The sequence below is a fragment of the Streptomyces sp. NPDC027189 genome, assembly GCF_055566975.1.
Genome location: NZ_JBVHRI010000003.1, coordinates 359,935 through 409,641, shown reverse-complemented (window position 1 = coordinate 409,641; position 49,707 = coordinate 359,935). Strand labels below are relative to the sequence as shown.

Here is a 49,707-nt window from a genome sequence, read left to right as displayed (position 1 = left end):
TGTCGTCGTGCCGAGTGGCCCGGCGAGGGCTTGCTTCGTGCGGGGCGTCGCTGTGCCGGGTGTCTCGGTGGCGGGTTGCTTCGTGCGGGGTTCCTTCAAGGGGGATGTCGTCGTGCCGGGTGTCTCGGTGACGGGTTGCTCCATGCGGGGTTCCGCCGAGCGGGATGTCGCCCCGCCGAGCATTTCCGCGAGGGCCTTCCCCGGGCGGGTCGCCCCGCCCAGCATTTCCGCGAGGGCTTTCCCCGAGCGGGTCGTCCCGCCGAGCATCTCCGCGAGGGCTTCCTCCATGCCGGATTCCGCCAAGCGTGACGTCATCGTGCCGAGCGCGTCCGTGAGGGGCTCCTCCACCCCGGGCTCCTCCACCCCGGGCTCCTCCGCCTCGGGTCCCGCCGTGCCGGGCCCCGCTGAAACCGGTCCCGCCGTTCCGGCCTCCACCGTGGCGCCTGCCCCCGCGCCGGCTCCCTCGCCGGTGCCCTCTCCGGGTTCGTCCCCGACCAGGCCGGGCCTCACGGTCGTACCTCGTCGTCATCGGCGGCGAGTACGTAGGCGTCCGCTACGGGAAGAGCATTCGCCTGCGTGTAGGGCGGGGCGTACGTGTCCGGGGCGGGCAGCAGGCAGCCGCCCGGGTCGGGGACCGCCCAGTCGCCCCGCGGATCTCGTACGAAGGCACTGCCATCCGCACCTCGTACGAGCCCCCCGGCCGCCCACTTCCCGTCGTCCCCAGGCGTCAGCAGTTCCGCCACGTCCAGTACGTGGTGGCCCTCCATGGAGGGTAGGCAGCTGCCCCGGGCCGGGCCGATCGCCGCCGCCCAGGCGGGTGGGATCGACGAGGTGCCGTGCGTGGCGCCGGCCAGCGCGCCCGCGACCGCCGCCGTCGTGTCCGCGTCGCGGCCCATGTTCACGGCGGTGAGCACGGACTCGGTGAAGGCGCCGTCGGCCGCGGCGTACGCGCCGAAGGCGAGGGCGACGGCCTCCGGGGCGAGGTCCGTCCAGGGGTAGCCGCCGATGACGACCGCGGAGCGGACCGCACGCTCGCCGCGGTGGGCGACGGCGACCGCACGGCGCAGGGAGCGGGCCGTCCAGGAGTCGTCCGGGATCACCGCGAGCGCGGAGGCGACCACCGCGATCGTGGGGGCGCCCGCCATGGCCGCCGCGACGCCCGCCGCGACCGCCTGGCCGCCGTAGATGCCCTCCCCGTCGTGGCTCACCGAGCCGTCGATCGCCACGAGCCGGGCGGCTTCGGCGGGCCGGCCGGCCGCGAAGACGCCGAAGGGCGCCGCGCGCATGGCCAGGCCGTCGCTCCAGGCGTGCCGGTGTTGCGCCGAGATGGGGGCGGCCAGGCCGCGGCGCAGGTTTTCCAGCGTGCCGCGCTCGCTGAAGCCCGCGCCGCGGAACGGGCCCTCGTCACGGTCCGCGATCCACTGGTGCCAGGCCGACTCGACATGGGCCACGGTGAGCGCCGAACCGTGCCGGGCCAGCAGCAGGCCCGAGAAGATCGCGTACTCGGTGTCGTCCGTCCCGGCCGGGTGCTCGTCGACGTACCCCGTGATCCGGCCCCACTTCGCACGGATCTCCGACGGCTTCATGTTCTCGGCGGGCGCGCCCAGCGCGTCCCCGACGGCGAGTCCGAGCAGCGCACCGCGCGCCCGTTCGCGGAGATCGGCGGCGTCCCCCGGCGCCGGGACCGAGGGAATGCAGGCGATGGAAGCCATACGTGCCTCTCCTCTCAGGGCCCCTGTCAGGACGCGGAGCTCAGTGCTCGGAGCTAGGCGCGCGGAACCCTTTGCGGATCTGTCCCACATTGGCGGTTGACAGGAGCCTCGCCGGCCGTGACGTCACCCGGTCGACATCTGTGCAGAGATCGACACGGATGAGCATTGTCGCGTAAAGCCGCAGGTAAGCCCAGCCTTTCCTTGCTGGCAAGAGGGAAATGAAAGGCGTAAATTCTGTGTTGTCGAAAAGTAGAACTCGTCCAAAGTTAGCCTTACCTTAGAAACCTTGGGGGACCCGCATGGCCATCATCGAGACCGAAGCGACACTGCACGAGGCGCACCGCGACAACCACACCCACCGTGATGTCAACGGCGGCTGGCTGCGTCCCGCGGTGTTCGGCGCGATGGACGGCCTCGTCTCCAACCTCGCCCTCATGACCGGCGTCGCCGGCGGGTCCGTTTCTCATCAGACCATCGTCATCACCGGGCTCGCGGGTCTCGCCGCGGGCGCCTTCTCCATGGCCGCCGGCGAGTACACCTCCGTCGCCTCGCAGCGCGAACTCGTCGAGGCCGAACTCGACGTGGAGAGAAGGGAGTTGCGCAAGCACCCCAAGGACGAGGAGCGCGAGCTCGCCGAGCTCTACCAAGCCCGTGGTGTCGAGCCCGAGCTCGCGCTGGAAGTCGCCAGGCAGCTCTCCCGCGACCCCGAGCAGGCCCTGGAGATCCACGCCCGCGAGGAGCTGGGCATAGACCCGGGCGACCTGCCCTCCCCGGCCGTCGCCGCCGTGTCGAGCTTCGGCTCCTTCGCGCTCGGCGCCCTGCTCCCCGTACTGCCGTATCTGCTGGGTGCGACCGCCCTGTGGCCCGCGCTGCTGCTCGCGCTGATCGGGCTCTTCGCGTGCGGCGCGATCGTGGCCAAGGTGACCGCGCGGTCCTGGTGGTTCAGTGGACTGCGACAGCTCGCTCTCGGTGGTGCCGCGGCAGGTGTGACATACGTCCTGGGCAGCTTCTTCGGTACGGCCGTAGGATGATGCGCCGAGCACCTATGCAAGGGACTGCATAAGTAGCCGTTACTCGGCGGTTTCGATTCCTTAACCACCGGGCATGAGCCGTAAGCACCGCGGGCAATGACGCCTGCTCCGCACCACTCGTAGCGGGCGACGTAGCCTGCCACGAATCGGACCGACGGTCACTGATCTGTCCGCTTAGGTCCCCTAACTTCCACCGCTGCGCGCGGTACCCCCGCCGCGCCCCCGCGGTGTCCGCATGTTGGAACGCGGTATCCGGTTCCCGAGAATCGCTCCATCATGTAACCTGCGTGAAATTTTGCACCCCCAGCAGAGGGCCAACGTCGTCCCTCGGCAGATGTCATATGCCACGACGACGACGGGAGAGCCGATGCGTACGCCGCGCCAGCCGTCCCAGCACTCCACGAACGGCCAGAACTGGTCCTTCATGGATGCTCGCCCTGCTGCGCAGGGTATGTACGACCCCCGCAACGAGCACGACGCCTGTGGCGTCGGCTTCGTGGCCACCCTCACCGGCGAGGCGAGCCACGCGCTGGTCGAGCAGGCGCTCACGGTTCTGCGCAATCTGGAGCACCGCGGTGCCACCGGCTCCGAGCCGGACTCCGGCGACGGCGCCGGCATTCTCTCCCAGGTTCCCGACGCCTTCTTTCGCGAGGTGGCCGGATTTGAACTGCCCCAGGCCGGTGCGTACGCCGTAGGTATCGCTTTCCTGCCCGAGGACGGCACCGACGCCGCCGTCTCACAGATCGAGACGATCGCCGCCGGCGAAGGCCTCACCGTCCTCGGCTGGCGCGAGGTCCCGGTCGCCCCCGAACTCCTCGGCGCCACCGCTCGCTCGACGATGCCCGTCTTCCGCCAGGTCTTCGTGACCGACGGCGAGTCGGCTTCGGAGGGCATCGACCTCGACCGCAAGGCCTTCGTGCTGCGCAAGCGCGCCGAGCGCGAGGTCGGCGTCTACTTCCCGTCGCTCTCCGCGCGCACCATCGTCTACAAGGGCATGCTGACCACCGGCCAGCTGGAACCCTTCTTCCCGGACCTGTCCGACCGCCGCTTCGCCTCCGCGATCGCGCTCGTGCACTCCCGGTTCTCCACCAACACCTTCCCGAGCTGGCCGCTCGCCCACCCGTACCGCTTCGTCGCGCACAACGGCGAGATCAACACGGTCAAGGGCAACCGCAACTGGATGCGCGCCCGCGAGTCCCAGCTCGTCTCGGACCTCTTCGGCGACAAGGGCCTGGAGCGGATCTTCCCGGTCTGTACGCCGGACGCCTCCGACTCGGCCTCCTTCGACGAGGTGCTCGAACTCCTGCACCTGGGCGGCCGTTCGCTGCCGCACTCCGTGCTGATGATGATTCCGGAGGCGTGGGAGAACCACGACTCCATGGACCCGGCCCGGCGCGCCTTCTACCAGTTCCACTCCACGATGATGGAGCCCTGGGACGGCCCGGCCTGTGTCACCTTCACCGACGGCACCCAGGTAGGCGCGGTCCTCGACCGCAACGGTCTGCGCCCCGGCCGCTACTGGGTCACCGACGAGGGCCTCGTCGTCCTCGGCTCCGAGGTCGGCGTCCTCGACATCCACCCCTCGAAGGTCGTCCGCAAGGGCCGCCTCCAGCCGGGCAAGATGTTCCTCGTCGACACCGCCGAGCACCGCATCATCGAGGACGACGAGATCAAGGCCGGTCTCACCGCCGACATGCCCTACGCGGAGTGGCTGGAGGCCGGCGAGATCGAGCTCTCCGACCTGCCCGAGCGCGAGCACATCGTGCACACCCACGCCTCGGTCACCCGCCGCCAGCAGACCTTCGGCTACACCGAGGAGGAGCTGCGCGTCATCATCGCGCCGATGGCCAAGACCGGCGGCGAGCCGCTCGGCTCCATGGGCACGGACTCGCCGATCGCGGCCCTGTCCGAGCGCCCGCGGCTGCTCTTCGACTACTTCACCCAGCTGTTCGCACAGGTCACCAACCCGCCGCTGGACGCGATCCGCGAAGAGCTGGTCACCTCCCTGCGCTCCTCGCTGGGCCCGCAGGGCAACCTCCTCGAGCCGACCGCCGCTTCGTGCCGCTCGGTCACCCTGCCCTTCCCGGTGATCGACAACGACGAGCTGGCCAAGCTCATCCACATCAACGCCGACGGCGACATGCCCGGCATGAAGGCCGCGACCCTGTCCGGTCTCTACCGGGTCTCCGGTGGTGGCGACTCGCTCGCCGGGCGCCTGGATGAGATCTGCGCCGAGGCCGACGCCGCCATCGAGAACGGCGCCCGTCTCATCGTCCTGTCGGACCGCCACTCGGACGCCGAGCACGCGCCGATCCCCTCACTGCTGCTCACCGCGGCCGTCCACCACCACCTCATCCGCACCAAGCAGCGCACCCACGTGGGCCTGCTGGTCGAGGCGGGCGACGTCCGCGAGGTCCACCACGTGGCCCTGCTCATCGGCTTCGGCGCCGCGGCGGTCAACCCGTACCTGGCGATGGAGTCCGTCGAGGACCTGGTCCGCGCGGGCACCTTCCTGCAGGGCATCGAGCCCGAGCAGGCCATCCGCAACCTGATCTACGCGCTCGGCAAGGGCGTCCTCAAGGTCATGTCCAAGATGGGCATCTCGACCGTCGCCTCCTACCGCGGCGCCCAGGTCTTCGAGGCCGTCGGCCTGGACGAGGCCTTCGTCGAGAAGTACTTCAACGGCACGGCCACAAAGATCGGCGGCGCCGGTCTCGACGTCATCGCCAAGGAGGTCGCCGCCCGGCACGCCAAGGCCTACCCGGCCTCCGGCATCGCGCCCGCGCACCGTGCCCTCGACATAGGCGGCGAGTACCAGTGGCGCCGCGAGGGCGAGCCGCACCTGTTCGACCCGGAGACGGTCTTCCGCCTCCAGCACTCGACGCGCACCGGCAGCTACGACATCTTCAAGAAGTACACGGACCGCGTGAACGAGCAGTCCGAGCGGCTGATGACGCTGCGCGGCCTGTTCGGCTTCACGTCGGACCGCCCCGCGATCTCCATCGACGAGGTCGAGCCCGCCTCCGAGATCGTCAAGCGCTTCTCGACCGGCGCCATGTCGTACGGCTCCATCTCCAAGGAGGCGCACGAGACCCTCGCCATCGCCATGAACCAGCTGGGCGGCAAGTCCAACACCGGTGAGGGCGGCGAGGACGCGGACCGGCTGTACGACCCCGCGCGCCGTTCGTCCATCAAGCAGGTCGCCTCCGGCCGCTTCGGTGTGACCTCGGAGTACCTGGTCAACGCCGACGACATCCAGATCAAGATGGCGCAGGGTGCCAAGCCCGGCGAGGGCGGCCAGCTGCCCGGCCACAAGGTGTACCCCTGGGTCGCCAAGACCCGGCACAGCACCCCGGGCGTGGGCCTGATCTCCCCGCCCCCGCACCACGACATCTACTCCATCGAGGACCTGGCTCAGCTGATCCACGACCTCAAGAACGCCAACCCGCAGGCCCGCATCCACGTGAAGCTGGTCTCCGAGGTCGGCGTCGGCACGGTCGCCGCGGGTGTCTCCAAGGCCCACGCGGACGTCGTACTGATCTCCGGTCACGACGGTGGTACGGGTGCCTCCCCGCTCACGTCGCTGAAGCACGCGGGCGGTCCCTGGGAGCTCGGCCTCGCCGAGACCCAGCAGACGCTGCTGCTCAACGGCCTGCGCGACCGGATCGTCGTGCAGACCGACGGCCAGCTGAAGACCGGCCGTGACGTCGTCATCGCCGCGCTGCTCGGCGCCGAGGAGTTCGGTTTCGCGACCGCGCCGCTCGTCGTCTCCGGCTGCGTCATGATGCGCGTCTGCCACCTGGACACCTGCCCGGTCGGCATCGCCACGCAGAACCCGGTGCTGCGCGACCGCTTCGCCGGCAAGGCCGAGTACGTCGTGAACTTCTTCCAGTTCATCGCCGAAGAGGTCCGCGAGATCCTTGCCGAGCTGGGCTTCCGCACGATCGAGGAGGCCGTCGGCCACGCCGAGAACCTCGACGTGGCGCGGGCGATCACCCACTGGAAGGCGCAGGGCCTGGACCTGTCCCCGCTCTTCCACGTGCCCGAGCTGCCCGAGGGCGCGGTGCGCCACCAGGTCGTCGAGCAGGACCACGGCCTGGAGAAGGCGCTCGACAACGAGCTGATCAAGCTTGCCGCCGACGCGCTCGCCGCGGACTCCGCGACCGACGCCCAGCCGGTCCGCGCGCAGGTCGCGATCCGCAACATCAACCGCACGGTCGGCACCATGCTCGGCCACGAGGTGACGAAGAAGTTCGGCGGCGCGGGTCTGCCCGACGACACGATCGACATCACCTTCACGGGCTCGGCGGGCCAGTCCTTCGGTGCCTTCCTGCCGCGCGGTGTCACGCTCCGCCTGGAGGGCGACGCCAACGACTACGTCGGCAAGGGCCTCTCCGGCGGCCGCGTGATCGTCCGTCCCGACCGGGGCGCCGACCACCTCGCCGAGTTCTCGACGATCGCGGGCAACACCATCGCGTACGGCGCGACGGGCGGCGAGCTCTTCCTGCGCGGCCGCACCGGTGAGCGCTTCTGCGTCCGCAACTCCGGCGCGACCGTCGTGTCCGAGGGCGTGGGCGACCACGGCTGCGAGTACATGACCGGCGGTCACGCGGTGGTCCTCGGCGAGACGGGCCGCAACTTCGCGGCCGGTATGTCCGGCGGCATCGCGTACGTCATCGACCTGAACCGCGACAACGTGAATGTCGGCAACATGGGCGCCGTCGAGGAGCTCGACGACACCGACAAGCGGTGGCTGCACGACGTGGTGCGCCGGCACGCGGAGGAGACCGGCTCGACGGTCGCCGAGAAGCTCCTCGCCGAGTGGTCCGTCTCCGTGGACCGCTTCAGCAAGATCATCCCCAGCACGTACAAGGCAGTGCTCGCCGCCAAGGACGCCGCCGAGCGAGCCGGACTCCCCGAGTCCGAGATCACCGAGAAGATGATGGAGGCGGCGACCAATGGCTGATCCCAAGGGCTTTCTGAACCACGGCCGCGAGGTCGCCAGGACCCGCCCGGTCGACGAGCGCTTGAAGGACTGGAACGAGGTCTACGTTCCGGGCTCGCTGCTCCCGATCATCTCCAAGCAGGCCTCGCGCTGCATGGACTGCGGTATCCCGTTCTGCCACAACGGCTGTCCGCTGGGGAATCTGATCCCCGAGTGGAACGACTACGCGTACCGCGAGGACTGGTCCGCCGCGTCGGAGCGCCTGCACGCCACGAACAACTTCCCGGAGTTCACGGGTCGGCTGTGCCCCGCTCCCTGCGAGTCGGCGTGCGTGCTGGGCATCAACCAGCCCGCCGTGACCATCAAGAACGTCGAGGTCTCGATCATCGACAAGGCGTGGGACACGGGCGATGTCGCCCCGCAGATCCCCGAGCGCCTGAGCGGCAAGACCGTCGCGGTGATCGGCTCGGGCCCGGCGGGTCTGGCCGCCGCCCAGCAGCTCACGCGCGCCGGTCACACGGTCGCGGTGTACGAGCGCGCGGACCGCATCGGCGGCCTGCTCCGCTACGGCATCCCCGAGTTCAAGATGGAGAAGCGGCACATCAACCGCCGTATCGAGCAGATGCGCGCGGAGGGCACCCGCTTCCGTACCGGCATCGAGATCGGCCGCGACCTCAAGGCGACGGACCTGCGCAAGCGGTACGACGCCGTGGTCATCGCCGCCGGTGCGACGACGGCTCGTGATCTCCCCGTCCCCGGGCGGGAGTTGAACGGCATCCACCAGGCGATGGAGTACCTGCCGCTGGCCAACAAGGTCCAGGAGGGCGACTACGTGGCGCCCCCGATCACGGCCGAGGGCAAGCACGTCGTGGTTATCGGCGGCGGCGACACGGGCGCGGACTGCGTGGGCACCGCCCATCGTCAGGGCGCGGCCTCGGTCACGCAGCTGGAGATCATGCCGCGCCCGGGCGAGGAGCGGAACCCGGGCCAGCCCTGGCCGACGTTCCCGATGCTCTACAAGGTCACCTCCGCGCACGAGGAGGGCGGCGAGCGGGTCTACTCCGTCTCGACCACCCACTTCGAGGGCGACGAGGACGGCAACGTCCAGTGGCTGCACCTCGTCGAGGTCGAGTTCATCGACGGCAAGCTGACCCAGAAGCCGGGCACGGAGCGCAAGATCCCCGCCCAGCTGGTGACGCTGGCCATGGGCTTCACCGGTACCGACGTCGAGAACGGCGTGGTCTCCCAGTTCGGCCTTGAGCTCGACGCGCGCGGCAACATCGCGCGTGACGCCGAGTTCGCGACGAATGTCCCCGGCGTGTACGTCGCCGGTGACGCCGGCCGTGGTCAGTCGCTGATCGTCTGGGCGATCGCCGAGGGCCGCTCGGCCGCCCGTGGCGTCGACCGCTTCCTCACCGGTGCCAGCGACCTCCCGGCGCCGATCCGCCCGACGGACCGCTCGCTGATGGTCTGACCTCCCTGACCGTGACCTGACGGTCACTCAAAGACGTCCCGTACAAAGGCGTACGGAACAACCACGGCGCTCGCCTTGTCCCCGACCGGACGTTGGCGGGCGCCGCGGCGTTTCGTCAACTCGCCTTCAGATCCTGGAACTTCACCGTGGCGTCCTCGGTGTTCGCGCCCGCCTTGCCCCGGGTGTAAGGGCGTTCGGTGTCGGTGAAGGTCACCAGGAGGCGGTCGCCCACCGTGACCTTCAGTACGGCACCGCTCTCGTTCCCCTGGCACTGGCTCAGCGTGATCGCGAGCACCGCGGTCAGCGCGGCGGCCAGTGACAGGAGGGCGAGGCCGGGCGTTGCTGGAGTCCTTCGAGGGCCGGCGGTGGTGGGCCGGGGTCTGCTGGTGGATGTGGGACGACTGGCCGGACAGCGAGGAGACGCCGGTGAAGCTCGCGTACACCCCGCACGGCAAACCGGCGGAGGGGGTGCTGCGGGAGAGGTGGGGCGCCCAGAAACACTGAGGCGCCAGGGAGACCCGGGCGCGCCGAGATGTGCTACGGCACGTGGTACGTCTCCCCGTAGACCTTCCACCCCAGCGGCTTGTGCAGGTCCAGGTTCCCGTCGTACAAAAACTGCCGTTGGGCCGTGTCGATGCGAGTGGTGTCGCGGTCCGGGTTCTTGGACTTCATCGTCGTACGGCGGATGTCGAGGAAGATGTCCAGGTACGACTTCTCGCTGCCGCCCTGGGAGGGCAGGTCGGCCTCGCGTATGGCGCGTTCGCGCAGGCCGTAGAAGCTGTCGGGGCTGGTTCCGGGGCCGTGCAGCACCATGGCGTCGTAGTAGATGAACTGGCCGAGCGTGCCGAGGCCGTCGAGTTTGGCGAGGCGGACGGCGGGGTCGAAGTAGACGCGATCGCGTTCGCTGTCCTGTGCCGCGCGGAACGCGGTGACACCGGCCTCCTTGTGCCAGGCGGCCGGGAAGCCGTCGAGACCCTCGTGGGAGTCCGTGCCGTCGACCTTGCGCAGGGCGGGGAGGTAGCGGGCGAGGCCATTGGCCGGGTGGGCCTTCGTGTACCGCTCGACCAGGGTGAGCAGGTCGTGCGTGCCGGTGCAGAAGCCGATGATGCCCGCGGTGTAGCCCTGGCCGTCGCCGATGTCCTCGATGTAGCCGTACGCGCTGCGCCAGTCGAGGGTGGAGTTCTCGGCGCTCGCCACGATCTGCTGCGCGAGCTCCTTCTTGGCCGGGGCGGCGAGGCCGGGCGGCAGGTCCGCGATCAGCTCGTCGTCGGCCGCCTGCTCGGCCGTGCGCTCGGCATGCGACTTGGCGTCCTGACGTGCCTGCTCCGCGGCGGACGTGCTGCCCTTGGCGTTCTGCGCGTCCTTGTGCTCGGGCGTGACGAAGTAGACCGCCGCGGTAACGAGGAGCGGGACGGTGGCGAACAGGAGGCAACCAGCGCGTTTCATGGCGCACAGCGTACGGCGGGGGTGCGCACCGGTTGTGGGTGCCGGTGCGCTTGGGAGTGCGGCCTCGTCCGGCCGGGCGTGCGTCGGCGACTGCGGGTGCGTGCGCCGCCACCGCGGGCGGGGCCTCCGCTACGCCGTTCCGTTCTTGAGCTCCATCACCTTGGCCACCGCTGACACCACCAGCAGGATCAGCAGACCCGCGCAGGCCGCCGCCTGGATCGGGGAGCGGCGGCGGTCGCGGGGCGCGTACGCGTAGGCGATTGTCACGACGCCGCCCGCGAGCAGGCCGCCGAGGTGGCCCTGCCAGGAGGTGAGACCCGCCGAGATCAGCAGCCAGATCAGCAGGCCCGTCATGAAGCGGTTGACGCTCCGCATGTCCGCGCCCAGTCGGCGGGCCATCACGTAGTACGCGGCTCCCAGGCCGAAGATCGCGCCGGACGCGCCGAGCGCGGGGGTGTCCGGAGCGATCAGCAGGACGAGGACGGAGCCGCCGAGGGCCGAGAGCAGATAGAGGGTGATGTAGCGGACGCGGCCGAGCTGGGCCTCCACGACCCGGCCGATGTTCCACAGCGAGACCATGTTCATCACGATGTGCAGGATCCCGAACGTGCCCTCGGTGGGCGGCAGATGGAGGAAAGCCCCGGTCAGCAGCCGGTACCACTCGCCGTCGACGACGCTTCCGGGTGGAAGTCCGACGGGTACGGGGCCTGCCACATGTAGTGGCCGCCGTCGGGCCCCACCAGGCCGGCGCCCAGCATCTCGAACCGGTCCACCACCGACGAACGGACCAACTCGGCCAGGTAGGCGAGCACGTTGAGACCGATCAGGGCGTACGTCACCAGGGGCACCGTGGAGATCCGGCCGCCGAAGGCGGTGCGGGCCTGGCGGATCGAGCGCGCGCCCTCCTTCACGCACTCCACGCACTGGTGGCCGACCGCGGCCTCGCGCATGCAGTCCGGGCAGATGTAGCGGTCGCACGGGTGCAGCGCACATGGGACTCCACCTTGGGATGGCGATAGCAGGTGGTGACGGCGGACTCGGGCTCCACGGCCGGCTCCTCGGAGTGCAACGGGATGGGGGAACGATCAGCCGGTGGGGTCGGCGGCGAACAAAATAGCGAACATCGGTGTACGGGCGGGACGGCGGGGGCCGCGGTGTCTGCGGTGACGTAATCTCGGCACTCCCGTACCCCTCGCGCGATGGGAGACCCGCATGGCCGGAATCAGCCTCACCAAGGTGGAGGAGACCGCGCCCGCGCTGGTCAGTCTGTACAAGAGCGCGGGGGTCTCCCTCACCAAGCACGGGCTGAACGGGCAGCGGGCCGCCGTGTATCTGGTGGTCGACTACTCGGGGTCGATGAAGCCGTACTACCAGGACGGCAGTGTGCAGGCGCTCGCCGACCGGGTGCTCGGGATGGCGGCCCACTTCGACGACGACGGGACGGTGCCGGTCGTCTTATTCTCGACGGACATCGACGCCGTCACCGACATCGCCCTCGACAACCACCAGGGCCGCGTCGAGCGGATCGTGGCCGGGCTCGGGCACATGGGCAAGACCAGCTATCACCTCGCCATGGACGCCGTCATCGACCACTACCTGGACAGCGGCTCCAAGGACCCCGCCCTCGTCGTCTTCCAGACCGACGGCGGACCGATCAACAAGCTCGCCGCCGAACGGTACTTGTGCAAGGCGGCGAAGCTTCCGCTGTTCTGGCAGTTCATAGGGTTCGGGGATCCGGGCAGCAGGCAGTTCGAATTCCTGCGCAAGCTGGACGAGCTGGCGGTGCCGCAGAAGCGGGTGCTCGACAACGCCGGGTTCTTCCATGCCGGTTCGGATCCCCGGAGGGTGTCCGACGGGGAGCTGTACGACCGGCTGGTGGGGGAGTTCCCGCAGTGGCTGGCGGCGGCCCGGGCGCGGGGGATCGTGCAGTGACGGTACGACCGCTGCCCGCCGCCGAGCGGGTCGCCGTGCCCTGGAAGAACGGCGGCGGGGTGACCCGTGAGATTGCCGCCTGGCCCGAGGGCGCGGACATGAGCGACTTCGTGTGGCGGGTGAGCCTCGCCGACGTGGGCGCCGACGGGCCGTTCTCGGCGTTCGCCGAGGTGGACCGGATCCTCACCATGGTCGAGGGCGAGGGGATGGCCCTGACCGTCGGGGGCGAACATCGTCGTGTCGATACGCGGTATGAGCCGAGAGGCTTCCCCGGTGATCTGCCGACCGACTGCCGCCTGCTCGGGGGCCCGGTCGTGAACCTCAACGTCATGTGGCGCAGGGGCGGCGAGGCGGCCCCGACCGTCAGGATCGTGCGTTCCGGGCTGCCCGTCGCCGTCCCGGCGGGGCCGGCCGTGCTGGTCGTCGCGCTCGAGGGGACGGCCGAGGTGGCCGGACTGACCCTCGGGCGGTACGACGCCGCGTTGCTGACCGGGGAGGACGCCGAACTGCGTGCGACGGGACGTACCGCAGTCGTCGCGCTCGTGCCACGGGGCGCCGAGCTCGGCTCGTGACGCCCCGTTGGCTTCGGCCGGGCGCCATGCCACCCTGGGGGCCGAGGGGAGCGGCGTATGGGTGTGCGAGACGTCAACACCAGCCGGAATGCGGGGACTTCACGTGTCGGGACCTCGAGCGCCGGGCGGCGGGGCGAGGCGGGCAACGGGGAGCGGCTCGCGGACTGGGCCGACGGGCGGCTGGGCATCTACGGGCTGGCCAAGGCCAATATGCGCAAGGTCTTTCCGGACCACTGGTCGTTCATGCTCGGCGAGGTCTGCCTCTACAGCTTCCTCATCCTGATCCTCACCGGCGTCTATCTCACCCTGTTCTTCGAGCCGAGTGGCGTCGAGGTCGTCTACCACGGCTCGTACAAGCCGCTGAACGGCATCATCATGACGCGGGCGTACGAGTCCACGCTCGACATCAGCTTCGACGTGCGCGGCGGACTGCTGATCCGGCAGATCCACCACTGGGCGGCGCTCGTCTTCCTCGCCGGGATGCTCGTGCACATGATGCGGGTGTTCTTCACCGGCGCGTTCCGCAAGCCGCGCGAGGTCAACTGGCTGTTCGGCTGGACCCTGTTGATGCTCGGCCTGATCACCGGGCTGACCGGCTACTCGCTCCCCGACGACCTGCTCTCCGGCACCGGCGTCCGTTTCGCGCAGGGCGCCATTCTGTCGGTCCCGATCGTGGGGACGTACCTCTCCTTCTTCCTCTTCGGAGGGGAGTTCCCGGGGCATGACATCATTCCGCGCTTCTTCCCGATCCACGTACTCCTGCTGCCCGGGATCATGCTGGGCCTGGTCGTCGCCCATCTGATCCTGGTCTTCTACCACAAGCACACGCAGTACCCCGGGCCCGGACGGGACCAGAAGTCCGTGATCGGCATGCCGTTCATGCCGGTCTACATGGCCAAGGCGGGCGGCTTCTTCTTCCTCGTCTTCGGCGTGCTGTCGATCATGGGTGCGATCGCGACGATCAACCCCGTGTGGGCCTTCGGACCCTACCGGCCCGACCTCGTGACGACCGGCGCCCAGCCGGACTGGTACCTCGGCTTCTCCGAGGGGCTGATCCGGGTGATGCCGGGATGGGAGATCAACGCCTGGGGGCACACCCTGCAGTTGGGCGTCTTCACCCCCTTCTCCCTCTTCCCGCTCATCATGACCGCCATCGCCGTCTACCCGTTCATCGAGGCGTGGGTCACCGGGGACAAGCGTGAGCACCACATCTTGGACCGGCCGCGCAATGTGCCCACCCGCACCGGGCTCGGCGTCGCCTGGCTGACGCTGTACGCCGTGCTGCTCGTCGGCGGGGGCAACGACCTGTGGGCCACCCACTTCCATCTCTCGATCAACGCGATCACCTGGTTCGTGCGGGTCGCCGTCTTCGTCGCGCCCGCGCTCGCCTTCGTCGTCACGAAACGGATCTGTCTGGGACTGCAACGCCGGGACCGCGACAAAGTGCTGCACGGGCGCGAGTCCGGCATCATCAAGCGGCTCCCGCACGGCGAGTACGTCGAGGTCCATGAACCGCTCTCGCAGGCGCATCGGTTCACCCTCACCCAGCACGAGCAGGCGCCGCCGTACGAGGTGGGTCCGCTCGTCGACGCCAACGGCGTGGCCCGTCGGGTGGGCCCCTCCCGCCGGCTGCGCGCCCGGCTGGCCCGGGCCCTGTACGGAGCCGGTACGCAGATCCCGAAGCCGACGGTCGAGGAGTACCGGGAGCTCACGAGCGAGGACCATCACCACTGAGACCGGCGAGCACCGCCGCCCGGCACTCGGCCGGGCTGCCCCACGCGGTGCGCAGGGCGCGGGCCTTGGTGAGCCAGAGGGAGAGGTCGTACTCGGCCGTGTAGCCGATCGCGCCGTGCAGCTGGAGCGCGGTACGGGCGGTGGCGTACGCGGCCTCGCAGGCCGTGACCTTGGCGGCGGCCACATCGGCCGGGGCCATCGACAGGGCGGCTCCGAAGAGGAGCGGCCGCGCGAAATCCAGGGCGATCTTCGCGTCCGCCAGCCGATGCTTCACGGCCTGGAACGAGCCTATGGGCACCCCGAATTGGCTCCGCTGCTGCACGTAGCCGACCGTCCGGTCGAGAAGCGCGAGCCCGACCCCCAGGGCTTGGGCCGCGGTGGCGAGCCGGGCCCATACGAGGGCCTGGGCGGCAGCGCGAGCCACATGGGGCCCCGTGGCGAGGAGCTCACCGCCTGGGAGCGGGCGAGCGAGCCGGCGGGCGGGGTCGAGGGAGGGGCGAGGGGAGTTGTCGGTGTCGGCGGCGGCTGTCGGTGTCGCGGTCGGCGTGGATGTGCGGACCGGCGCCTGTGCCAGGTGCAACTCGGCGGTCTCACCGGTGCTCCGCACCGCCAGGTGCACCTCCGCCGCATCCCCGTCCAGCAGATACGGCACCCCGCCCGGCAGGGCCAGCGTGGCCACCGCCCCGCCCGACGCGAGCGTCGGCAGGAGGCGCTTGGCGGGGCCCGATTCGCCGAGCGAGGACAGGAGCGCGGCCGCCGCCACCGTCTCCACCAGGGGGCCCGGCACCGCGTGTCGGCCCACCTCCAGGAAGGCGACGGCCAGTTCCACGGGAAGGGGGCCCACACCCTCGTATGCCTCGGGTACCGCCAGCGCGAAGACGCCCGCGTCGGCGAGGCGGGACCACAGGGCGCGGCCTGGGGCGTGGTCGCCCGCGGCCCAGGCGCGGACGGCCGCGGGGGTGTCCGCGGAGGTCAGCATCGCGTCCAGGGAGGCGGCGAAGGCGCGCTGCTCGGTGTCGAGGAGGAAACGCATCAGCGGCGTCCCTTCGGGAGGCCGAGCAGCCGCTCGGCGATGATGTCGCGCTGGATCTCGTTGGTGCCCGCGTAGATGGGACCCGCGAGGGAGAAGACGTATCCCTCGGACCAGCCGGTGTCCGCCAACTCGCCCTCCGGGCCCAAAAGATCGAGCGCGGTCTCGTGCAGCGCGATGTCGTACTCGGACCAGAAGACCTTGTTCAGGCTGGACTCCGGGCCGATGCTGTCGCCGTCGAGGAAACGGGAGGCATGGGCGTACGTGAAGAGCTGATAGGCGCGGGCGCCGATCACCGCGTCGGCCACCCGGTCGCGCAGGGCCGTGTCCGTGAGGTCCGCCCGGGTGCGCCAGAGGGACACCAGCCGGTCGGCGGCGGCGAGGAAGCGGCCCGGTGAGCGCAGCGTCAGCCCGCGTTCGTTGCCCGCGGTCGACATGGCGACCCGCCAGCCCTGGCCCGGCTCGCCGATCACGTCGTCGTCCGGGACGAACACGTCGTCCAGGAAGAGTTCGGCGAACGCCGGTCTGCCGTCCAGACGGCCGATCGGGCGGACCGTCACACCTGGTGCGCGGAGGTCGAACATCAGGTAGGTCAGGCCCTGGTGGGGCCTCGGGGTGTCCGGATCGCTGCGGAACAGGCCGAACGCGCGGTCGGCGAAAGCGGCCCGCGACGACCAGGTCTTCTGCCCGCTCAACAGCCAGCCGCCGGCCGTGCGCACCGCGCGCGAGGTGAGGGAGGCCAGGTCGGAGCCCGCCTCGGGTTCGGACCAGGCCTGCGCCCAGATGACCTCGCCCGTGGCCATCGACGGCAGCACGCGCGCGCGTTGCTCCTGCGTGCCGTGGTCGAAGAGCGTCGGCGCGAGAAGGCTGATGCCGTTCTGGCTGACCCGGCCCGGCGCGCTCGCCGCGTAGTACTCCTCCTCGAAGACCAGCCATCGGACGATGTCCGCGCCCCGGCCGCCGTACGCCGTCGGCCAGGACACCACCGACCAGCGGTCCGCGGCCAGTTCGGCCTCCCACGCGCGGTGCGCGGCGAAGCCCTCCTCGGTCTCCAGCGAGGGGAGGGCAACGGCCGGGACATGGTCGTCGAGCCAGGCCCGGGCCTCGGTGCGGAACGCCTCGTCGGCGGGCGAGTGGGCGAGATCCATCGGCGGCACCTTTCGGCGGTGATCTCTGCGGCAACCTTCCCTAACAAGTGTTTGGTAGGTTAGCGTGGAGTCATGACAGACGTCGAGGGTCCGGAGTACGTACCTGGGCACGGGCTGTTGAAGGGGCGCACCGCCGTTGTCACCGCCGCCGCGGGTGCCGGGATCGGCGGAGCCACGGCCCGTCGGTTTCTGGAGGAGGGTGCGCGCGTGCTGATCAGCGACGCGCACACGCGGCGGCTCAAGGAGACCGAGCAGGCACTCGCCGAGGAGTTCGGTGCCGCGAGTGTCGCCGCGCTGCCCTGCGATGTCACCGACGAGGACCAGGTCCAGTCCCTTTTCGACACGGCTGCCGGGCTGCACGGCGGCCTGGACGTCGTCGTCAACAACGCCGGCCTGGGCGGCACTTCGGCTCTCGTCGACATGACCGACGAGCAATGGTCGAAGGTGCTCGACGTAACGCTGAACGGCACGTTTCGGTGCACCCGGGCGGCCCTGCGCCGGCTCAAGGAGCAGGAGAGGGGCGGGGTCGTCGTGAACAACGCCTCCGTCGTCGGCTGGCGCGCTCAGGCCGGCCAGGCGCACTACGCCGCCGCGAAGGCCGGCGTCATGGCGCTCACCCGATGCGCCGCCATCGAGGCCGCCGCGTACGGAGTGCGAGTCAACGCCGTGTCACCGAGCCTCGCCATGCACCCCCACCTCGCCAAGGTCACCACGCCCGAGCTCCTCGAAGAGCTGACCGCGCGCGAGGCCTTCGGACGCCACGCCGAGCCCTGGGAGGTGGCCAACGTGATCGTGTTCCTGGCGTCGGGCTACTCCTCGTACATGACCGGCGAGGTCGTCTCCGTCAGTAGCCAGCACGCCTAGGACGACAATGGGACCGTGCCTACCAAGAAGAAGCCCCAGGTGACCGCCTCGCCGGAGCGGCGACGTGAACTCCTCGACACCGCCGCCGAGGTCTTCGCCGAGCAGGGCTACAACGCCACCACCGTCCGCAAGATCGCGGACGAGGCCGGGATGCTCGCGGGCAGCCTCTACTACCACTTCGACTCCAAGGAATCGATGCTGGAGGAGATCCTGCGGACGTTCCTCGACGAGCTCTGGAACGGGTACGACGCCGTCCTGGATGCCGAACTGGGCCCCAGGGAAACCCTGGAGGCCCTGGTCACCGAGTCCTTCCGGGAGATCGACCGGCACCGCGCGGCCGTCGCCATCTACCAGAAGGAGTCCAAGCACCTCACCGCCCAGCAGCGCTTCGCGTTCCTCGCCGACTCGCAGCGCAACTTCGAGAAGGCGTGGCTGAGCACGCTGGAGCGCGGCGTCGACGCCGAGGTCTTCCGGGCCGACCTCGACATCCGGCTCACCTACCGGTTCGTGCGCGACACCGTGTGGGTTGCCGCGTCCTGGTACCGGCCCGGTGGACAGCACAGCCCGGAGGAGATCGCCCGGCAGTACCTGTCGATGGTCCTCGACGGGATCTCCGTACGCGAATAACCCATGTCTGCGAGGGAGTTGTCATGGCCGAGGCCTACATAGTCGAAGCGGTCCGCACGCCCGTCGGGCGGCGCAGGGGAGGCCTGAGCGGTGTCCACCCGGCCGACCTCGGAGCACATGTCCTCAAGGCCCTGGTCGAGCGGTCCGGTGTGGACCCGGCCGCCGTCGAGGACGTCGTCTTCGGCTGCCTGGACACGGTGGGGCCGCAGGCCGGTGACATCGCCCGCACCTGCTGGCTGGCGGCGGGCCTGCCCGAGGAGGTGCCGGGCGTCACGATCGACCGGCAGTGCGGGTCCTCCCAGCAGGCGATCCACTTCGCCGCGCAGGGCGTGCTGTCCGGCACCCAGGACCTGGTGGTCGCCGGGGGTGTCCAGAACATGTCGCAGATACCCATCGCCTTCGCCTCCCGCCAGGCCGCCGAACCGCTCGGTCTCACCGAGGGCCCCTTCGTGGGCAGCGAGGGCTGGCGGGCGCGCTACGGCGACCGGCCCGTCAACCAGTTCCACGGCGCCGAGCTGATCGCCGCCAAGTGGGGTATCAGCCGCCGTGACCAGGAGGAGTTCGCGCTCCGCTCCCACCAGCGGGCGATCCGCGCCATCGACGAGGGCCGCTTCACGCGCGAAACCGTGGCCTACGGTGAGGTCACGGTCGACGAGGGCCCGCGCCGGGACACCTCGCTCGAGAAAATGGCCGGCCTGAATCCGGTCGTCGAGGGCGGCACCATCACCGCCGCCTGCTCCTCCCAGGTGTCCGACGGCTCCGCCGCGATGCTGCTCGCCTCGGAGCGGGCGGTCCGCGAACACGGGCTGACGCCCCGCGCGCGGGTCCACCACCTCTCGGTGCGCGGCGAGGATCCCATCCGCATGCTGTCGGCCCCCATCCCGGCCACGGCGTACGCCCTGAAGAAGACCGGCATGTCCATCGGCGACATCGACCTCGTCGAGATCAACGAGGCCTTCGCTCCGGTCGTCCTCGCCTGGCTGAAGGAGACCGGGGCCGACCCGGAGAAGGTCAACGTCAACGGTGGCGCGATCGCGCTGGGCCACCCCCTCGGCGCGACCGGCGTCAAACTCATGACGACCCTGCTCCACGAACTGGAGCGCACCGGCGGCCGGTTCGGACTGCAGACCATGTGCGAGGGCGGCGGTCAGGCCAACGTGACGATCATCGAACGGGTCTGAGGCGACGGGCGGTGCCCCTATGGGTTTCGTCAACCCCTGGGGGCGGGTTGTGGGTCGTGGAAGGTGCCGTCGCGGAGCATCACGAGGAGCAGGTCGGCTCGTCGTCTGGCCGGACGGATCGAGCACGGCAAGGACGGCCGGGTGCTGCAACCGTGGCCCCAGAACCCATTCCAGGGAGGGGTGGATCTGTGTGAGCAGGCCGTGGAGTCGGTTGGCGACCCTGGTCGCTTCGTCGGCCAGGTCGTCGTCAAAGCCCACGATCATCTCCAGCTCGGCGATCGTCTCGTCCTCGCCGCCGATTGCCCGCAGCGTGTGGGGCATCGCAGGATCCTCAGTTCGCCTCGTACTTCATCGAACTTGTCCCGGGCCTCGATGAGGTCCTTCGGGAAGTCCCGTCCGGTGGACGGGACTTCGGTGCCGACGCCGGTCGGCACCGCGGGTCCGCGAGGGGTTCTCGACGAGCCGCCGCCCCTCGAATCCTCGGCAGAAACCATGGGCCCCGGGCACGCCAATATCTGTGCCTACAAAGTGAGAATTGAGCTTGAAGCGCGGTGAATATTACTCACTCGACAGGCATGGCGGAGTTATTCGTCGCGCACGGCCGATCGCACCGTGCTACTCTCGATCTCAGTTGCAGTTGTGGTTCCCGAAATCTTGCAGGTGTCCCCGCCAATTCATTCCAGTGGGGATCCTTTATGGCTCCGGTTATTTCCGGCAGGGTGATCATCACGGCGACACGGAGTACACGCAGTGTGAACTCCGAGCACCGCCCCGAAGGAGAAATAACATGGCTTCCGGAACCGTGAAGTGGTTCAACGCAGAAAAGGGCTTCGGCTTCATCGAGCAGGACGGTGGCGGCGCTGACGTCTTCGCCCACTACTCGAACATCGCCGCCCAGGGCTTCCGCGAGCTGTCGGAGGGCCAGAAGGTCACGTTCGACATCGCGCAGGGTCAGAAGGGCCCGACGGCCGAGAACATCGTTCCCGCCTGACGTCGGCACGTACTTCGCAGCTGGGGCCCGCACCTTGGGTGCGGGCCCCAGCTCGCTGCGTTTCAGGGGATTCGCGCCCCACTCTCCGGGATCCCGTCCGAGCTCCGGACGAAAATCCGTCGGGGCCGCCTCCACACGGAGCGACCGGCACCCTCGCAGGAATCGCACCATGCGCTCCCGCGAGTAATCCCCCGCCGATCCGATTTTCCATCCGATTCGGCTCCCATTTTCTTCGGCTCGTTCTTGCAATTCTCTGCGCTGCTCGTTTTCTGCGGGAATTCCTTGATGCGCGCCACGTCAAGGAAGGTTCCACGTGAACCGCACGCGCACAAACGAGCGCTTCGCCCGCACTCGCACCGGAAATCCGGGCTCCGCGAGGGGCGGAAACCGCACCGGCTCCCCGCGCCGTCCCGAAGGCCACGGACGCCGACAGACCTCGCCCCAAGGCGAGTTCGCACTGCCGAAGACGGTCATCCCGGCGCTGCCCGCCGTCGAGGCGTTCGCCGATCTGGATATGCCGGCGCAGTTGCTGCGCGCGCTGGGCCACGAGGGCGTGACCGTACCGTTCCCGATCCAGGCCGCGACCCTGCCGAACTCCCTGGCGGGCCGTGACGTACTGGGCCGTGGCCGCACCGGTTCGGGCAAGACCCTTGCCTTCGGCCTCGCCCTGCTGGCCCGTACGGCCGGCCGACGCGCCGAGCCGCGGCAGCCGCTGGCCCTCGTCCTCGTACCCACCCGCGAGCTGGCCCAGCAGGTCACCGACGCCCTCGCTCCGTACGCCCGCTCCGTGAGGCTGCGGCTGGCCACCGTGGTCGGCGGAATGTCGATCGGCAAGCAGGCCGGTGCGCTGCGTACGGGGGCGGAGGTCGTCGTCGCCACGCCGGGCCGGCTCAAGGACCTCATCGACCGTGGCGACTGCCGCCTGGACCAGGTCGCCGTCACCGTGCTCGACGAGGCCGACCAGATGACCGACATGGGCTTCATGCCCCAGGTCACCGAGCTTCTCGACCAGGTGCGCCCCGGAGGCCAGCGGATGCTGTTCTCGGCCACGCTGGACCGCAACGTCGATCTGCTGGTCCGCCGCTACCTGACCGACCCCGTGGTCCACTCCGTCGACCCGTCCGCGGGCGCCGTGACCACCATGGAGCACCATGTACTCCACGTGCACGGCGCGGACAAGCACCGGACGACCACCGAGATTGCGGCCCGGGACGGCCGGGTGATCATGTTCCTGGACACCAAGCACGGGGTGGACCGGTTGACCGAGCACCTGTTGAACAGTGGTGTTCGGGCCGCCGCCCTGCACGGCGGCAAGTCCCAGCCGCAGCGCACGCGGACCCTGTCCCGCTTCAAGTCCGGGCATGTGACGGTGCTGGTGGCGACCAATGTCGCGGCACGTGGGATCCACGTCGACAACCTCGACCTGGTCGTGAACGTCGACCCGCCCAGCGACCACAAGGACTACCTGCACCGGGGAGGCCGCACGGCCCGCGCCGGTGAGTCCGGCAGCGTCGTCACGCTGGTGACCCTCAACCAGCGCCGCGACATGAGCCGGCTGATGGCCGCCGCCGGCATCACCCCGCAGACCACCCAGGTGCGCTCGGGCGAAGCCGAACTGAGCCGCATCACCGGTGCCCAGGCGCCCTCGGGCGTCCCGGTCACCATCACCGCGCCGGCCACGGAACGTCCCCGGCGCGGCGCCTCCTCGTCCCGCGGCCAGCGTGGTCGCGCCGGCCGGGGCCGGTCCACCGGCGATACGGCACGCCGCACGGCGCAGCGCTCGTCCGCCGTCGACGCGGCCGGCTAGACCGTCGCGTCCGACACCGTCATATCCGACCCCGTCGCGGCCCGCACCGTCGTGTTGAGCCCGTCGCGCCCGGCCCGTCGTGACCGGAAAATCCGCCCGTCCCCGCAGGAGGCATCCTTTGACACCGGCCCAGACTCGGCAACGCCCCGCACACCCCCTCCCCTCGGCTTCGGCCGGGGCCATGGACCTGTCCGGACCGCAGGTCTGTGACGACATGACCGTCGAGGTGGCGCTGTCCGTCATGGTCGGTGCTCGTGTCGGGTTCCTGGTCCTGTGCGACCGGGACGAGCAGGTCACGGGGTCGATCACCCGGACCCGGCTCGTCGCTGTCCGCGACAGCTCCGCCTACACGGACCGGCTCCGGCTGCGGGACGTCCTCGGCGCCGACGGGCCGTCCGCCCCGCCCGTGACCACGACGCCGCCCGGAGCCGGGCACGCGACGCGGTGTCGGCAGCCCGGCGCCCCGTCCGTCGTCGCCGGCGAGCACGGTCCCGCCCTGGGCGCTCTCGCCCTGTCCCGCTGATCGACCCCGTCCCGACCCCAGTCGGCCCGGTCCCCTTCTTCCTTCCCTGTGATCTTGTGAGGCATCATGCGCTGCGTCATCGCCCGGTTCCCGTTCGACCTCACCAAGAGCGGGGTGCTGACCTCGATGAAGGGTGTGAAGCCGGAGACCATCACGGGTGAGTCCGTGCTCATCGGCCGCCGCCACTACCCCGTCAAGCAGGTGGGCGAAGTCATCACCCGGCAGGACCGCCGCGACTTCACCAGCGGAGAGGTCACCCGGGCCATGGCGCGGCTCGGCTTCACCTGCCGAAGCGGCCATGAGGCCGCGCCCGTCCCGCATGCTTCGCACGCCCCCACGCCGCTCGAGACCGCCTCGGCGCTGCTCGGCAGCCCCACCCCCCTGGGGGTGTGACGACGACCGCCGGAAGCTGATCCACCGGACGGCGTCCGGCACAGGACAGCGATGAAGGGCCCTGCCGACGCGCGTCGGCAGGGCCCTTCATCGCTGTCGTCGTCCGGTTGTTCCGGTCGACCGACACCGATCCATCAGGAAGGCGCCGGACACGGCGTCTCAGTACGACGTCTCAGTGATCGGAGTAGCTGAAGTCGCCCACGGTCCAGGCGCTGACGTCCTTGATCGCGACGCGGTACATCCCACCGGTCTCGGGAATTCCGATGTTGCCCTGGAGGATCCGGGCGAGATGGAAGTGCAGATGCGTGGGCGCCTCGCCACGGTCCCGCGGCCGGTCTGCGATGAAGACGCCGGAGAACGAGTCGAGGTGGTCGGAGTCCTTGAGCACCTCCGAGACCCGCTCCCTCCACGCGGCTTCGGGAGCCAGTCGGCCGGTGATGACAGCACCACCGACAACCACGGTCAGCGACATCCGATTGCTCTGCCCGGACTCCACCATGGCGGAGATGCCGACGAGCAGCTCGTCAGGGTTCGACATGGGAGCCGATTCTATCCAGCGGCCGCTCCCGCTACCCACCCGTAGAGGTGACGTGAGGATACTTGGGGCTCGTGCCGATCAAAATCTGTGTTTGTCAGAGTAGACATTGGTCAGGTGTGTGGTTAGGGTTTCTCTCGTTGACACAGTCGGAGATGCCCGGCAGACACGAACTGGCGGGACAGCACGGGCAGTACCGCAGTAGCGGTTCTGACACACACCCATTCACCAGAGGACGGAGGGAGCAGACGCCATCAGGGTCGCCCGGCCGGAGAGCGTTCGGACCGGGTACCGCAAGGCCCCGGAACGGAAGGTGGTCCCCGGTCACGCATCAGCGATTCCCGTACTCCCTGCCCTCTCCCGGGCCGGGCGGCGGAAACAGAAGGTCGGCGCCGCAGTAGCGCCGGCAGATGGTGTTCAATTTCCCTCGGGGCCCTGGTGCTGTACGGCACCAGGGCCCCTCGACGCGTTGCAGAACGAGGTGACATGACAGCAGACAGTCCACTGAGCGATCGTCTGGATGACGACGACTACCCCGCATACACGATGGGCCGGGCCGCCGCGATGCTCGGCACCACCCCGGGTTTCCTCCGGGCCATCGGCGAGGCCCGGCTCATCACTCCGCTCCGCTCCGAGGGCGGACACCGGCGCTACTCCCGCTACCAGCTCCGGATCGCCGCTCGCGCCCGCGAGCTGGTCGACAGAGGGACCCCGGTCGAGGCCGCCTGCCGCATCGTCATCCTCGAGGACCAGCTCGAGGAAGCACAGCGCATCAACGCCGAGTACCGCCGCACGGCGAAGCAGGCATCGGACGGTTCCGGTTCCGCCTGAGTACGTCGGCCGAACCGGCCGGTGCACGCGATGGGATCACCGGGCCCTCCGGTCGGGCCCGGTCCCGCTCGTTCACGAACCGCGCGGGACCCTGGTACCCGAAACCCGCGGCGGAAAGCCGGGGCCCAGCGGCGCCGCGACCTCCTACGGGGCGTCGATCAGGTCCTGTGGCGGCAGTCGACGCGGCAGGCCACGAGATCAGCCAGCGGCGGTTCGTCGTCAATGCCGGAACGTTCGGCCGGCCCGTCCGGTGGTGCGAGCAATGGCTCGAATGCCGGTTCGCGGTGGAGGCCGGTCACTGCGACGGACAACTGCCGACGCGACATCGCCCGTGATCTGCTGGCCGACCTGCGTCGGCTGGACCGTCAGGTCAGGGACAACGAGGCCCAGAGGCGTGACGCTGTTGCTGCCGCACGGACCCGCCTGACGTCGTTGCCCAGACTGGGCACGGTGCTGGCCGCGAAGATCATTGGCCGCATCGGCGACAACAGCCGCTTCCCGACCGAGCACCACTTTGGCGGCTACGTCGGCACCGGACCCTGGATGCTTCCAGCGGCAAGAACATCCGACATCGCCTCAACACCAGAGGCAACAGGGCCCTCCACAGCGCCCTCCACATCATCGCCGTCTGCCAGATCCGTGACGGCGGCCGCGGTCAGGAGTACTACCTCCGCAAGATCGCTGAAGGGGGGTGGGTTTTTCGCCCCCTCCGCCCCCTCCCAGCCTTTCGGCTGCAGGTGGGTAGGGGCGCGGGGAACTGCGCATTCTTTTAGCGGGGGGTCTGGGGGGCGCAGCCCCCAGGGACGGGACGGGTAGGGGCGGAGGGGGCGAAAAACATTGTGGGGACCCTCCGTCGGGCTCCGAGCCGACGTCAGGCGGGCAGTGACGCATCGGGCGCCGGCAGGGAGCCCAGCGTCACGTCGGCCTCCGCCATCACCCGCCCGACCAGCTCCGCGCACGACGGCAGGTCCTCGATCACCCCCGCGACCTGCCCAGAGGCCATCACCCCCAGGTCCGTACGCCCGTCCACCATCGAGGACTTGAGCAGCATCGGCGTATTGGCGGCGAGCAGGACCTGGCTCCACGAGAGGTCCTTGCCGTGCTTCATGGCCAGGCCGTCACGGATCATCTGCGACCAGGAGAGGCCCGACATCCTCCGGAACCCGGCGGCTCGGCGAACGGCCCGCACGAGGGCGCTCGTACGGCCGGACCTCTCGAGGGAGTCGACGAGTTCGCTGCGCAGCATGCGGTGCGGGAGCCCGTCGACTGCCGTCGTGACCGTGATGTCCTTGACCGTCGCCGTCAGGTACTTCGCCTTCACCGCGTCCGGGACGGTCGAGTCGGAGGTCAGAAGGAAGCGCGTCCCCATCGCGATGCCCGCCGCGCCGTACGCCAGTGCCGCCACCAGCCCCCGGCCGTCGCAGAAGCCGCCCGCCGCCACGACCGGTATGTCGACCGCGTCCACCACCTGCGGCAACAGCACGGTCGTCGCCACCTCGCCGGTGTGCCCGCCGCCCTCGCCGCCCTGCACGATCACCGCGTCGGCACCCCAGGCGGCCACCTTCTCGGCGTGCCGGCGCGCCCCGATCGACGGGACGACGATCACACCCGCCTCCTTGAGCTCGGCGATCAGCTCGCGCGAGGGGGCGAGGGCGAAGGACGCGACCCGCACGCCCTCGTCGACGATGATCCGCACCCGGTCGCCCGCGTCCCCCGCGTCCGCGCGCAGATTCACGCCGAACGGCTCGTCCGTACGGGACTTGACCTCTCGTACGGCGTCCCGCAGCTGGTCGAGCGTCATCGTCGCGGAGGCCAGGATGCCCAGCGCGCCCGCGTTCGCCGTGGCGGAGACCAGGCGCGGGCCGGCCACCCAGCCCATGCCGGTCTGCACGATGGGGTGGCGGACGCCGACGAGCCGGGTCAGCGCGGTCTCCATCAGCGCCCGGCCCTGCCGCTGTCCGGGACCTCGCGATCCCGGGTGCCCTTCGGGTCGATGACCTCGCGGATCAACTCCAGCTCCTCCGGGGTCGGTTCCCGGGTGTACGGCACGTCGTCGGGGACGGTCAGCTCGAAGCCCGTCGCCTCCCTCACCAGCTCGACCGTGACGCCCGGGTGCAGCGAGGCGAGGCGCAGCGAGTGGTCGGGCGTCGCGAAGTCGAGGACGGCGAGGTCGGTCACCACGCGTGGGATGCGGTGGAAGCGCGTGGCGCTCGGCCCCGCGGCGGCGGCACGGTCGTACCCCACCCCGCACACCATGTCGACCCGCTCGACGAAGACACGCGGCGAGTGCTTCGGGATCCAGTAACTCGTGGGGTTGTTGAGCGTGTTGACCGGGGCGCCGCGTACGCCCAGCAACTGGCGCTTGGGCCTGGCCCAGTCGCCGATGCAGGAGATGTTCTGGTTGCCGAAGCGGTCGATCTGGCTCGCGCCCATCATCACGTGCCGGCGGCCGCCGGTGACCATCGTCAGATGCTGCCGGTACGGCAGCCAGCCTTCCGGTGTGCCGTCGAGGCCGACGAGCATCGCCTCGCCGTCGGTCAGCAGCAGGTCGGGCGAGAAGGTGCGCTTGGCGAGGCGGGCGCCGATGGACGGGATCACGCCCATCGGGCTGGCGAGCACCTCGCCGTTGCCCCGCCAGGTCTCGGCACAGGCGATCACGCAGTACTCGGCGCGAGACGCTTTCGCTCCGGTCTCCGCTCGGGTCGGCCTCACTGGTTCTGCTCCCTCTGCCAGGCCTGGACGGCGCTCCGGTAGGCGTGCTCGTCCCCGCTCAGGAACCGCTCGGCGAACTCGGCGTACGGCGTGGTGGCGTACAGCCTCTGGAAGTCCTCGTCGCGCCCGTAGTCGGGCACGCACGAGGTGAAGTGCGCGCCGTTCGGCGTCTCGACGACCCCCGTCACGCTCGACCGCTTGAGCAGCAGCGTCTGCGGCGCGGCCTCCTTGGTCAGCTCCGCCGTGCCAATGTTGTCGACGAGCTGCTCGCATGACACATACGCGGCGTCCGCCGCCTCGCAGAACAGGTCGTCGAAGTACGGGTCCGGACCCAGGTACTGACCGTTGCCGAGGCGGTCCGCGCGGTTCATGTGGACCAGGGCCGCGTCCAGGCGCAAGGCGGGCATGGCGACGAACTCCTCCCGTATTCCGGAGGACTCGTCGTCGTACGGCGAAGTGACCGTCCGCAGAGCGGGGTTGACCCGCATCACGTCCGAGCCGATGCCCGCCCGCACCGGCAGGAACGGCAGGCGGTTGGCGGCGGCGTGCAGCCCCCACATGAACATCGCCTCGTCGACCTCCATCAGCTCGAAGGCCCCGCTCTCGCGCGCCGCGCGGTAGTGCGGTTCGAGCGGGATCGAGTCGAGGGTCGTGAAGGCGGTGACGAGTTTCCGTATGCGTCCGGCGGCGGCCAGCAGGCCCACGTCGGGGCCGCCGTACGAGACGACGGTGAGATCGGTGATCTCGGTGCGGAGCAGTGCTCTCACCAGCGCCATCGGTTTGCGGCGCGAGCCCCAGCCACCGATGCCGAGGGTCATTCCGCTCTCCAGCCGGGCGACGGCTTCTTCGGCCGACATGGTCTTGCCGCTCACTGGGCGGCCTCCCTTCCGAAGGTGTCACGGACCCGGTCGGCCACTCCGTCGAGGTTCGCCTCGAAGGTGAAGCCCTGCTCGAAGCGGTAGTTGCGGCGTACGTCGACGGGATCGATGCCGTTGATCGCGGCCTTCGCGAGGCGGATGAGGCGACCGTCCTTGGCGGCTATCTCGCGCGCCAACTCCAGGGCGGCCGCGCGCAGTTCCTCGCGCGGCACGACCCTCCACACCGAGCCGTGCGCGTGCAGTTCGGCGGCGGTGGCGGTGCGCGAGGTGTAGTACAGGGCGCGCATCAGGTGCTGCGGGACAAGGCGGGCCAGATGCGTGGCCGCGCCGAGCGCTCCCCGGTCCAGCTCGGGCAGCCCGAAGGTCGCGTCCTCGCTCGCCACGATCGCGTCCGCGTTCCCCACGAGCCCGATCCCGCCGCCCAGGCAGAAGCCCTGCACCGCCGCGACGACGGGCACCTCGCACTCGTACACCGCGGCGAAGGCCTCGAAGCAGCCGCGGTTGGCGCCTATGAGCGCGCGATGCCCCTGCGTGTCGCGCTGCATCTCCTTGATGTCGACGCCCGCGTTGAAACCGCGCCCCTCGGCCGTCAGCACGACACAGCGGATCTCGGGGTCGCGGCCCGCCGCGCGGACGGCGTCGGCCAGGTCGAACCAGCCACGCACCGGAAGTGCGTTCACTGGCGGGAAGTCGACCGTGACGACGGAAATCCCCTTTTCCGGGGACGAGGTGGAGACACCCATGGGCGCATCAGCTACCTTTCCACCAAACGTTTGTTAGGCACAGTCTCGAAGCTAGCAGCGAATGCATTCGCGCGGGAGGCCCTGTGGACAACGTGGACACCATGGATCTCGGAGGCAGGACCGTCGTCGTCACCGGCGGCACCCGTGGGGTCGGGGCCGGGATCGCGCGGGCGTTCGCGCGGGCGGGCGCGCACGTCGTGGTCTGTGCGCGCAGGCCGCCCGAGGCGCCCCTGGAGGGAACCGACTTCGTGTCCGTCGATCTGCGCGACCCGGCCGCCGTGCACACCTTCTTCGAGTCGCTGCCGCGGCTCGACGTCCTGGTCAACAACGTCGGCGGCACGCCGTATCGGCCGCTGGCACAGGCGGATGCCGAGCGGCACGCGCGCGTGATCGAGCTCAATCTCACCGTCCCGCTGACCGCGTCGATCGCCGCGTACGAGCACCTCAAGCGGTCCAGGGGCTCGGTCGTGATGATCGGCAGTGTGAGCGGGACGCGACCGTCACCCGGCTCTGCGGCCTATGGGGCGGCCAAGGCGGGCCTGGAGAACCTGGCCCGTTCGATGGCCGTCGAATGGGCCCCCGACATCAGGGTCAACACGCTGGTCGTCGGCATGGTCCGCACCGAGCTGGCGCACCTGCACTACGGCGGCGAGGACGGCATCGCCGCCGTCGCGCGCACCGTCCCGCTGGGCCGTCTCGCCCAGCCGTCCGACGTCGGCGAGGCCGCCGTCTTTCTCGCCTCGGACGCCGCCGCCTACATCAGCGGAGCCTCGCTGCTCGTCCACGGAGGCGGGGAGCTGCCCGCCTTCCTCGATGCCGCAACTGCCAACAAGGAGAAGTGAGATGAGCGCACCGCTGCTGTGCGAGGGGCGCGTCGTGATCGTCACGGGCGCGGGCCGTGGACTCGGCCGGGCGCACGCGCTCGCGTACGCCGCCGAGGGCGCGCGCGTCGTCGTCAACGACCTCGGGGTCGGCCTCGACGGCATGCCGGGACCGGACAGCCCCGCCCGGCAGGTCGCCGACGAGATCCGTGCGGCGGGCGGCGAAGCCGTGGCCCACGGCGGCGACATCGCGACGACCGAGGGCGCCGCGTCGCTCATCCGCACCGCCCTGGAGACGTACGGACGCCTCGACACGCTCGTCAACAACGCCGGCTTCCTGCGCGACCGGATGCTCGTCAACCTCGACGAGGACGACTGGGACGCCGTGCTGCGCGTCCATCTGAAGGGCCACTTCCTGCCGCTCAAGCACGCGGCGGCGCACTGGCGGGCGGCGGCGAAGGCAGGGCGTACGCCGGTGGCCCGGGTCGTCAACACCAGCAGCGGGGCGGGGTTGTTGGGGTCGGTCGGGCAGGGCAACTACAGCGCCGCGAAGGCCGGGATCGTCGGGCTGACGCTCGTCGCCGCCGCCGAGATGGGGCGGTACGGCGTCCAGGTCAACGCGATCGCTCCCGCGGCCCGCACCCGGATGACCGAGCGGACCTTCGCGGAGGCCATGGCGACGCCCGGCGCCGGTTTCGACGCCATGGCACCCGAGAACGTCTCGCCGCTGGTGGTCTGGCTGGGGTCGGCCGCGAGCGCGGGCGTCACCGGACGGGTCTTCGAGACCGAGGGCGGGCGGATCACCGTCATGGAGGGCTGGCGACCGGGCCCTACCGTGGACAAGGGCGCGCGGTGGACGCCGTCGGAGGTGGGCGAGGCGACGCTGAAGCTGATCGCGGAGGCGGAGGTTCCGGGTGCGGTGTACGGGGCGCAGTAGCGCGATCGGCGTACGACACCCGGGAGTTCAGGCCCTGGCACCGGCGCCGGGATCGCCCGGGCCGCGGCCCCGGCTGGGAAGGACTGGCTACCGCTTTGCCGGAAGCCAGGGCGTGAGACCTCAGATGTGACCCCTGCTCCCTGAGTTCGGACTCCTGAGAGCTGGGGATTTCGCCCGGGGCGCATCCGGGGGTGCGGGGGCCGGAAGGCCGTTGCCCGTCTAACGGGAGAGGCGGGCGGCGGCCTTCCGCTGTTGTACGGACATGACGGACAGGAAGCGGATCACGGTCTCCAGCTCGTCCGTGCTGAACTCCTCGCAGGCCTCGACGACATCGCGCGCCCAGTCGTCGAAGAACACGGCCAGCTCGGCGATCTTCTCCTGGTTCAGCTCGACGACCACCCGGCGCTTGTCGGTCGGGTGCTTGACCCTGCGGACGAAGCCCCTGCCCTCCAGACGGTCGACCAGGCCGGTAACGGACGCGGGGGCCAGGCCCGTGCGTTCGGCCAGATCCTTCGCGGTCAGCGGGCCGAACCGCTGGAGCAGATCGAGGGTCTTGCTCTCGGTGGCGCTCAGGCCCTGCTTGGCGGCGACCGCCGAATGGAACATCACCGTGACGCCACTGTGCTCGCGGCCCACGGTCATGAGCTGATCCAGCGTCTTGGCCCGCCTGTCGTCGGCGGCTCCGTCGCCCCTGTCGCCCTTGGCGTCCTTGTCTCCGCTGCTCATGGGTTCAGGCTAACAAATATTTCGTTCGTCCGAACTAAGGACTTGCGATCACGGTGGTGTCGATGCAAGTCTTTCGTTAGTTCGAACGAAATAAATGCCGAGCCAATGAATCCGGAGCAACGGGAGACGTCATGTCCACGAGCCTCACAGCAGCACCCCCCTCACCCCTCGCGGAGCCGTATCCGCGCCGCTGGGCCGCCGCCGTCGTGATGATGGTCGCGGCGCTGATGGACCTGCTGGACGTGACGATCGTGAACGTCGCGATCCCGTCCATAGGTCGTGACCTGCACGCCTCGCAGAGCGCCCTGCAGTGGCTGGTCTCCGCGTATCTGCTGGGCTTCGCCGCGACCCTGATCATTTCCGGGCATCTCGGGGACCGCTTCGGGCGCCGCTTCCTCTTCCTCGCCGGCACGGCGGGCTTCGGGCTCGCGAGTCTCGGATGCGGGATCGCCCAGTCGCCGGGACAGCTGATCGTCGCGCGGGCGGTGCAGGGCGTGATGGCGGCGGTGCTGATGCCGCAGGTGCTCGGCTCGTTCCGCACGCTCTTCCAGGGCAAGGAGCGCGGAGCCGCCTTCGGGATGTACGGCGCCGTCGCCGGGTTCGCCTCCGCGGTCGGGCTGCTGCTCGGCGGGGTGCTCACCGACGCGGATCTGTTCGGGTGGGGCTGGCGGTCCGTGTTCCTGGTGAACGTGCCGGTCGCCATCTGCACGTTCATGGCGGGACTCGTCCTCGTCCCGGCCACGCGTGAGCGGTCCGCCGGGCGGCCCGACGTGCTCGGCAGCGTGCTTCTCGCCGGCGGGCTCGTCGCGATCGTCCTCCCGCTGGTGCAAGGGCGTGACAACGGGTGGCCGCTGTGGGGATGGATCTGCCTCGCCGGTGGAGTGCTCGTGGTGAGTGGGCTCGGGGTGTACGAGGCGCGTCGGCGCGGATCGGTGACGGTGCCGCTGCTGCCCTCCCGCGCCTTCCGGCTCCCCGCGTTCTCGGTGGGCGTCCTGGTCCAACTCGTCTTCTCCGTCGGGATGCAGGGCTTCTTCCTGATCTTCGCGATCTGGCTGCAGGGCAGCGAGGGCTACACCCCGACCCAGGCGGGCGTGCTGACCGTGGCCTTCTCGGTCGGCGGCTTCCTCACCGCGCCCGCGGCGGACGGGCTGGCCGTGCGGTTCGGGCGGCTGGTGCTGGGGGCGGGGGCGCTGCTGATGGCCGGGGGCTTCGGGTGGATCTGGGCGGCGGTCGAGGACTCCTCCGCCGCGCACACCGGGGCGTGGCCGTTGGTGCCGGGGCTGGCGCTCGCGGGGGCGGGCCTGGGGTTCCTGGTGGTTCCGCTGGTGAATGTGGTGCTGTCCGCGGTGCCCGGTGAGCTCGCGGGCGGGGCGTCCGGGATCTTTTCCACGGCTCAGCAGTTCGGTGGCGCTGTGGGGGCCGCGGTGATCGGGAGCGTCTTCTTCGGGCATGCGTCGGGTGGGCTGACGGGGGCGTTGACCTCGGCGATGCCTTGGGTGATGGGCGGGTTCGTGCTCTGCGCGGCGCTGTGTGTGGCGTTGCCGCGGCGGGCGGTGGCTGAGCATCAGGGGTGAACGGTGGGGGTGGGGGTGGGGTGGGCTTTTCGCCCCCTCCGCCCTTACCCGTCCCGTACCTGGGGGCTCCGCCCTCAGGCCCCCGCCCCTCAAGCGCCGGATGGGCTGAAGTCAGCCGGTCCGGCGCTTGAGGACGAGGCCGTTCGGGCCGATGGGGGCCTGGGGGCGGAGCCCCCAAGTGACGGGAATGGGTAGGGGCGGAGGGGGCGAAAGAATCCGTGAGGCGCCCCCGCTCAGGGAGCCGCCCCGCTCAAGGAGCCGCCCCCACTCAGGGAGTTGCCCCCGCTCAGGGAGTTGCCCCCAAGGCAGTCTCCAGAAGCGCCGCTGTCTCGGCGTGCCCCGTCTGCTGGTCGTCGGCGGCGAACGGGTGGCCCTCCGCGTCGAGGAGTTGGACCTCGACGATGATGCCGTCCTCCGCCGGATAGCGGTGGGCCACGGACGGGTGACCGGGGCCGTGGGTCCGGGCCAGGCCCGCGCGGAGTTCGGCCTCCACGTCCAGGGACAGCCACCGACGGGCTTCGACGAGAGCCTCGGCGACCGCGTGTGCTCCGTACGCGAGAAGGACTCGCGCGCACCCCGGCGAGCCGCGGTGCGCGGCCGCCACGAGCGGTGGCTCGCCGGTCGGGCCGGGCCGGTTCGGGTCCGCACCGGCCGCGAGGAGGGCCTCCGCCACCGCGGTGTGGCCTCGCCGCAGCGCCCACGTCAGGGCCGTGAAGCCGAACGCCTCCACCGTGTCCGGGCCGGCCCCGGCCGCGAGCAGCGCGCGCACCACCGACGTATGGCCGCCGCAGGCCGCACCGCACAGCGGAGCGTCCGTACCCTGGCTGAGCCGGTCGGGGGCGGCGCCGGCCGCCAACAGCAGTCGTACGATGCCGGGTTGGTCGCTCACCGCGGCCAGATACAGCGCCGTCTGGCCGTCCCCGTCCGCCGACTCAGGGCTCACGCCGGAGCGCAGCAGCCGTACGACCGCGTCCTCGTCACCCTCGTACACAGCGGTGAAGAGGCGCGCCGCGGCGTCGTTCGTGCTCATCCTTCGACCCTCGCTCGCGAAGGACACGCGAGGCAAAGGCTTTTGGGGTGTTCTGTCTCACCTCTTATGCCTCACCTCTCATCCTTCACCTCTCACCTCTTACGCCTCACCGCTTACGTGTCGCACTCCAGCACCGTCCGGCACAGCGCGCAGCGTGCCCGTACCCGGCCGCGCACCGGCACCCTGATCCGCTGGTGGCAGGTCGGGCAGGGGAACGACACGCTCAGGGGGCCGCGGGTGTCCGGGGTGAAGGCGTAGGGGGCGCCGGGGTGGGAGCCGGGGGCGTGGTGGTCCTGGGCGTGGCGGCGGTCCTTCGCGTAGCGGCGACGGCCCGCCCAGCCGGCGGCGGTCAGCGGGGGCTGCTGTTCGTCGCGGCGGGCCTGCGCCATGCCCTTGGTGTACGCGGTGTATGCCTGCGGGCTGGTGAACCAGATCGCGGGGTCCTCGCCGAAGACGAGGGCGCGTTTGGCGAGGACGTAGCCGAACTCCTCGGGGGTGAGGTAGCCGAGCTTCTGCGAGGACGCCGCGTCCTCGCGGTAGGCGTCAAGGAGGAGCCAGCCGGCGCCGAGGTAGGTCGCGGCCGTGTCCGTGAGGATCTCGGTGTCGCGGGTGCCGGAGAAGGAGAGGTCGAGGCGGTGCAGATAGACGTGCATCACCTCGTGGGCGAGGGCTGCGCCGATGTCTCGGCGGTGGGTACGGAAGCGTTCGTTGAGTTCGATGAAGTACTCGGGGCCCGCGGCGAGTTCGACGTTCGCCGCGTGGGTCATCTCGCGGAAGCCGATGATCATCCGGGCGTCCGGCAGCCGGTAGTGCCGCACCATCTCGCGGGCCACGCGCTGCGCGCCCAGATGCAGGTCGTCGGTGTCGGCGAAGGCCACGTCGGCGGGGGCCACGCTGGTCGCGAAGGTGTGGATGGTGTCGTACGAGAGCCGCTTGTAGAGCGCGGTGATCGACGCCCGCACCGTGTCCAGATGCGGGAAGCCGTGCTCGACGGGTCCGCCGTTCGCCACGTCCGCACCCCCTGAAGACGTCAGCACTGGATTCCACTCTAAGCGGGCTTTCTCCCGGCGGCGGGGGTGCGCGAGCGCGCTGAGCGGTGTCTGGCCGGAATGCGGTCCTTGCCCGGGCTGCGTGGCGGTCCCCATAATCCGCACCAGCTTGGCAGGGGCATGCCATGGCATCTCTGCATGCCCTTCGCCTCGCGTTCAACCCCCCACGAAAGGAAGCGCGTTGAAGTCTCTCAAGAAATTCAGCTTCATAAGAAGAGCGCTCGCCGTCGCCGCGGTCACGCTCGCCGCGGTGTCTCTCCAGCCGCTGTCCGCGCAGGCCGCGCCCGCGCCCGTCGTCGGCGGGACCCGGGCCGCGCAGGGCGAGTTCCCGTTCATGGTGCGGCTGTCCATGGGCTGTGGCGGCGCCCTCTACACCAAGAGCATCGTCCTGACCGCCGCGCACTGTGTGGACGGCTCGGGCACCAACACCTCCATCACCGCCACCGCCGGCGTCGTCGACCTGCAGAGCAGCAGCGCGATCAAGGTCAAGTCGACCAAGGTGCTCCAGGCGCCCGGCTACAACGGCAAGGGCAAGGACTGGGCCCTCATCAAGCTCGCCAAGCCGATCGAGCAGCCCACCCTGAAGATCGCCACCACCACCGCGTACAACAACGGCAACTTCACCGTCGCCGGCTGGGGCGCCACCCGCGAGGGCGGCGGTCAGCAGCGCTACCTGCGCAAGGCCACCGTTCCCTTCGTCGACGACGCCACCTGCCAGCAGGCGTACGGCAGTGATCTGGTCCCCGGTGACGAGATCTGCGCCGGATTCGTCCAGCAGGGTGGCGTCGACACCTGCCAGGGCGACTCCGGCGGGCCCATGTTCCGCAAGGACAACACGGGTGCCTACATCCAGGTCGGGATCGTCAGCTGGGGCCAGGGCTGCGCCGAGCCCGGTTACCCCGGCGTCTACAGCGAGGTCTCGACGTTCGCGGCCGACATAGCCCGGGCGGCGTCCGGCCTGTGAGGGCCGGGGCCGTCGCCTCGTACGCATGACGGTGCGGGCGCCCGCGACCCCGGTTGCGGGCGCCCCGCTGCGCCGGTCCCATGGAGGAGAGAGCCCGTTTCCGGGTCCCGTTTCCGGAGCCCGTTTCGGGAGCCCGTCTCGGGATTGTGTTTCGGCTCTCTCGGAGGGCTCTCCGAGTCTTTACGAGACTTGAGGACAGGCAGGCACATGGCGATCACGGTGGTCATCGCGGACGACCAGGAGATGGTCCGCATCGGCTTCCGCATGATCCTGGAGAGCCAGTCCGACATCGAGGTCGTCGACGACGTGGTGGACGGCGGGGCCGCGCTCGCGTCGGTCGCCGCGCACGACCCGGACGTTCTCCTGCTCGACATCCGGATGCCCGGCCTTGACGGCCTGGAAGTGACCCGGCGCCTTGCGGCCACCGGCGCCGAACGCCCCCGTATCGTCATCTGCACCACCTTCGACCTCGACGAATACGTGTTCGCGGCGCTGCACGGCGGGGCCAGCGGCTTCCTCCTCAAGGACGCCAGCCCGGCCATGCTGGTCGAAGCGGTGCGGGCCGCGGCCGTCGGTGACGCCCGCGTCTCACCCGCGATCACCGTACGACTCCTGCGCGAACTGACTCCGGCCACTCGCACGCCGCCCCGCGTCCCCCGAGAACCCCTCACCGGCCGCGAGGAGGACGTGGTCCGGGGCCTCGCCCGCGGCCTCACCAACGCCGAGATCGCCACCGGCCTCTCCGTCTCCCTCTCCACCGTCAAGTCCCACCTCGGCCACGTCCAGTCCAAGCTCGACGCCCGCAACCGGGTGGAGATCGCGGCCTGGGCCTGGGAAAGCGGGCTCACCGCCCGGGGCTCGTGAGGGGCGCGGCGGAGGGGGAGGAAAGAGGAGCCGGCGGACGCCCTGGCGGGCAGGCGCGGGTGGGCGCGGGCGCCGGGTCCGGCGGGGATGACATCGCGCCTGCCGGGCGCGAGGCTTCGGATGCCGGCGGGGCGGGCGAGTCCCCGACCGGGGTGCCCGGGGGCACACCGACACCGGCACGAACCGGCGGAGACCTCGGCCCGAATCCAGGCTCTGGTGCCGGCCCCGGGTCCGATCCGGGTTCCGATTCCGGGTCCGATGCGAGCCCTGGCCCCGGCCCCGATGCGGGCCCCGATCCCGGCTCCGGATCCGGTTCTGGTCCCGATCCCGGCGCGGGTCCTGGTCCAGGACCCGCCCCCAGTCCTCTTCCGGGCCCCGATCCGGGTGCCGGTGCGGGTCCAGGTGCCGGTCCCGATCTCGGTGCCGGTCCAGGGCCCCGTCCCGATCCCGGCTCCGGATCCGGTTCTGGTCCCGATCCCGGCGCGGGTCCTGGTCCAGGACCCTCCTCCAGTCCCCTTCCGGGCCCCGATCCGGATCCCGGTTCCGGTCCGGATTCGGGCTCCGACTCCGGCCCCGACTCGGTCCCCGATCCCGATCCCGGTCCCGATCCCCGCACCGCGTGTGATCCCGGCCCCGGTCCCGGCCCCGGCCCGAACCTCGATCCCTCCGCATCCCCCGGATCCCCCGCACCCGCCCTCATCGCCCGTCTGGCCCGTTCCCTCCAGCTGCACCCCGCCGTCGCGACGGCCGCCAAGTTCGTGCTCGCCGGGGTGTTGATCCTGCTCGTGACGTACGAGGGGGTCGCGCTGGCGCGGCAGCCCACTGGGCCGCATGTCGTGGTGTGGGGCGCGGGCATCGTGGTGTGTCTGTGTGCGGTGCCGTGGAGGAGGGTGCCCCGGGATGTGCGGGCCTGGGTCGCGGTGGGGGTGTCCTGGGCGGTGACTCTGTATCTGCTGATCATCGACCGGCCGCTGGTCGTGTGGGGGATGGGCGAGGCCGTCGCCCTGCTGGTGCTGCTCACCGGCGTACTGCTGCACGCGCCCGCCCGGCGTGCCGCCGTGCTCGGGCCGCTGCTGGCGATCGCCTGCGTGGCGGCACCGGTACGGGACGCGAATCCGGGCCGCTTCACGCTCCTGTTCGCCGTGCTCACCGTCGTCGTCACCGCGTTCTCGCTGCTGCTGCGCGCCCAGAACGCGCAGCGCGTCCGCGACCTCGAGGCCGTACGCACCGCCGAACGTCTCGAACTCGCCAGGGAACTCCATGATTTGGTCGCCCATCTCGTCACCGGCATCGTCGTCCAGGCTCGCGCCGCCGCGTTCACCGGTGCCCAGCCAGCTGGAGAATCCCGGGGAAGCCGTCCCGGCCAGGGGCCCGGCCCGTCGGGCGGCGACAACGGGATGCCGGGTTCCCCGGGTAGACACCGCACCCCGGCCGACGCCGAACGGGACGCCGACGCCTTCGAACGGATCGCCGCGGCGGGCGACGAGGCGCTCGGCGCGATGCGCCGTCTCGTGCGCGTCCTGCGCGAGGAGCGGGCGCCGACCGCGCCCCTCGCGGGCCTCGACGAGATCCGCGAACTCGCCGACGCCTTCTCGCGCATCGGCCCGCCCGCTGTCATGTACGTCGAACCGGGCCTGCCCGAGGACCTCCCCGCCGACCTCGCGGCCGCCGCCCACCGCATCGTGCGCGAGTCCCTCACCAACATCCGCAAACACGCGGCGGAGGCCACAGCCGTACGCATCGCCCTGCGCACCGTCCCCACCGGCCTGGAGGTACGTGTCGCCGACGACGGCACCAAGGCGCTCCCCGGCCTCCCCGGCAGCGGCTTCGGTCTCGTCGGCCTCACCGAACGCGTCACCGCCCTCGGTGGCACCCTCACCGCCGGCCCCGCACCGGAGGGCGGCTGGCAGGTCCGCGCGGTGCTGCCGTACGAGAAGACCGGCGGGCGATGACGCGGTGGCGTCCGGCGGCGGGAGTGCGCTCGGCCGTGGCCATGTCAGCCGGCGGAATCGTGCTCGGCTGCGGTGCGCGTACGGCGGCGGAATTGCCCTCGGCCGTGGCTCGTGTCCAGCGGCGGAATTGCCCTCGGCGGTGGCGTCCGGCGGCGGGAGTGCGCTCGGCCGTGGCCATGTCCGCCGGCGGAATTGTGCTCGGTTGCGGTGCGCGTCCGGCGGCGGAATTGCCCTCGGCCGTGGCTCGTGTCCAGCGGCGGAATTGCCCTCGGCGGTCGCCCCGGGACGCTGGCATACTGCGCGCCATGACCACCGAAGAGCACCGCGCCGCCACCCTCCGGCAGCCGCCCGTCCCCGGATCGTTGGAGGTCGGCGGCAAGGACCGCGCCCTGGAGCGGCGGCTCGACGACGAGCTCACCGCGTTCAACGCGGACGCCACCGGTGCCGGTGCGCCCGCGCCGCTCTCGGTCCGGGTGACCGACACCGCGGGCGAACTCGTCGGCGGGCTCACCGCCTGGGTCTGGGGCAGTTGCTGCGCGATCGACATGCTCTGGGTGCGTGCGGACCAGCGGCACGCGGGCTGGGGGAGCAAGCTGCTCCGGGCGAGCGAGGAGGAGGCCGCCCGGCGCGGCTGCGCCGAGATGATCGTCTCGTCGTTCACCTTCCAGGCCCCCGACTTCTACCGCGGGCACGGCTACCGTGAGACGGGCCGCACGGAGGGCATTCCGGGCGGGCATCAGGACGTGCACTTCCACAAGGTGCTGAAGGCGGCGGACCGTTAGACCGGCAGCCCGTTAGTCCAACTCCTCTCCCTGCTTTGTCCATGGGCACGTTCGCCCCACCCGGCGCAGGCTGACGGCACGGAACGCCGCCCCCAGGAGGAGTGCCTTGCAGCCCTCAGCCATGCCTTCACACGCCCTGCCCTCGGACTCGTTCGCCCCCAGCCGCCGCGCCGTCGTCGCGGCGGGCGCCGCCGCCGGAATCGGGGCCGCACTCGGCATACCGGGTACGGCCTCCGCCGAGGCGGTCACCTCCGACGAGGACCTCGTCATCCGCTCCCGCGCCCTCGAGGTCCGCGTCGCCGCCGCCTTCCCGCGGATCGTCTCGTACACCGACCGCGTCACCGGCGCCGTCCTGCACGGCCAGGAGGACGAGGTCACCTCCGTCCTCGTCGACGGCACCGAGCGCACCCCGACGGTCACCGCCACGGCGGGCGACACCGCGGTCGCCTACCGGCTCGCCATCGACGGCGGCACCACGATCGACGTCGAGATCGCGGTGACGGATCGTCAAGTGACCTGGCGCGTCACGGAGATCGCGGACACCGCGGCCCTCCCCGTCGGAACCCTCCGCATCCCCGGCCTCGCCCTGCTCTCCGTCCGCAGCGACCAGCCGGGCGCCCAACTCCTCGCCGCCCGCGTCCGGTTGGACAAGTCCCAGAGCGGAGACACCCTGCTCACCCCGACCGCCGACAGCCCGACGGACGCCGCCACCGGATGCGCGTACGCCGTGGTCGCGCACCACGGACTCGCGGCCGCCGTGGAGACCAACACGGTCTATGACAAGCCCGACAGCACCAGCTCGTGGGAGAACGGCAGGCTGTGGCGGCAGACCGTCCGCAAGGACGGCTATGTCAAGGCGCAGCTCGTGCCCGGCCAGTGGACTCACCGCGCGGCGACCGCCGGCGACACCGAGCCCCTCCCGTACGCCACGGTCATCGTCACCGGCGACCGCAACGGCGACGGCGTGATCGACTGGCAGGACGCGGCGATCGCCTTCCGCGACATCATGATCACCCCGCTCGGCGCCGACGAGACGTATCTGCGCGTCGTCCCGCACATCCCCTTCAACTTCGCCTCGCAGGCCACCAATCCGTTCCTCGCCACGCTCGACAACGTCAAGCGGATCTCCCTGGCGACCGACGGACTGCGGCAGTTCACCCTCCTCAAGGGCTACCAGTCCGAGGGCCACGACTCCGCGCACCCCGACTACGCGGGCAACTACAACGAGCGCGCGGGCGGACTCGACGACCTCAACACCCTGGTCGGCGAGGGCAGGAAGTGGAACAGCGACTTCGCCGTCCACGTCAACGCCACCGAGTCCTACCCCGTCGCCCACGCCTTCTCCGAGACCCTCGTCGACAAGACCAACCAGCAGTGGGACTGGCTGGACCAGTCCTACCGGATCGACCAGCGCCGCGACCTCGTCTCCGGCGACATCGTCAGACGCTTCGCGGATCTGCGAGCCGACGCGCACCCCGCCCTCAACTCCCTCTACATCGACGTCTTCCGCGAGTCCGGCTGGACCTCCGACCGCCTCCAGCACGCCCTGCGCGACCAGGGCTGGCACGTCACCTCCGAGTGGGGCCACGGCCTGGAGCGCTCCTCCCTGTGGTCGCACTGGGCGACCGAGACGGACTACGGCCCCGACACCTCCCGCGGCATCAACTCGCGGCTCATCCGTTTCATCCGCAATCACCAGAAGGACGTCTTCGCCGACAAGTGGCCCACCCTGCTGGGCATCGCCCGCATGGGCAACTTCGAGGGCTGGACCGGCAAGACCGACTGGACCTACTTCTACGACCTGATCTGGACCCACTCGCTGCCCGCCAAGTACCTTCAGGCGAACCCGATCAGGACGTGGAGCGAGCACGAGATCACCTTCGAGGGGTCCACTTCCGTCTCCGACGCCGACGGCACCCGCCGCATCACCACCGACGGACGGCTCGTCTACGACGGCGGCAGCTACCTCCTGCCCTGGGAGCCGAAGAGACCCACGAAGCTCTACCACTACAACCCCGAAGGCGGCAGCAGCAGCTGGCGGCTCCCGCGCGCGTGGGAGAGCCTGTCCCGGGTCGCCCTGTACCGGCTCACCGACCAGGGCCGGGTGTTCCTGAAGTACGTCCCCGTACGCGCCGGCAGGATCACCCTCGACGCCACGGCCAAGCAGCCCTACGTCCTCTACCGCACCCGCGTCTCCGACACCCCCGACCCCGCCTGGGGTCAGGCCACTGCGCTCCACGACCCCGGCTTCAACTCCGGCTCCCTGAAGGGCTGGACGGTCAGCGGGCCCGCCTCCGTCGAGCTCAGCGGACTCGGCGACTACGAGCTGGTGATCGCCTCCGGTGGCGCCTCCACCGTCTCCCAGCGGCTCACCCGCCTGAAGCCCGGCCCGTACGCCGCCTCCGTCCAGGTCGAGGTCGGCGAGAGCGCGGACGACACCCGCAAGGCGTCCCTCCAGGTTCGTACCGCCGACGGTGTCACGGCCGCCAACTGGACCGAGACGTCCACCGCGGGCAACTACGTCGCAGCCGACCGCAAGCACGGCACCCGCTTCCAGCGGCTGTTCACCTACTTCACCGTGCCCGAGGGCGGCGGCCGGGTCGACCTGACCCTGCGCGCCGTCGCCGGGCACGCGCGCGTGCGGTTCGACAACGTGCGGGTCGTGCCGGCACGCCGTACGGCGAAGCAGGGCACCCTCGTCTTCGAGGACTTCGAGAACGTCCCCCAGGGCTGGGGACCCTTCGTCAAGGGCGACGCGGGCGGTGCCACCGACCCGCGCACCCACATCGCCCAGCGGCACGCGCCGTTCACCCAGCGCGGCTGGAACGGCAAGGCGATCGACGACGTCATCGACGGCTCCCAGTCGCTGAAGTCGCGCGGGGAGAACGACGGCCTGGTCTACCGGACCGTGCCGCACTCGGTCCGGTTCGAGCCGGGCAGGCGCTACCGGGTCACCTTCCGCTACGAGAACGAGAAGGCCGGGCAGTACGCCTGGATCACCGCCGTCGACCGAGGGTCGGCGACGAGCGGGATCGACCGTACCGACCTGCCCGTCGCCACCGAACCGGCCGAACTCGCCTACGAGTTCACCGCGCCCTCCGACGGCGAGGCCTGGGTCGGACTGCGCAAGACCGGGGACGACGGCACGGCGGAGTTCTCCCTGGACTCCTTCGAGGTCACCGAGGTCTCCTGAGCCACCGGAGCCTCCTGAAGCTCCAGCACCCACACCTCGTTGACGCCCTCGCGCAGGACAGGGCCAGGGACGTACAGCGAACGCTGTGGACCCACGGACCAGTAGCGTCCGAGACCGAACCCGTTGATCCACACGAACCCCCGGGTCCAGCCCGGGAGTTCGAGGAGGGCGTCCCCGGCGCCGCGCACCTCGACGGTGCCGCGGTACAGGCCGGGGGCACTGTCCTCGGGGAGTTCCCGGAAGCGCACACCCCCGATGTCGTCCAGGGCGTCGAGGCGCAGCCCCCGCGCCCGCACTCCGTGCAGATACTGCCGCTCGTGCAGCACGCCCCCCGTGATGCCCTTCGGCTCGCCGGTGCGCGGCCCGTAGTTGACCCTCCCCAGGGACTCCACCCACAGCTCCACGCGCGCGTGCCCCACGACGGGCTCCTTGAGCTGCGGCTCGTCCTCGGTGAGCACCCCGGCCCGCACGCCGTCGACGTACACCACCGCGAGGTCCCGCAGCCCACGCAGGGTCAATGGGTAGGGCTGCCGGGGGCCGGGTACGGTCACCTCGTATTTGACCAGCCCCCGGTCCACGTCCAGTTCCTCGAAGGTCGGCGGCACGGGGTATTCGCCCCCGGGGCCGCCCAGCGTCTCCAGTACGGCGTCCAGGGAGGCCCATTCCCGAAGGCCGACCGGCGCGGGCGCCCCGAGGCGTGCGGGCGGCGGCGGTACGTCGGGCAGCGGCCCGTCCGCGTACTCGGCGAGGATCTCCCGGAAGCGCCAGAACTTCTCGGTGGGGCGCCCGAGCTCGTCGATCGGCGCGTCGTAGTCGTACGAGGTGACGTCCGGCTCCAGCGGGCCCTCGTGCAGATCGCCGCCGCCCCGGTTGGCGCCCGCCCAGCCGGCGAAGTTGGTGCCCCCGTGAGCCATGTAGACGTTGACCGACGCCCCGCACTCCAGGATCTCCCGCAGCGCGTCCGCCGCGTCCCCTGGATCGCGTACGACGTGGTCGGCGCCCCAGTGGTCGAACCAGCCGCACCAGAATTCCATGCACATCAGCGGGCCCTCGGGCCGGTGCCGGCGCACCGTCTCGAAGGCCACGCGCGCGTGGGAGCCGAAATTGGCGGTCGCCAGGATGCCGGGGATCGAACCGCCGGTGAGCATGTGGTCCTCGGGGCCGTCCGAGGTGAACAGCGGAACGCTCACGCCTTCGGCGCGCAGCAACTCGGCCAGCCGGCGCAGATACACCTGGTCGGAGCCGTAGCTGCCGTACTCGTTCTCGACCTGCACCATCAGCACAGGGCCGCCGCGGTCGATCTGCCGCGGCACGACCTCGCCCAGCAGATGGTGGAACCAGCGCTCCACATGCCCCAGATACTCGGCGTCCCGCGTCCGGATCCGCCCCGTCAGCCAGTGCGGCAGCCCGCCGTTGTCCCACTCCGCGCAGATGTACGGCCCGGGGCGCACGATCGCCCACAGCCCGGCCTCGTGGGCCGCGTCCAGGAAGCGGCCCAGCTGCCGGCAGTCCCGGAAGTCGCCGGGGCGCGGCTCGTGGAGATTCCACGGAACGTACGTCTCCACACAGTTGAGCCCCATCGCCCGCAGCATCCCCAGCCGGTGCGCCCACTGCTCCTCGTGCACCCGGAAGTAGTGCAGTGCGCCGGACAGCAGCCGCACCGGGTGTCCGTCCAGCAGAAAATCCGTGTCCCCCACCGTGAACTCGCTCATGGGCACACGATCACCCCCTGGCGGCGGCCGCGTCCATGGACAAAGATCAGCGCTGATTGGACGCACGAGACGCGTACGGGCACGCAGTGAAGTTCACGCGGGGAGACACGCCGGAGTCGCCGAGCCGGGCGGGAGGAAAGCGGATGTACCACACCTGGATGCGTTACTTCACCCCCGCTCCTGCCCATCACCGGCTCGGCCTCGCCTGCCTCGGCGTCGGCCTCCAGCACGGCGAGCTGCCCGTCGTCGGACCACGCACCCTCGACCACCACGTCGCCGTCGTGATCAGCGCGGGCAGCGGCTGGTACCGGACCCCCGACGGACAGCGCCATCCCGTCACCGCGCCCGCCCTGATCTGGCTCACCCCCGGCGTACCGCACCACTACGGGCCCGACCCGAGCTGGGACGAGTGCTTCGTCGACTTCACCGGGCCCGCGACAGCGACGTACACCGAACTCGGCTACATCGAACCGGACCGGCCCGTCGTGCCCCTCGCCGACGCGGGCGCCGCCCGAGGAGTCGCCGGCCGCATCGCCCGCGCCGCCCGCCGCGGCAACCCCCTCCTGGAGGTCGAGACGGGCGCCGCCGTCCACGAACTCCTCGTCGCCCTGCGCCGCGCCCGTGCCGACCTCGCCCCCGACGGCGACGAGGTCCTGCAGGCCCTCGCCCGCGACGCCTTCCAGCCGCTGTCCGTCGCCGAACACGCGGCCCGGCACGGGATGACCCCCGCCGAACTGCGCACCGCCGTACGCCGCGGCGCCGGATGCAGCCCCAAGGACTATCTCCTCGGCATCCGCCTGGGCCGCGCCAAGGAACTCCTCGCCGCCACCGAGCTCCCGGTCGCCGCAGTCGCCCGCCGCGTCGGCTACGACGATCCCGCCTACTTCTCGCGCCTGTTCACCCGCCGTGTCGGCATGGCACCCGTCCGCTTCCGCGAGCAGCAGGGCCGAACCGTCCCCGGCGGCTGGAGCAACCGGATACCGGACCCGGACGATCCGCCCATGATCGAGCGGGTGCACGCCCCGTAGGGATCCATGATCGAGCCCCTGTACCGCCACGTAGGGTTGGACCCCATGACGACGAGCAACACCAACGAAGCGACCGGCGGCGGAAACGGCCAGGCCGACCCCGCGGTCCGCGCCGAACTCGCCCGGCTGCGCGACAGCATCGACAACATCGACGCCGCCGTCGTGCACATGCTCGCCGAGCGCTTCAAGTGCACCCAGCAGGTCGGCCACCTCAAGGCCGCACACCAGCTGCCGCCCGCCGACCCGTCACGCGAGGCCCACCAGATCGCCCGGCTGCGCCGGCTCGCCGAGAACGCCAAGCTGGATCCGGCCTTCGCCGAAAAATTGCTGAATTTCATCATCGCCGAGGTCATCCGCCACCACGAGCGCATCGCGGACGACGCGGGCAACGGTACGGCCGACGAGGGGGAGTGACACAGGGCCGTCGGGGCGGGCATGCTGCGTGAGCACTCTTCGCCGGGCACTCGCCGCCGGCACTTCCCGCCACAACCACGGGCGCATGTCGTGAGTCGGTACGGGCATAAGCTGGTATGTCCAAACGAGGGGACGTCGGGCCATGCCGTCGGATGCCAAGATCCTCATCGTGGACGATCATGAGGACACGCTGTACGCCCTGGAGAGCGCCCTGGCCCCGCTCGGCTGCCAGGTGTCCCGGGCGACCAGCGGCGACGAAGCGCTCAAGGAAGTCCTGCGCGGCCAGGTCGGACTGCTCCTCCTCGACGTGCGCATGCCCGGCGTCAGCGGCCTGGACGTCGTGCGCTGCATGCGGCGCGTGGAGCAGACCCAGCACATCCCCGTCATCCTGCTCACCGGCTTCGGCCCGGACACCGAACTCGCCTCCATCGCCTTCGGCCTCGGCGTTGCCGACCTCGTCATGAAACCCGTCGACCCCTGGGCGCTGCGCACCAAGGTCCGCTACCTGTACGACATCCACCGGCGCAACCGGGCCCTCGAACGGGAGTTGCGCGAACTGCGCGCCCAGGCCAAGGCGCACATGCCGCCCGTCCCCGGCCCCGGCCTGCAGCACCCGGACACCCGGGTCCCCGGCCGGCGCGAGGTCCGCAACAAGAAGCTGGAGCAGGACCGCACTCCGTAGCCGACGCGTGCCTGACCCCGCGGCCACGACGAGTGCCTGACTTCGCGGCCAAGACGTGTGCCTGACCCCGCGGCCACGACGAGTGCCTGACTTCGCGGCCAAGACGTGTGCCTGACCCCGCGGCCACGACGCGGGCCTGCTCCCGCAGCCGCAGTGGGACATAACATGCATATCGGGCCGCCTCTGTGCCCTGTCAGCAGCATCAGGCAGCATGGCCCCATGTCCGTACTGACGCGCGACGAAGCGCAGACCCGTGCCAAGCTCCTCGACGTCCACCACTACGGGATCGAACTCGATCTGACCCGCGGGGACGAGACCTTCGACTCCCTGACCGTCATCCGGTTCACCGTCCGCGCCGACGCGGACACCTTCGTCGAGCTGAAGCCCGCCGAGCTGCGCTCCGTCACCCTCGACGGGCAGCCCCTCGACCCCGAGACCCTTGTCGAGAACCGGCTGCCGCTCAAGGGACTGACCGCCGGCGAGCACGAGCTGCGCGTCGACGCCGCCATGCGCTACTCCCGCACCGGCGAGGGCATGCACCGCTTCACCGACCCCACCGACGGCGAGACCTACCTCTACACCCAGCTGTTCATGGAAGACGTCCAGCGTGTCTTCGCCGCCTTCGACCAGCCCGACCTGAAGGCAGTCTTCGACCTGTCCGTCACCGCCCCCGACGGCTGGACCGTCCTCGCCAACGGCGTCACCGAGCACCTCGGGGAGGGCCGCTGGAAGGCCGCGCCCACCCCGCTGATCTCCACCTACCTGGTCGCCGTCGCCGCGGGACCCTGGCACTCCGTTCGCACCGAACACCGCGGCCTGCCCTTCGGCATCCACTGCCGCCGCTCCCTGGCCCCCCACATGGACGCCGACGCCGACGAGATCCTCGACGTCACCCGCGGCTGCTTCGACCGCTACCACGAGAAGTTCGACGAGCCCTACCCCTTCGACTCCTACGACCAGGCGTTCGTCCCCGAGTTCAACGCCGGCGCCATGGAGAACCCCGGGCTCGTCACCTTCCGTGACGAGTTCATCTACCGCTCCGCCGTCACCGACACCGAGCGGCAGACCCGCGCCATGGTCATCGCCCACGAAATGGCCCACATGTGGTTCGGCGACCTCGTCACCCTGCGCTGGTGGGACGACATCTGGCTGAACGAGTCCTTCGCCGAGTACATGGGCTACCAGACCCTCACCGAAGCCAGCCTCGGCGGGACTCCCCCCAGAGAGTGGGGCACCGACACCTGGACCGACTTCGGCGTCGCCCGCAAGTCCTGGGGCTACGACGCGGACCAGCGCCCCTCCACCCACCCCGTCGCCCCCGACCCGGACGCCGTCCCCGACACCGCGTCCGCCATGCTCAACTTCGACGGCATCTCCTACGCCAAGGGCGCCTCCGCCCTGCGCCAACTGGTGGCCTGGCTCGGCGAGAAGGACTTCCTCGCCGGCATCAACACCCACTTCGCCCGCCACAAGTTCGCCAACGCCACCCTCGCCGACTTCATCGACAACCTCGCCTCCGCCACCGAACGCGATGTGCACGCCTGGGCCGACGCCTGGCTGCGCACCACCGGCGTCGACACCCTCACCCCCACGATCACCGCGGCCGCGGACGGCACGCACACCCTCACCGTGCGGCACGACGGCAGCCGCCCGCACCGCATCGCCGTCGGCCTCTACGACCAGGACCTCACCGGCGAGGGCCGCCTCACCCTGCGCGAGCGCCTCGACGTCGACGTCCCGCAGGCCGAGCCGACGGCGATCGGCAAGCGCCCCGCCCTGCTCCTCCTCAACGACGGCGACCTGTCCTACGCGAAGGTCCGCTTCGACCCCGCGTCCTTCGCGACCGTCCACGCGGCCCTCTCCGGCCTGCCCGACCCGCTCACCCGAGCCGTCGTCTGGAACGCCCTGCGCGACGCCGTACGCGACGGGGAACTGCCCGCGATGGCCTACATCGACGCCGCCCGCGCCCACCTCCCGCACGAGACCGACCTCGCTCTCGTCCAAGGCGTCCTGTCTTTCGCGGCCGCCCACGTCGCCGACCGCTACCTGGCCCCCGAGGACCGCCCCGCCGCCCTCGCCACCCTCACCGCCCTGTGCCGCGACCTCATCCGCCGCACCGAGGACGGCTCCCACCCCGGCCTGCGCCTCACCGCCGTACGCCACTTCATCGACGTCGCCGCCCACCCCGACACCATCAGCGCGTGGTTCTCCGAAGGCACCGTTCCCGGCGGTCCCGAGCTCGACCCCGAGCTGCGCTGGCGCATCCTCGGGCGGCTCGCCGTCCTCGGCGCCGTCGACGACGCCGTCATCGACGCCGAACTCGTCCAGGACCCCAGCGCCACCGGCCAGGAAGGCGCCGCACGCTGCCATGCCGCGCTGCCCGACCCCGAGGCCAAGCGGACGGCATGGGAGGCGATGTTCTCCACCGACGACCTCTCCAACTACCTCTTCACCGCCACCGCCCAGGGCTTCTGGCAGCCCGAACAGGCCGACCTCGTCCGCGAGTACGTCAAGCGGTACTGGCCCGACGCCGTGGCCGTCGCCGCCCGTCGCGGCCCCGCCATCGCCGAGGCCGCGGGCCGCTGGGCCTTCCCCGTCCACGCCATCTCCGCCGAGACCCTCGCCCTCGGCGAGGCCTGCCTCCGCGACGCCGACCCCCTCCCGGCACTGCGCCGCAAGCTCGCCGACCAACTGGACGACCTGGCAAGGGCGTTGCGGGTACGCGAGGCGTAAGGTCTTCGCCCCCTCCGCCCCTGCCCGTCCCGATCGCGGAGTTCCCCGCGCCCCCCAGGAGCGCGGGGAACTGCGCGCCAAACCCCCACCGCCCCGCACCCCAAAACACCCCAAAGGGGGTCTTGGGGCGGAGCCCC

The 49,707-nt window shown here is 70.7% G+C and carries 42 protein-coding genes and 3 pseudogenes; 28 read left to right on the top strand and 17 right to left on the bottom strand.

Features of this window, described 5'->3' with window-relative positions; all coding sequences use genetic code 11:
* Positions 1 to 510, bottom strand: a pseudogene (locus ACZ4RZ_RS09705) (hypothetical protein); the annotation flags it as partial.
* On the bottom strand, positions 507 to 1,712 hold the full coding sequence (locus ACZ4RZ_RS09700) for an ADP-ribosylglycohydrolase family protein (RefSeq protein WP_467743432.1): 1,206 nt from the start codon (positions 1,710 to 1,712) through the stop codon (positions 507 to 509). The pseudogene ACZ4RZ_RS09705 and the gene ACZ4RZ_RS09700, both read right to left, overlap by 4 nt.
* A 299-nt stretch (positions 1,713 to 2,011) precedes the next feature.
* Between ACZ4RZ_RS09700 and ACZ4RZ_RS09695 the strand changes: the two genes are divergently transcribed.
* From ACZ4RZ_RS09695 to ACZ4RZ_RS09685, 3 genes are all read left to right on the top strand, one after another.
* On the top strand, positions 2,012 to 2,743 hold the full coding sequence (locus ACZ4RZ_RS09695; RefSeq protein WP_467743431.1) for a VIT1/CCC1 transporter family protein: 732 nt from the start codon (positions 2,012 to 2,014) through the stop codon (positions 2,741 to 2,743).
* A 367-nt stretch (positions 2,744 to 3,110) separates the two neighbouring features.
* On the top strand, positions 3,111 to 7,709 hold the full coding sequence (gltB, locus tag ACZ4RZ_RS09690; RefSeq protein ID WP_467743430.1) for a glutamate synthase large subunit: 4,599 nt from the start codon (positions 3,111 to 3,113) through the stop codon (positions 7,707 to 7,709).
* Positions 7,702 to 9,162 carry a glutamate synthase subunit beta gene (locus ACZ4RZ_RS09685; RefSeq protein WP_467743429.1) on the top strand — a complete coding sequence of 487 codons (1,461 nt, stop codon included), beginning with the start codon at positions 7,702 to 7,704 and terminating at the stop codon, positions 9,160 to 9,162. The genes gltB and ACZ4RZ_RS09685 overlap by 8 nt, the downstream gene beginning before the upstream one ends.
* 115 nt (positions 9,163 to 9,277) lie before the next feature.
* Here the strand turns inward: ACZ4RZ_RS09685 and ACZ4RZ_RS09680 are convergent, their stop codons facing one another.
* The gene (locus ACZ4RZ_RS09680; RefSeq protein WP_467743428.1) at positions 9,278 to 9,457 is read right to left on the bottom strand and encodes a hypothetical protein; all 180 of its coding nucleotides are present in this window, start codon (positions 9,455 to 9,457) and stop codon (positions 9,278 to 9,280) included.
* A gap of 44 nt (positions 9,458 to 9,501) precedes the next feature.
* Here ACZ4RZ_RS09680 and ACZ4RZ_RS09675 point away from each other — a divergent pair, with 44 nt between their 5' ends.
* Positions 9,502 to 9,666, top strand: coding sequence for a hypothetical protein (locus tag ACZ4RZ_RS09675; RefSeq protein ID WP_467743427.1), 165 nt, complete (start codon positions 9,502 to 9,504; stop codon positions 9,664 to 9,666).
* Between the two features lie 33 nt (positions 9,667 to 9,699).
* Here the strand turns inward: ACZ4RZ_RS09675 and ACZ4RZ_RS09670 are convergent, their stop codons facing one another.
* Together ACZ4RZ_RS09670 and ACZ4RZ_RS09665 are read right to left on the bottom strand one after the other, a co-directional pair.
* Positions 9,700 to 10,608 (bottom strand): chitosanase, encoded by a 909-nt coding sequence (locus ACZ4RZ_RS09670; RefSeq protein ID WP_467743426.1) that lies wholly within the window; start codon positions 10,606 to 10,608, stop codon positions 9,700 to 9,702.
* Positions 10,609 to 10,737: 129 nt separating this feature from the next.
* Positions 10,738 to 11,656, bottom strand: a pseudogene (locus ACZ4RZ_RS09665) (rhomboid family intramembrane serine protease).
* Between the two features lie 164 nt (positions 11,657 to 11,820).
* Between ACZ4RZ_RS09665 and ACZ4RZ_RS09660 the strand changes: the two are divergent.
* The 3 genes from ACZ4RZ_RS09660 to qcrB are packed head-to-tail and all read left to right on the top strand — an operon-like array spanning position 11,821 to position 14,846.
* A complete protein-coding gene (locus ACZ4RZ_RS09660) occupies positions 11,821 to 12,540 on the top strand; it encodes a vWA domain-containing protein (RefSeq protein WP_467743425.1) in 720 nt (239 codons plus the stop codon).
* Complete coding sequence (locus tag ACZ4RZ_RS09655) at positions 12,537 to 13,112, top strand: HutD/Ves family protein (protein ID WP_467743424.1); 576 nt, start codon at positions 12,537 to 12,539, stop codon at positions 13,110 to 13,112. Before ACZ4RZ_RS09660 ends, ACZ4RZ_RS09655 begins: the two co-directional genes overlap by 4 nt.
* 57 nt (positions 13,113 to 13,169) lie before the next feature.
* Entirely contained in the window at positions 13,170 to 14,846 is a 1,677-nt protein-coding gene (gene qcrB, locus ACZ4RZ_RS09650; protein WP_467743423.1) for a cytochrome bc1 complex cytochrome b subunit, read from the top strand.
* Here the strand turns inward: qcrB and ACZ4RZ_RS09645 are convergent.
* Both ACZ4RZ_RS09645 and ACZ4RZ_RS09640 read right to left on the bottom strand, forming a co-directional pair.
* Positions 14,821 to 15,879, bottom strand: a complete 1,059-nt coding sequence (locus ACZ4RZ_RS09645) for an acyl-CoA dehydrogenase family protein (protein ID WP_467743422.1) — start codon at positions 15,877 to 15,879, stop codon at positions 14,821 to 14,823. The genes qcrB and ACZ4RZ_RS09645 overlap by 26 nt on opposite strands.
* Positions 15,879 to 17,024, bottom strand: a complete 1,146-nt coding sequence (locus ACZ4RZ_RS09640; protein ID WP_467743421.1) for an acyl-CoA dehydrogenase family protein — start codon at positions 17,022 to 17,024, stop codon at positions 15,879 to 15,881. The genes ACZ4RZ_RS09645 and ACZ4RZ_RS09640 overlap by 1 nt, the downstream gene beginning before the upstream one ends.
* Positions 17,025 to 17,096: 72 nt before the next feature.
* Here ACZ4RZ_RS09640 and ACZ4RZ_RS09635 point away from each other — a divergent pair, with 72 nt between their 5' ends.
* The 3 genes from ACZ4RZ_RS09635 to ACZ4RZ_RS09625 are packed head-to-tail and all read left to right on the top strand — an operon-like array spanning position 17,097 to position 19,696.
* Positions 17,097 to 17,888 carry an SDR family oxidoreductase gene (locus tag ACZ4RZ_RS09635; RefSeq protein ID WP_467743420.1) on the top strand — a complete coding sequence of 264 codons (792 nt, stop codon included), beginning with the start codon at positions 17,097 to 17,099 and terminating at the stop codon, positions 17,886 to 17,888.
* A 15-nt stretch (positions 17,889 to 17,903) separates the two neighbouring features.
* The gene (locus ACZ4RZ_RS09630; RefSeq protein ID WP_467743419.1) at positions 17,904 to 18,515 is read left to right on the top strand and encodes a TetR/AcrR family transcriptional regulator; all 612 of its coding nucleotides are present in this window, start codon (positions 17,904 to 17,906) and stop codon (positions 18,513 to 18,515) included.
* A 23-nt stretch (positions 18,516 to 18,538) separates the two neighbouring features.
* Positions 18,539 to 19,696: an acetyl-CoA C-acetyltransferase gene (locus ACZ4RZ_RS09625; RefSeq protein ID WP_467743418.1), complete on the top strand. Its 1,158-nt coding sequence runs from the start codon at positions 18,539 to 18,541 to the stop codon at positions 19,694 to 19,696.
* Positions 19,697 to 19,804: 108 nt separating this feature from the next.
* Here the strand turns inward: ACZ4RZ_RS09625 and ACZ4RZ_RS09620 are convergent.
* Positions 19,805 to 20,017 (bottom strand): annotated as a pseudogene (locus tag ACZ4RZ_RS09620) (IS110 family transposase); the annotation flags it as partial.
* A 466-nt stretch (positions 20,018 to 20,483) separates the two neighbouring features.
* Between ACZ4RZ_RS09620 and ACZ4RZ_RS09615 the strand changes: the two are divergent.
* The 4 genes from ACZ4RZ_RS09615 to ACZ4RZ_RS09600 all read left to right on the top strand — a co-directional run bounded on the left by ACZ4RZ_RS09615 (position 20,484) and on the right by ACZ4RZ_RS09600 (position 23,410).
* Complete coding sequence (locus ACZ4RZ_RS09615) at positions 20,484 to 20,687, top strand: cold-shock protein (protein ID WP_356065783.1); 204 nt, start codon at positions 20,484 to 20,486, stop codon at positions 20,685 to 20,687.
* A 313-nt stretch (positions 20,688 to 21,000) separates the two neighbouring features.
* The gene (locus tag ACZ4RZ_RS09610) at positions 21,001 to 22,494 is read left to right on the top strand and encodes a DEAD/DEAH box helicase (protein WP_467743417.1); all 1,494 of its coding nucleotides are present in this window, start codon (positions 21,001 to 21,003) and stop codon (positions 22,492 to 22,494) included.
* Between the two features lie 181 nt (positions 22,495 to 22,675).
* Positions 22,676 to 23,017 carry a CBS domain-containing protein gene (locus ACZ4RZ_RS09605; protein ID WP_467743416.1) on the top strand — a complete coding sequence of 114 codons (342 nt, stop codon included), beginning with the start codon at positions 22,676 to 22,678 and terminating at the stop codon, positions 23,015 to 23,017.
* 66 nt (positions 23,018 to 23,083) lie between these two features.
* On the top strand, positions 23,084 to 23,410 hold the full coding sequence (locus tag ACZ4RZ_RS09600; protein ID WP_399077981.1) for an SCO5918 family protein: 327 nt from the start codon (positions 23,084 to 23,086) through the stop codon (positions 23,408 to 23,410).
* Positions 23,411 to 23,582: 172 nt separating this feature from the next.
* Here ACZ4RZ_RS09600 and ACZ4RZ_RS09595 read toward each other — a convergent pair whose 3' ends face one another.
* Positions 23,583 to 23,948, bottom strand: a complete 366-nt coding sequence (locus ACZ4RZ_RS09595; protein WP_467743415.1) for a hypothetical protein — start codon at positions 23,946 to 23,948, stop codon at positions 23,583 to 23,585.
* Between the two features lie 483 nt (positions 23,949 to 24,431).
* Here ACZ4RZ_RS09595 and ACZ4RZ_RS09590 point away from each other — a divergent pair, with 483 nt between their 5' ends.
* Both ACZ4RZ_RS09590 and ACZ4RZ_RS09585 read left to right on the top strand, forming a co-directional pair.
* Positions 24,432 to 24,776 carry a MerR family transcriptional regulator gene (locus ACZ4RZ_RS09590; RefSeq protein WP_467743414.1) on the top strand — a complete coding sequence of 115 codons (345 nt, stop codon included), beginning with the start codon at positions 24,432 to 24,434 and terminating at the stop codon, positions 24,774 to 24,776.
* Positions 24,777 to 24,806: 30 nt separating this feature from the next.
* The gene (locus ACZ4RZ_RS09585; protein ID WP_467743413.1) at positions 24,807 to 25,592 is read left to right on the top strand and encodes a transposase; all 786 of its coding nucleotides are present in this window, start codon (positions 24,807 to 24,809) and stop codon (positions 25,590 to 25,592) included.
* 55 nt (positions 25,593 to 25,647) lie between these two features.
* Here ACZ4RZ_RS09585 and ACZ4RZ_RS09580 read toward each other — a convergent pair whose 3' ends face one another.
* From ACZ4RZ_RS09580 to ACZ4RZ_RS09565, 4 genes are read right to left on the bottom strand one after another with little or no spacing between them, the layout of a single operon-like run.
* Entirely contained in the window at positions 25,648 to 26,712 is a 1,065-nt protein-coding gene (locus ACZ4RZ_RS09580) for an NAD(P)H-dependent flavin oxidoreductase (protein ID WP_467743412.1), read from the bottom strand.
* On the bottom strand, positions 26,712 to 27,488 hold the full coding sequence (locus tag ACZ4RZ_RS09575; protein ID WP_467743411.1) for a CoA-transferase subunit beta: 777 nt from the start codon (positions 27,486 to 27,488) through the stop codon (positions 26,712 to 26,714). Before ACZ4RZ_RS09575 ends, ACZ4RZ_RS09580 begins: the two co-directional genes overlap by 1 nt.
* On the bottom strand, positions 27,485 to 28,360 hold the full coding sequence (locus tag ACZ4RZ_RS09570) for a CoA transferase subunit A (protein WP_467743410.1): 876 nt from the start codon (positions 28,358 to 28,360) through the stop codon (positions 27,485 to 27,487). The genes ACZ4RZ_RS09575 and ACZ4RZ_RS09570 overlap by 4 nt, the downstream gene beginning before the upstream one ends.
* Positions 28,357 to 29,109 carry an enoyl-CoA hydratase family protein gene (locus tag ACZ4RZ_RS09565; RefSeq protein WP_467743409.1) on the bottom strand — a complete coding sequence of 251 codons (753 nt, stop codon included), beginning with the start codon at positions 29,107 to 29,109 and terminating at the stop codon, positions 28,357 to 28,359. Before ACZ4RZ_RS09565 ends, ACZ4RZ_RS09570 begins: the two co-directional genes overlap by 4 nt.
* A 101-nt stretch (positions 29,110 to 29,210) precedes the next feature.
* On the opposite strand from ACZ4RZ_RS09565, the gene ACZ4RZ_RS09560 reads away from it, so the two are divergent.
* Both ACZ4RZ_RS09560 and ACZ4RZ_RS09555 read left to right on the top strand, forming a co-directional pair.
* Positions 29,211 to 29,951: an SDR family oxidoreductase gene (locus ACZ4RZ_RS09560; RefSeq protein WP_467743677.1), complete on the top strand. Its 741-nt coding sequence runs from the start codon at positions 29,211 to 29,213 to the stop codon at positions 29,949 to 29,951.
* A 1-nt stretch (position 29,952) separates the two neighbouring features.
* Entirely contained in the window at positions 29,953 to 30,867 is a 915-nt protein-coding gene (locus ACZ4RZ_RS09555) for an SDR family oxidoreductase (RefSeq protein WP_467743408.1), read from the top strand.
* A 219-nt stretch (positions 30,868 to 31,086) separates the two neighbouring features.
* Here the strand turns inward: ACZ4RZ_RS09555 and ACZ4RZ_RS09550 are convergent, their stop codons facing one another.
* Positions 31,087 to 31,593 carry a MarR family winged helix-turn-helix transcriptional regulator gene (locus tag ACZ4RZ_RS09550; protein WP_467743407.1) on the bottom strand — a complete coding sequence of 169 codons (507 nt, stop codon included), beginning with the start codon at positions 31,591 to 31,593 and terminating at the stop codon, positions 31,087 to 31,089.
* 131 nt (positions 31,594 to 31,724) lie between these two features.
* Here ACZ4RZ_RS09550 and ACZ4RZ_RS09545 point away from each other — a divergent pair, with 131 nt between their 5' ends.
* Positions 31,725 to 33,167: an MFS transporter gene (locus ACZ4RZ_RS09545; protein ID WP_467743406.1), complete on the top strand. Its 1,443-nt coding sequence runs from the start codon at positions 31,725 to 31,727 to the stop codon at positions 33,165 to 33,167.
* Between the two features lie 286 nt (positions 33,168 to 33,453).
* Here the strand turns inward: ACZ4RZ_RS09545 and ACZ4RZ_RS09540 are convergent, their stop codons facing one another.
* Complete coding sequence (locus ACZ4RZ_RS09540; protein ID WP_467743405.1) at positions 33,454 to 34,197, bottom strand: ankyrin repeat domain-containing protein; 744 nt, start codon at positions 34,195 to 34,197, stop codon at positions 33,454 to 33,456.
* Positions 34,198 to 34,310: 113 nt separating this feature from the next.
* Entirely contained in the window at positions 34,311 to 35,207 is an 897-nt protein-coding gene (locus ACZ4RZ_RS09535; protein WP_467743404.1) for a hypothetical protein, read from the bottom strand.
* A gap of 220 nt (positions 35,208 to 35,427) precedes the next feature.
* Here ACZ4RZ_RS09535 and ACZ4RZ_RS09530 point away from each other — a divergent pair, with 220 nt between their 5' ends.
* From ACZ4RZ_RS09530 to ACZ4RZ_RS09510, 5 genes are all read left to right on the top strand, one after another.
* Positions 35,428 to 36,210: a S1 family peptidase gene (locus ACZ4RZ_RS09530; protein ID WP_467743403.1), complete on the top strand. Its 783-nt coding sequence runs from the start codon at positions 35,428 to 35,430 to the stop codon at positions 36,208 to 36,210.
* Between the two features lie 207 nt (positions 36,211 to 36,417).
* Positions 36,418 to 37,074 (top strand): response regulator, encoded by a 657-nt coding sequence (locus ACZ4RZ_RS09525; protein ID WP_467743402.1) that lies wholly within the window; start codon positions 36,418 to 36,420, stop codon positions 37,072 to 37,074.
* Between the two features lie 770 nt (positions 37,075 to 37,844).
* Complete coding sequence (locus tag ACZ4RZ_RS09520) at positions 37,845 to 39,026, top strand: sensor histidine kinase (protein WP_467743401.1); 1,182 nt, start codon at positions 37,845 to 37,847, stop codon at positions 39,024 to 39,026.
* 305 nt (positions 39,027 to 39,331) lie between these two features.
* Entirely contained in the window at positions 39,332 to 39,808 is a 477-nt protein-coding gene (locus tag ACZ4RZ_RS09515; RefSeq protein ID WP_467743400.1) for a GNAT family N-acetyltransferase, read from the top strand.
* A 121-nt stretch (positions 39,809 to 39,929) separates the two neighbouring features.
* Positions 39,930 to 43,001 (top strand): endo-alpha-N-acetylgalactosaminidase family protein, encoded by a 3,072-nt coding sequence (locus ACZ4RZ_RS09510; protein ID WP_467743399.1) that lies wholly within the window; start codon positions 39,930 to 39,932, stop codon positions 42,999 to 43,001.
* On the opposite strand, the gene ACZ4RZ_RS09505 is transcribed toward ACZ4RZ_RS09510, so the two are convergent.
* Positions 42,887 to 44,713, bottom strand: a complete 1,827-nt coding sequence (locus ACZ4RZ_RS09505) for a glycoside hydrolase family 35 protein (protein WP_467743398.1) — start codon at positions 44,711 to 44,713, stop codon at positions 42,887 to 42,889. The genes ACZ4RZ_RS09510 and ACZ4RZ_RS09505 overlap by 115 nt on opposite strands.
* Before the next feature lie 143 nt (positions 44,714 to 44,856).
* Here ACZ4RZ_RS09505 and ACZ4RZ_RS09500 point away from each other — a divergent pair, with 143 nt between their 5' ends.
* The 4 genes from ACZ4RZ_RS09500 to pepN all read left to right on the top strand — a co-directional run bounded on the left by ACZ4RZ_RS09500 (position 44,857) and on the right by pepN (position 49,570).
* Positions 44,857 to 45,741: a helix-turn-helix domain-containing protein gene (locus ACZ4RZ_RS09500; protein ID WP_467743397.1), complete on the top strand. Its 885-nt coding sequence runs from the start codon at positions 44,857 to 44,859 to the stop codon at positions 45,739 to 45,741.
* A gap of 45 nt (positions 45,742 to 45,786) precedes the next feature.
* The gene (locus ACZ4RZ_RS09495) at positions 45,787 to 46,155 is read left to right on the top strand and encodes a chorismate mutase (RefSeq protein WP_467743396.1); all 369 of its coding nucleotides are present in this window, start codon (positions 45,787 to 45,789) and stop codon (positions 46,153 to 46,155) included.
* Positions 46,156 to 46,297: 142 nt separating this feature from the next.
* Entirely contained in the window at positions 46,298 to 46,837 is a 540-nt protein-coding gene (locus ACZ4RZ_RS09490) for a response regulator (protein ID WP_467743395.1), read from the top strand.
* A gap of 219 nt (positions 46,838 to 47,056) precedes the next feature.
* Positions 47,057 to 49,570: an aminopeptidase N gene (gene pepN, locus ACZ4RZ_RS09485; RefSeq protein ID WP_467743394.1), complete on the top strand. Its 2,514-nt coding sequence runs from the start codon at positions 47,057 to 47,059 to the stop codon at positions 49,568 to 49,570.
* Positions 49,571 to 49,707: the final 137 nt, after the last annotated feature.

Bases quoted from the DNA above. Each gene is read 5' to 3' on its own strand.
- ACZ4RZ_RS09640 (WP_467743421.1), bottom strand. From the start codon at position 17,024: ATGGATCTCGCCCACTCGCCCGCCGACGAGGCGTTCCGCACCGAGGCC.
- ACZ4RZ_RS09600 (WP_399077981.1), top strand. From the start codon at position 23,084: ATGCGCTGCGTCATCGCCCGGTTCCCGTTCGACCTCACCAAGAGCGGG.
- ACZ4RZ_RS09660 (WP_467743425.1), top strand. From the start codon at position 11,821: ATGGCCGGAATCAGCCTCACCAAGGTGGAGGAGACCGCGCCCGCGCTG.
- ACZ4RZ_RS09495 (WP_467743396.1), top strand. From the start codon at position 45,787: ATGACGACGAGCAACACCAACGAAGCGACCGGCGGCGGAAACGGCCAG.
- ACZ4RZ_RS09670 (WP_467743426.1), bottom strand. From the start codon at position 10,608: ATGAAACGCGCTGGTTGCCTCCTGTTCGCCACCGTCCCGCTCCTCGTT.
- ACZ4RZ_RS09645 (WP_467743422.1), bottom strand. From the start codon at position 15,879: ATGCGTTTCCTCCTCGACACCGAGCAGCGCGCCTTCGCCGCCTCCCTG.
- ACZ4RZ_RS09540 (WP_467743405.1), bottom strand. From the start codon at position 34,197: ATGAGCACGAACGACGCCGCGGCGCGCCTCTTCACCGCTGTGTACGAG.
- ACZ4RZ_RS09550 (WP_467743407.1), bottom strand. From the start codon at position 31,593: ATGAGCAGCGGAGACAAGGACGCCAAGGGCGACAGGGGCGACGGAGCC.
- ACZ4RZ_RS09700 (WP_467743432.1), bottom strand. From the start codon at position 1,712: ATGGCTTCCATCGCCTGCATTCCCTCGGTCCCGGCGCCGGGGGACGCC.
- ACZ4RZ_RS09525 (WP_467743402.1), top strand. From the start codon at position 36,418: ATGGCGATCACGGTGGTCATCGCGGACGACCAGGAGATGGTCCGCATC.
- ACZ4RZ_RS09695 (WP_467743431.1), top strand. From the start codon at position 2,012: ATGGCCATCATCGAGACCGAAGCGACACTGCACGAGGCGCACCGCGAC.
- ACZ4RZ_RS09490 (WP_467743395.1), top strand. From the start codon at position 46,298: ATGCCGTCGGATGCCAAGATCCTCATCGTGGACGATCATGAGGACACG.
- ACZ4RZ_RS09555 (WP_467743408.1), top strand. From the start codon at position 29,953: ATGAGCGCACCGCTGCTGTGCGAGGGGCGCGTCGTGATCGTCACGGGC.
- ACZ4RZ_RS09505 (WP_467743398.1), bottom strand. From the start codon at position 44,713: ATGAGCGAGTTCACGGTGGGGGACACGGATTTTCTGCTGGACGGACAC.
- ACZ4RZ_RS09635 (WP_467743420.1), top strand. From the start codon at position 17,097: ATGACAGACGTCGAGGGTCCGGAGTACGTACCTGGGCACGGGCTGTTG.
- ACZ4RZ_RS09625 (WP_467743418.1), top strand. From the start codon at position 18,539: ATGGCCGAGGCCTACATAGTCGAAGCGGTCCGCACGCCCGTCGGGCGG.
- ACZ4RZ_RS09615 (WP_356065783.1), top strand. From the start codon at position 20,484: ATGGCTTCCGGAACCGTGAAGTGGTTCAACGCAGAAAAGGGCTTCGGC.
- ACZ4RZ_RS09560 (WP_467743677.1), top strand. From the start codon at position 29,211: ATGGATCTCGGAGGCAGGACCGTCGTCGTCACCGGCGGCACCCGTGGG.
- ACZ4RZ_RS09595 (WP_467743415.1), bottom strand. From the start codon at position 23,948: ATGTCGAACCCTGACGAGCTGCTCGTCGGCATCTCCGCCATGGTGGAG.
- gltB (WP_467743430.1), top strand. From the start codon at position 3,111: ATGCGTACGCCGCGCCAGCCGTCCCAGCACTCCACGAACGGCCAGAAC.
- ACZ4RZ_RS09605 (WP_467743416.1), top strand. From the start codon at position 22,676: ATGGACCTGTCCGGACCGCAGGTCTGTGACGACATGACCGTCGAGGTG.
- ACZ4RZ_RS09585 (WP_467743413.1), top strand. From the start codon at position 24,807: ATGGGATCACCGGGCCCTCCGGTCGGGCCCGGTCCCGCTCGTTCACGA.
- ACZ4RZ_RS09515 (WP_467743400.1), top strand. From the start codon at position 39,332: ATGACCACCGAAGAGCACCGCGCCGCCACCCTCCGGCAGCCGCCCGTC.
- ACZ4RZ_RS09510 (WP_467743399.1), top strand. From the start codon at position 39,930: ATGCCTTCACACGCCCTGCCCTCGGACTCGTTCGCCCCCAGCCGCCGC.
- ACZ4RZ_RS09590 (WP_467743414.1), top strand. From the start codon at position 24,432: ATGACAGCAGACAGTCCACTGAGCGATCGTCTGGATGACGACGACTAC.
- pepN (WP_467743394.1), top strand. From the start codon at position 47,057: ATGTCCGTACTGACGCGCGACGAAGCGCAGACCCGTGCCAAGCTCCTC.
- ACZ4RZ_RS09565 (WP_467743409.1), bottom strand. From the start codon at position 29,109: ATGGGTGTCTCCACCTCGTCCCCGGAAAAGGGGATTTCCGTCGTCACG.
- qcrB (WP_467743423.1), top strand. From the start codon at position 13,170: ATGGGTGTGCGAGACGTCAACACCAGCCGGAATGCGGGGACTTCACGT.
- ACZ4RZ_RS09580 (WP_467743412.1), bottom strand. From the start codon at position 26,712: ATGGAGACCGCGCTGACCCGGCTCGTCGGCGTCCGCCACCCCATCGTG.
- ACZ4RZ_RS09545 (WP_467743406.1), top strand. From the start codon at position 31,725: ATGTCCACGAGCCTCACAGCAGCACCCCCCTCACCCCTCGCGGAGCCG.
- ACZ4RZ_RS09500 (WP_467743397.1), top strand. From the start codon at position 44,857: ATGTACCACACCTGGATGCGTTACTTCACCCCCGCTCCTGCCCATCAC.
- ACZ4RZ_RS09685 (WP_467743429.1), top strand. From the start codon at position 7,702: ATGGCTGATCCCAAGGGCTTTCTGAACCACGGCCGCGAGGTCGCCAGG.